The organism is Methylobacterium marchantiae, assembly GCF_042679825.1.
GTDB classification, from domain to species: domain Bacteria; phylum Pseudomonadota; class Alphaproteobacteria; order Rhizobiales; family Beijerinckiaceae; genus Methylobacterium; species Methylobacterium marchantiae.
Genome location: NZ_JBHTND010000001.1, coordinates 124,425 through 178,122, shown reverse-complemented (window position 1 = coordinate 178,122; position 53,698 = coordinate 124,425). Strand labels below are relative to the sequence as shown.

At 66.7% G+C, this 53,698-nt stretch carries 56 protein-coding genes (2 of these 56 only partly in view); 26 read left to right on the top strand and 30 right to left on the bottom strand.

Annotated features, from left to right (window positions below):
• A protein-coding gene (locus tag ACFQ4G_RS00850; protein WP_238207014.1) for an antibiotic biosynthesis monooxygenase family protein crosses the window boundary here: on the top strand, positions 1–172 show its end. It extends 176 nt beyond the left edge of the window; 172 of the gene's 348 nt are visible here — the last part of the coding sequence; its start codon lies beyond the left edge, outside the window; its stop codon occupies positions 170–172.
• 30 nt (positions 173–202) lie between these two features.
• Here the strand turns inward: ACFQ4G_RS00850 and ACFQ4G_RS00845 are convergent, their stop codons facing one another.
• Entirely contained in the window at positions 203–1,417 is a 1,215-nt protein-coding gene (locus ACFQ4G_RS00845; RefSeq protein WP_238207016.1) for an MFS transporter, read from the bottom strand.
• Between the two features lie 427 nt (positions 1,418–1,844).
• On the opposite strand from ACFQ4G_RS00845, the gene ACFQ4G_RS00840 reads away from it, so the two are divergent.
• The gene (locus tag ACFQ4G_RS00840) at positions 1,845–3,350 is read left to right on the top strand and encodes an exopolysaccharide biosynthesis polyprenyl glycosylphosphotransferase (protein WP_238207017.1); all 1,506 of its coding nucleotides are present in this window, start codon (positions 1,845–1,847) and stop codon (positions 3,348–3,350) included.
• 17 nt (positions 3,351–3,367) lie between these two features.
• Here ACFQ4G_RS00840 and ACFQ4G_RS00835 read toward each other — a convergent pair whose 3' ends face one another.
• Positions 3,368–3,862 carry a Fur family transcriptional regulator gene (locus tag ACFQ4G_RS00835; protein WP_238207018.1) on the bottom strand — a complete coding sequence of 165 codons (495 nt, stop codon included), beginning with the start codon at positions 3,860–3,862 and terminating at the stop codon, positions 3,368–3,370.
• Positions 3,863–3,994: 132 nt separating this feature from the next.
• Between ACFQ4G_RS00835 and ACFQ4G_RS00830 the strand changes: the two genes are divergently transcribed.
• Genes ACFQ4G_RS00830 through ACFQ4G_RS00820 form a run of 3 tightly spaced genes read left to right on the top strand, consistent with a single transcriptional unit; the run spans position 3,995 to position 5,861 of the window.
• A complete protein-coding gene (locus ACFQ4G_RS00830) occupies positions 3,995–4,126 on the top strand; it encodes a hypothetical protein (RefSeq protein WP_379039495.1) in 132 nt (43 codons plus the stop codon).
• Between the two features lie 2 nt (positions 4,127–4,128).
• A complete protein-coding gene (locus tag ACFQ4G_RS00825) occupies positions 4,129–4,998 on the top strand; it encodes a metal ABC transporter ATP-binding protein (RefSeq protein WP_238207019.1) in 870 nt (289 codons plus the stop codon).
• Between the two features lie 38 nt (positions 4,999–5,036).
• Complete coding sequence (locus ACFQ4G_RS00820) at positions 5,037–5,861, top strand: metal ABC transporter permease (RefSeq protein WP_238207072.1); 825 nt, start codon at positions 5,037–5,039, stop codon at positions 5,859–5,861.
• Between the two features lie 2 nt (positions 5,862–5,863).
• Here the strand turns inward: ACFQ4G_RS00820 and ACFQ4G_RS00815 are convergent, their stop codons facing one another.
• Positions 5,864–6,466 (bottom strand): exopolysaccharide biosynthesis protein, encoded by a 603-nt coding sequence (locus ACFQ4G_RS00815; protein ID WP_379039493.1) that lies wholly within the window; start codon positions 6,464–6,466, stop codon positions 5,864–5,866.
• A gap of 335 nt (positions 6,467–6,801) precedes the next feature.
• Between ACFQ4G_RS00815 and bcsS the strand changes: the two genes are divergently transcribed.
• A complete protein-coding gene (gene bcsS / locus ACFQ4G_RS00810; RefSeq protein WP_238207021.1) occupies positions 6,802–7,554 on the top strand; it encodes a cellulose biosynthesis protein BcsS in 753 nt (250 codons plus the stop codon).
• A gap of 3 nt (positions 7,555–7,557) precedes the next feature.
• Here bcsS and ACFQ4G_RS00805 read toward each other — a convergent pair whose 3' ends face one another.
• Both ACFQ4G_RS00805 and ACFQ4G_RS00800 read right to left on the bottom strand, forming a co-directional pair.
• On the bottom strand, positions 7,558–9,108 hold the full coding sequence (locus ACFQ4G_RS00805) for a cryptochrome/photolyase family protein (RefSeq protein ID WP_238207022.1): 1,551 nt from the start codon (positions 9,106–9,108) through the stop codon (positions 7,558–7,560).
• A complete protein-coding gene (locus ACFQ4G_RS00800) occupies positions 9,105–9,839 on the bottom strand; it encodes an SDR family NAD(P)-dependent oxidoreductase (protein WP_238207023.1) in 735 nt (244 codons plus the stop codon). The genes ACFQ4G_RS00805 and ACFQ4G_RS00800 overlap by 4 nt, the downstream gene beginning before the upstream one ends.
• 113 nt (positions 9,840–9,952) lie before the next feature.
• On the opposite strand from ACFQ4G_RS00800, the gene ACFQ4G_RS00795 reads away from it, so the two are divergent.
• Positions 9,953–10,819: a formyltransferase family protein gene (locus ACFQ4G_RS00795; protein WP_238207024.1), complete on the top strand. Its 867-nt coding sequence runs from the start codon at positions 9,953–9,955 to the stop codon at positions 10,817–10,819.
• A 17-nt stretch (positions 10,820–10,836) separates the two neighbouring features.
• Complete coding sequence (locus ACFQ4G_RS00790) at positions 10,837–10,998, top strand: DUF2256 domain-containing protein (RefSeq protein WP_238207026.1); 162 nt, start codon at positions 10,837–10,839, stop codon at positions 10,996–10,998.
• Here the strand turns inward: ACFQ4G_RS00790 and ACFQ4G_RS00785 are convergent, their stop codons facing one another.
• Genes ACFQ4G_RS00785 through ACFQ4G_RS00770 form a run of 4 tightly spaced genes read right to left on the bottom strand, consistent with a single transcriptional unit; the run spans position 10,999 to position 13,671 of the window.
• Positions 10,999–11,592 (bottom strand): nucleotidyltransferase family protein, encoded by a 594-nt coding sequence (locus ACFQ4G_RS00785; RefSeq protein WP_238207028.1) that lies wholly within the window; start codon positions 11,590–11,592, stop codon positions 10,999–11,001.
• The gene (locus ACFQ4G_RS00780) at positions 11,585–12,625 is read right to left on the bottom strand and encodes a molybdopterin-binding protein (RefSeq protein WP_238207030.1); all 1,041 of its coding nucleotides are present in this window, start codon (positions 12,623–12,625) and stop codon (positions 11,585–11,587) included. The genes ACFQ4G_RS00785 and ACFQ4G_RS00780 overlap by 8 nt, the downstream gene beginning before the upstream one ends.
• Positions 12,622–13,338: an XdhC family protein gene (locus ACFQ4G_RS00775; protein ID WP_238207032.1), complete on the bottom strand. Its 717-nt coding sequence runs from the start codon at positions 13,336–13,338 to the stop codon at positions 12,622–12,624. Before ACFQ4G_RS00775 ends, ACFQ4G_RS00780 begins: the two co-directional genes overlap by 4 nt.
• A 9-nt stretch (positions 13,339–13,347) precedes the next feature.
• Positions 13,348–13,671 (bottom strand): XdhC family protein, encoded by a 324-nt coding sequence (locus ACFQ4G_RS00770; protein ID WP_238207034.1) that lies wholly within the window; start codon positions 13,669–13,671, stop codon positions 13,348–13,350.
• A 252-nt stretch (positions 13,672–13,923) separates the two neighbouring features.
• Here ACFQ4G_RS00770 and ACFQ4G_RS00765 point away from each other — a divergent pair, with 252 nt between their 5' ends.
• Both ACFQ4G_RS00765 and infA read left to right on the top strand, forming a co-directional pair.
• Positions 13,924–15,069 (top strand): branched-chain amino acid ABC transporter substrate-binding protein, encoded by a 1,146-nt coding sequence (locus tag ACFQ4G_RS00765; RefSeq protein ID WP_238207035.1) that lies wholly within the window; start codon positions 13,924–13,926, stop codon positions 15,067–15,069.
• Between the two features lie 321 nt (positions 15,070–15,390).
• Positions 15,391–15,663 carry a translation initiation factor IF-1 gene (gene infA / locus ACFQ4G_RS00760; RefSeq protein ID WP_018045296.1) on the top strand — a complete coding sequence of 91 codons (273 nt, stop codon included), beginning with the start codon at positions 15,391–15,393 and terminating at the stop codon, positions 15,661–15,663.
• Between the two features lie 32 nt (positions 15,664–15,695).
• On the opposite strand, the gene ACFQ4G_RS00755 is transcribed toward infA, so the two are convergent.
• The 3 genes from ACFQ4G_RS00755 to recO all read right to left on the bottom strand — a co-directional run bounded on the left by ACFQ4G_RS00755 (position 15,696) and on the right by recO (position 19,052).
• Complete coding sequence (locus ACFQ4G_RS00755; protein WP_238207036.1) at positions 15,696–15,932, bottom strand: hypothetical protein; 237 nt, start codon at positions 15,930–15,932, stop codon at positions 15,696–15,698.
• A 73-nt stretch (positions 15,933–16,005) separates the two neighbouring features.
• Positions 16,006–18,258, bottom strand: a complete 2,253-nt coding sequence (gene parC, locus ACFQ4G_RS00750) for a DNA topoisomerase IV subunit A (protein ID WP_238207037.1) — start codon at positions 18,256–18,258, stop codon at positions 16,006–16,008.
• 53 nt (positions 18,259–18,311) lie between these two features.
• The gene (recO, locus tag ACFQ4G_RS00745) at positions 18,312–19,052 is read right to left on the bottom strand and encodes a DNA repair protein RecO (RefSeq protein ID WP_238207038.1); all 741 of its coding nucleotides are present in this window, start codon (positions 19,050–19,052) and stop codon (positions 18,312–18,314) included.
• Between the two features lie 142 nt (positions 19,053–19,194).
• Between recO and ACFQ4G_RS00740 the strand changes: the two genes are divergently transcribed.
• The 3 genes from ACFQ4G_RS00740 (at position 19,195) to putA (ending at position 24,293) form a co-directional block, all read left to right on the top strand.
• A complete protein-coding gene (locus ACFQ4G_RS00740; protein WP_238207039.1) occupies positions 19,195–19,593 on the top strand; it encodes a hypothetical protein in 399 nt (132 codons plus the stop codon).
• Positions 19,594–19,651: 58 nt separating this feature from the next.
• Positions 19,652–20,335 (top strand): gamma-glutamylcyclotransferase, encoded by a 684-nt coding sequence (locus tag ACFQ4G_RS00735; RefSeq protein WP_238207040.1) that lies wholly within the window; start codon positions 19,652–19,654, stop codon positions 20,333–20,335.
• Positions 20,336–20,627: 292 nt separating this feature from the next.
• Positions 20,628–24,293 (top strand): bifunctional proline dehydrogenase/L-glutamate gamma-semialdehyde dehydrogenase PutA, encoded by a 3,666-nt coding sequence (gene putA, locus ACFQ4G_RS00730; protein WP_238207041.1) that lies wholly within the window; start codon positions 20,628–20,630, stop codon positions 24,291–24,293.
• A 302-nt stretch (positions 24,294–24,595) separates the two neighbouring features.
• Here the strand turns inward: putA and ACFQ4G_RS00725 are convergent, their stop codons facing one another.
• The 3 genes from ACFQ4G_RS00725 to ACFQ4G_RS00715 form a co-directional block, all read right to left on the bottom strand.
• The gene (locus ACFQ4G_RS00725; RefSeq protein ID WP_238207042.1) at positions 24,596–24,925 is read right to left on the bottom strand and encodes a hypothetical protein; all 330 of its coding nucleotides are present in this window, start codon (positions 24,923–24,925) and stop codon (positions 24,596–24,598) included.
• A 101-nt stretch (positions 24,926–25,026) separates the two neighbouring features.
• Positions 25,027–25,530, bottom strand: coding sequence for an MEKHLA domain-containing protein (locus ACFQ4G_RS00720; RefSeq protein WP_238207074.1), 504 nt, complete (start codon positions 25,528–25,530; stop codon positions 25,027–25,029).
• A gap of 17 nt (positions 25,531–25,547) precedes the next feature.
• Positions 25,548–25,907: a hypothetical protein gene (locus ACFQ4G_RS00715; protein WP_238207044.1), complete on the bottom strand. Its 360-nt coding sequence runs from the start codon at positions 25,905–25,907 to the stop codon at positions 25,548–25,550.
• A 393-nt stretch (positions 25,908–26,300) separates the two neighbouring features.
• Between ACFQ4G_RS00715 and ACFQ4G_RS00710 the strand changes: the two genes are divergently transcribed.
• Complete coding sequence (locus ACFQ4G_RS00710) at positions 26,301–27,389, top strand: type I restriction endonuclease (protein WP_238207046.1); 1,089 nt, start codon at positions 26,301–26,303, stop codon at positions 27,387–27,389.
• Positions 27,390–27,461: 72 nt separating this feature from the next.
• On the opposite strand, the gene dnaE is transcribed toward ACFQ4G_RS00710, so the two are convergent.
• Both dnaE and ACFQ4G_RS00700 read right to left on the bottom strand, forming a co-directional pair.
• The gene (gene dnaE / locus ACFQ4G_RS00705; RefSeq protein ID WP_238207048.1) at positions 27,462–30,971 is read right to left on the bottom strand and encodes a DNA polymerase III subunit alpha; all 3,510 of its coding nucleotides are present in this window, start codon (positions 30,969–30,971) and stop codon (positions 27,462–27,464) included.
• Positions 30,972–31,129: 158 nt separating this feature from the next.
• Positions 31,130–32,992: an ABC transporter transmembrane domain-containing protein gene (locus tag ACFQ4G_RS00700; protein ID WP_238207049.1), complete on the bottom strand. Its 1,863-nt coding sequence runs from the start codon at positions 32,990–32,992 to the stop codon at positions 31,130–31,132.
• A gap of 170 nt (positions 32,993–33,162) precedes the next feature.
• Here ACFQ4G_RS00700 and rpmE point away from each other — a divergent pair, with 170 nt between their 5' ends.
• Entirely contained in the window at positions 33,163–33,417 is a 255-nt protein-coding gene (gene rpmE / locus ACFQ4G_RS00695) for a 50S ribosomal protein L31 (RefSeq protein WP_018045309.1), read from the top strand.
• Positions 33,418–33,578: 161 nt separating this feature from the next.
• On the opposite strand, the gene ACFQ4G_RS00690 is transcribed toward rpmE, so the two are convergent.
• The 4 genes from ACFQ4G_RS00690 to ACFQ4G_RS00675 all read right to left on the bottom strand — a co-directional run bounded on the left by ACFQ4G_RS00690 (position 33,579) and on the right by ACFQ4G_RS00675 (position 36,252).
• Positions 33,579–33,905: a BrnA antitoxin family protein gene (locus ACFQ4G_RS00690; RefSeq protein ID WP_238207766.1), complete on the bottom strand. Its 327-nt coding sequence runs from the start codon at positions 33,903–33,905 to the stop codon at positions 33,579–33,581.
• Entirely contained in the window at positions 33,892–34,170 is a 279-nt protein-coding gene (locus tag ACFQ4G_RS00685; protein ID WP_238207768.1) for a BrnT family toxin, read from the bottom strand. The genes ACFQ4G_RS00690 and ACFQ4G_RS00685 overlap by 14 nt, the downstream gene beginning before the upstream one ends.
• A 124-nt stretch (positions 34,171–34,294) precedes the next feature.
• Positions 34,295–34,822 (bottom strand): protease adaptor protein RcdA, encoded by a 528-nt coding sequence (rcdA, locus tag ACFQ4G_RS00680; RefSeq protein WP_238207770.1) that lies wholly within the window; start codon positions 34,820–34,822, stop codon positions 34,295–34,297.
• A 191-nt stretch (positions 34,823–35,013) separates the two neighbouring features.
• Positions 35,014–36,252, bottom strand: a complete 1,239-nt coding sequence (locus ACFQ4G_RS00675; protein ID WP_379039482.1) for a hypothetical protein — start codon at positions 36,250–36,252, stop codon at positions 35,014–35,016.
• 415 nt (positions 36,253–36,667) lie between these two features.
• On the opposite strand from ACFQ4G_RS00675, the gene rpmH reads away from it, so the two are divergent.
• The 7 genes from rpmH (at position 36,668) to ACFQ4G_RS00640 (ending at position 40,977) form a co-directional block, all read left to right on the top strand.
• Complete coding sequence (rpmH, locus tag ACFQ4G_RS00670; protein ID WP_055947927.1) at positions 36,668–36,802, top strand: 50S ribosomal protein L34; 135 nt, start codon at positions 36,668–36,670, stop codon at positions 36,800–36,802.
• 94 nt (positions 36,803–36,896) lie between these two features.
• Positions 36,897–37,538, top strand: coding sequence for a ribonuclease P protein component (gene rnpA / locus ACFQ4G_RS00665; RefSeq protein ID WP_238207774.1), 642 nt, complete (start codon positions 36,897–36,899; stop codon positions 37,536–37,538).
• Positions 37,531–39,375, top strand: a complete 1,845-nt coding sequence (gene yidC / locus ACFQ4G_RS00660) for a membrane protein insertase YidC (protein ID WP_238207776.1) — start codon at positions 37,531–37,533, stop codon at positions 39,373–39,375. Before rnpA ends, yidC begins: the two co-directional genes overlap by 8 nt.
• A 192-nt stretch (positions 39,376–39,567) precedes the next feature.
• Positions 39,568–40,218, top strand: coding sequence for a ribosome biogenesis GTP-binding protein YihA/YsxC (gene yihA / locus ACFQ4G_RS00655; protein ID WP_238207778.1), 651 nt, complete (start codon positions 39,568–39,570; stop codon positions 40,216–40,218).
• On the top strand, positions 40,215–40,592 hold the full coding sequence (locus tag ACFQ4G_RS00650; protein WP_238207780.1) for a DUF423 domain-containing protein: 378 nt from the start codon (positions 40,215–40,217) through the stop codon (positions 40,590–40,592). Before yihA ends, ACFQ4G_RS00650 begins: the two co-directional genes overlap by 4 nt.
• Positions 40,589–40,825 carry a hypothetical protein gene (locus tag ACFQ4G_RS00645; protein ID WP_238207782.1) on the top strand — a complete coding sequence of 79 codons (237 nt, stop codon included), beginning with the start codon at positions 40,589–40,591 and terminating at the stop codon, positions 40,823–40,825. The genes ACFQ4G_RS00650 and ACFQ4G_RS00645 overlap by 4 nt, the downstream gene beginning before the upstream one ends.
• A complete protein-coding gene (locus ACFQ4G_RS00640; RefSeq protein WP_379039479.1) occupies positions 40,822–40,977 on the top strand; it encodes a hypothetical protein in 156 nt (51 codons plus the stop codon). Before ACFQ4G_RS00645 ends, ACFQ4G_RS00640 begins: the two co-directional genes overlap by 4 nt.
• 18 nt (positions 40,978–40,995) lie before the next feature.
• Here ACFQ4G_RS00640 and ACFQ4G_RS00635 read toward each other — a convergent pair whose 3' ends face one another.
• Both ACFQ4G_RS00635 and ACFQ4G_RS00630 read right to left on the bottom strand, forming a co-directional pair.
• Positions 40,996–41,619: a carboxymuconolactone decarboxylase family protein gene (locus tag ACFQ4G_RS00635; RefSeq protein ID WP_238207783.1), complete on the bottom strand. Its 624-nt coding sequence runs from the start codon at positions 41,617–41,619 to the stop codon at positions 40,996–40,998.
• Positions 41,620–41,662: 43 nt separating this feature from the next.
• A complete protein-coding gene (locus tag ACFQ4G_RS00630; protein ID WP_238207784.1) occupies positions 41,663–43,114 on the bottom strand; it encodes a short-chain fatty acid transporter in 1,452 nt (483 codons plus the stop codon).
• Positions 43,115–43,302: 188 nt separating this feature from the next.
• Between ACFQ4G_RS00630 and ACFQ4G_RS00625 the strand changes: the two genes are divergently transcribed.
• On the top strand, positions 43,303–43,659 hold the full coding sequence (locus ACFQ4G_RS00625) for a hypothetical protein (protein ID WP_238207785.1): 357 nt from the start codon (positions 43,303–43,305) through the stop codon (positions 43,657–43,659).
• A gap of 64 nt (positions 43,660–43,723) precedes the next feature.
• Here the strand turns inward: ACFQ4G_RS00625 and clpB are convergent, their stop codons facing one another.
• On the bottom strand, positions 43,724–46,354 hold the full coding sequence (gene clpB, locus ACFQ4G_RS00620; RefSeq protein ID WP_238207786.1) for an ATP-dependent chaperone ClpB: 2,631 nt from the start codon (positions 46,352–46,354) through the stop codon (positions 43,724–43,726).
• Between the two features lie 201 nt (positions 46,355–46,555).
• On the opposite strand from clpB, the gene ACFQ4G_RS00615 reads away from it, so the two are divergent.
• Entirely contained in the window at positions 46,556–47,359 is an 804-nt protein-coding gene (locus ACFQ4G_RS00615; RefSeq protein ID WP_238207787.1) for an MOSC domain-containing protein, read from the top strand.
• A 61-nt stretch (positions 47,360–47,420) separates the two neighbouring features.
• Here the strand turns inward: ACFQ4G_RS00615 and ACFQ4G_RS00610 are convergent, their stop codons facing one another.
• Positions 47,421–47,711: a hypothetical protein gene (locus tag ACFQ4G_RS00610; protein WP_238207788.1), complete on the bottom strand. Its 291-nt coding sequence runs from the start codon at positions 47,709–47,711 to the stop codon at positions 47,421–47,423.
• A gap of 173 nt (positions 47,712–47,884) precedes the next feature.
• The gene (locus tag ACFQ4G_RS00605; RefSeq protein ID WP_238207789.1) at positions 47,885–48,148 is read right to left on the bottom strand and encodes a hypothetical protein; all 264 of its coding nucleotides are present in this window, start codon (positions 48,146–48,148) and stop codon (positions 47,885–47,887) included.
• Between the two features lie 233 nt (positions 48,149–48,381).
• On the opposite strand from ACFQ4G_RS00605, the gene argB reads away from it, so the two are divergent.
• A complete protein-coding gene (gene argB, locus ACFQ4G_RS00600) occupies positions 48,382–49,293 on the top strand; it encodes an acetylglutamate kinase (RefSeq protein ID WP_238207791.1) in 912 nt (303 codons plus the stop codon).
• Positions 49,294–49,402: 109 nt separating this feature from the next.
• Here argB and ACFQ4G_RS00595 read toward each other — a convergent pair whose 3' ends face one another.
• The 4 genes from ACFQ4G_RS00595 to ACFQ4G_RS00580 all read right to left on the bottom strand — a co-directional run bounded on the left by ACFQ4G_RS00595 (position 49,403) and on the right by ACFQ4G_RS00580 (position 52,983).
• Complete coding sequence (locus ACFQ4G_RS00595) at positions 49,403–49,942, bottom strand: hypothetical protein (protein WP_238207793.1); 540 nt, start codon at positions 49,940–49,942, stop codon at positions 49,403–49,405.
• Positions 49,943–50,307: 365 nt separating this feature from the next.
• Positions 50,308–51,165: an EamA family transporter gene (locus ACFQ4G_RS00590; RefSeq protein WP_238207795.1), complete on the bottom strand. Its 858-nt coding sequence runs from the start codon at positions 51,163–51,165 to the stop codon at positions 50,308–50,310.
• A gap of 115 nt (positions 51,166–51,280) precedes the next feature.
• The gene (locus ACFQ4G_RS00585) at positions 51,281–52,096 is read right to left on the bottom strand and encodes a DeoR/GlpR family DNA-binding transcription regulator (protein WP_238207797.1); all 816 of its coding nucleotides are present in this window, start codon (positions 52,094–52,096) and stop codon (positions 51,281–51,283) included.
• Positions 52,093–52,983, bottom strand: coding sequence for a LysR substrate-binding domain-containing protein (locus tag ACFQ4G_RS00580; RefSeq protein WP_238207799.1), 891 nt, complete (start codon positions 52,981–52,983; stop codon positions 52,093–52,095). Before ACFQ4G_RS00580 ends, ACFQ4G_RS00585 begins: the two co-directional genes overlap by 4 nt.
• Before the next feature lie 151 nt (positions 52,984–53,134).
• Between ACFQ4G_RS00580 and ACFQ4G_RS00575 the strand changes: the two genes are divergently transcribed.
• Positions 53,135–53,698: the 5' portion of a 2-aminoethylphosphonate--pyruvate transaminase gene (locus ACFQ4G_RS00575; protein ID WP_238207800.1), read on the top strand. The gene runs 546 nt beyond the window's last position; only the first 564 of its 1,110 coding nucleotides appear in the window; its start codon is at positions 53,135–53,137; the stop codon falls past the right edge of the window.

Sequence of the window (53,698 nt, the reverse complement as noted above, 5' to 3'; positions counted from 1 at the left end):
TTCCAAATCCGCATTCGAGGTGTGGACCCGGTCGGAGCAGTTCCGCAGGGCGCACAGTCGGGCACCGTCGACGAAGCCCCTCTACCTCGGTCATCCACAATTCGAAGGCTTCGAGACGATTCAGACCCTGACGAAATCTCCGTCGGAGACGCATTCCGAGGCGGTCGTCTGAGCGAATAAGAGACGCGATGTTGCTCCAGCCTCACCGGCCGAGTTTCGGCAGGAATGCCGCGGCGAGGCCGATGAGGGGAAGGTAGGCGCAGAAGCCGTAGACGAACTCGATACTGGTTCGGTCGGCGACTTCGCCAAGGACAGCCGCGCCCAGCCCACCCATTCCAAATGCGAAGCCGAAGAAGAGGCCGCCCACGAGACCGATACGTCCGGGCAGGAGTTCCTGTGCGTAGACCAGGATCGCCGGCATCGCCGAAGCCAGGATCAGCCCGATCGCCACGGTCAGGATCACGGTCCAGACGAGATCGGCATGGGGCAAGGCGAGGGTGAATGGAAGTACCCCGAGGATCGAGGTCCAGATTACCGGTTTGCGACCGAATCGATCGCCGATTGGTCCACCGAGGATGGTGCCCGCTGCAGCAGCGCCCAGGAAGACGAACAGGTAGACCTGGCTCTCGGCCACCGGCAATCCGAAACGGTGGATCAGGTAGAATGTGTAATAGGACGAAAAGCTTGCCATGTAGAAATATTTGGAGAAGATGAGTGCCAGCAGGATCGCGATGGTGGCGACGATCTCTCCTTGCGAGAGATCCGGTTCTGGTACGCTACCGGCTCGTCTCGTCGGTCGCGCCGTTCCTGCCAACCGCTTGCGATACCAGCGTCCCACCAGTGTCAGGACGCCGATCCCCGTGAGAGCGGCGAGAGAGAACCAGGCGATGCTGGACTGACCTTTCGGCACGACAATGAAAGCGGCCAGAAGCGGGCCGAGCGCCGTTCCAGCATTGCCGCCAACCTGAAACAGCGATTGCGCCAAGCCGAAACGTCCGCCCGATGCCAATCGTGCCATCCGGGTGGCTTCGGGGTGGAACACAGCAGAGCCGAGGCCAACGAGTCCCGCAGCGATGAGCAGCATCCCGTAGGTCCAAGCGACTGAGAGCAGCATCAGCCCGACCAGCGAAGAAGCCATGCCGAGAACCAGTGAGAAGGGCATAGGCCTACGGTCGGTCTGTAATCCGACAAGGGGCTGCAGCACCGATGCGGTGAGTTGGAACACGAGAGTGATCAATCCGATCTGCCCGAAATCGAGCCGGAAGCCGGTTTTCAGGAGAGGGTAGATCGCCGGCAGAAGCGACTGGATCAAGTCGTTGAGAAGATGCGACAGGCTCAGCGCGCCGAGGACAGCGAAGGTCGGCGCCGTCGTATCGAGGCGCCTGGCGGAATCAGGTTGCGTTGTGACGACCTGCATTTCAGGTTCCAGACACTTCGATTCGCACATCGTTGGTTTCCATGCGCCCGACGACTTTGGAAAGCACCGTCACGGCAGCTCGTCGCACGACCTAATGGACTTTCCCTGCTCCAGCGATCCCGATCGCGCCGTCCAATGACTGCCAATGACGGAATCGTGACTGCCCCTGCAGATTTGTCCGGAACCTCTGAACCCAAAACCTGCACCACAAACGTTAAGAGGTTAACGAAGTCCTGCAGCGGATCTTCTGCCTTCGATCAACTCGATCGGTGGCAAGCGGCAGGGTCACAGCAAGCTTCCGGGAACGGAGTTTCAACACGTCGCACAGGCCCGACGCTTGCTGTCATTCCAGACGTCAAGAGGGTCGGCCGGTCGTTTGTCCCGTTCCGACACAGTCGCAGCTTCACTCCGGTACATAGCGCCCCAGATGTTCCAGCAACGTCTTTCCGACATCTACCAGAGCCCGCCGGCAATGCATCGCGGCAGGCGGGAAGCATGGGCGGCCGTTCTGCCTAAACGGTGGCGAGGTGCGTTCCGGCTCGGTCTATCCACCGCATTGGCTGCGTCGGATTTGGTGACGATCGTCGCGACGGCCTATCTTGCCGAAGCGATCTACTACAAGTTCGCTTTCGACCGGCAGCTCTCCGTGGGCATGACCGGGAGCTTTCAGCTGGCGGGGCTGGTCTCGGTCTTCGTTCTCCTGACCAACTTGGTGCGTGAAGAGTACAACATAGATGCGCAACTCACGCGCGGCCCTCAGCGTCGCCGCATGGCTGGTCTTTGGCTGACGGCCTGGGGGATCGTCCTCGTCGTCGGCTTCGCGACAAAGACGACGAACGACTTCTCACGAGCAGTCGCCATCGGTTTCTTCCTCGCCGGGCTGCCTGCCCTCTACCTGTCTCGCCTCGCGATGGTCGGCCTCGTCCGGCGCGCAACCAGCCCGAGTTCGTCCTCGATCAACAGGATCCACCTCGTCGGTTTCGAGGAAGACATTGCCGGCTTCTACAACAGTCACGACACGGAGGAACTCGGCCTGCGCGTGGTAGGCACGAGCTACCTTCGCCGCATCGACGCTCGAGAAGAGGCGTCCGTGCGTCAGGCTCAGATGTCGGAAGATCTGGACCTCGCCGTCTCCGTGGTGCGCTTCCTTCAGCCTGACGACGTCTTCATCCTGGTGCCCTGGACGGATGCGACGGATATCGAACGATGCGTCGATGCATTCCTGCGCGTCCCGGCCGCCCTGCACCTCCGTCCCAGCTCGGTGATGGACCGTTTCCCCGATCTCAGGCTGGCGCGGGTCGGTCGTCTGTCGGGCATCAATATTGGTCGCCGCCCGCTCAATTTCGGTGAGATCGCCCTCAAGCGAGGTATCGACATGGCCCTGGCGGCCGTTGCGCTGATCCTGCTGGCTCCCCTTTTCGCGTCCATCGCCATGCTGATCAAGTTCGACAGCCCAGGCCCGGTCTTCTTCCGACAGCGCCGCTATGGCTTCAATCAGCAGGCATTCGGCGTGTTCAAGTTCCGCAGCATGAAAACGGAGCACAACGCCGTCTTCCGTCAGGCGACGCGCAACGACTCACGGATCACGAAGATCGGTGCCATCCTGCGGCGCACGAACCTCGACGAACTGCCCCAGCTCATCAACGTCCTCAAGGGCGAGATGTCCCTGGTGGGCCCGCGCCCCCATGCCCTCGCCCATGACCGCAGCTTCGAGCGCCGGATCGCGCATTATGCCCGCCGCCACAACGTCATGCCGGGCATCACCGGCTGGGCTCAAGTCAATGGTTTGCGCGGCGAGACCCTGACCGATCTCGACATGGAACGGCGCGTGAACCACGACCTGCACTACATCGACAATTGGTCGATCTGGCTCGACATCCAGATCATGATGCAGACGATCGTCTCTCGTCGGGCCTATCGCAACGCACGCTGATGCCGGGCACCGGCGCGTTAAGATCGTGACTCCCGCCCGAGGCAGGCGCCGCATTCGCCCTCCACTTCCAGGATCCGGCTCGACGGCTTGAAGCCCGCCTTCGCCAGAGTCCTGTCGAGCTGATCGTCAACCTCCGGGGAGGTGGTCTCGTCGATGCTGCCGCAGGTGCGGCAGATCAGAAAGACGAGCCCGGCGCCTTCGCCGTGCTGATGGCCGCAGGAGACGAAAGCGTTGCGGCTGGCAATGCGGTGAACGAGACCGTTCTCGGTGAGAAAGTCGAGGGCGCGATAGACCGAGACAGCAGCGACCCGGCGGCCCTGCCCACTCAGGCGCTCAGCGATGTCGTAGGCGCCGAGCGGTTTGGTCTCGGTCGCCACCGCTTCGAGCACGTCTCGGCGAAGCCGGGTGAATTGCAGATCGCGCTCTGCACAGAGACGCTCCGCCCGCGCGAGGGCGTCTACGGAATTGCCGCAGCAGGTCGCGTGTTCGTGAACGGCACCAAGGTCGTGCACCCCATCCTCCCGTGATCGCCGATCGATGCGTTCCAGCACGTTGAACTCACGCGATGTTACAGTGTATCAGCACAAGAGATAGTTCGCCGCTCCCGTTCGGGCAATTCGCCCCCTCTTGGTACCCGAACCGCCGTGACGCGCCCTTTCCAGGTCAAGCCCTTCCCTCGCCGCTCTCTGTTCCGGGCCGGCGCATCCTCGCGACTGCTGATCGCCGCGATCCTGTCCGGGCTGGTCTGGGGCGCGATCTTCTGGGCCATGGGATAACGATGACACACGCCCTCGTCGGGGATGCCCCAGTTCAGCCCGGCGCCATTGCCTTGCGTGGTCTGACTCTGGGCTATGACCGCCATCCCGCTGTCCATCACCTCGATGGGATCATTCCCATCGGAGCTCTCCTGGCCCTCGTCGGCCCCAACGGTGCAGGCAAATCGACGTTGCTGAAGGGCATCGTCGGCGAAATCCGATGCCTCGATGGACGGATCGACCGGCCCGGTGCCGATTCCATCGCTTATCTGCCTCAGGCCGGGGAGATCGATCGCAGCTTCCCCTTGAGCGTCATCGATCTCGTGGCGATGGGACGCTGGCGCCGCCTCGGTGCCTGGCGCAGTGCGGCGCCGGATCACCAGACCCTGCTGCGGGCACTCTCGGCCGTGGGCCTCCTCGGCTTCGAGGACCGCCTGATCGGGACCCTGTCGGGCGGACAGTTCCAGCGCGCCTTGTTCGCGCGGCTCATCGTGCAGGATGCGCGCATCATCCTCCTCGACGAGCCGTTCACCGGTATCGACGGTCGGACCACCGCCGATCTGATCGCCCTGATCCGCGACTGGCACGCCGAGGGTCGCACCATCGTCGCCGCGCTACACGACATGCATCAGGTCAGAGGACATTTCCCAACGACGCTTCTCCTCGCCCGTGAGCCGGTGGCGTGGGGCGACACCGAGACGGTGCTGACCCGGGAGAACCTCGCCCGCGCACAGGCCCTGTCCGAAGCCTGGGACGAGGATGCCGCGATCTGCGGGCGCGGCGACGGTCACCACCACGGAGCGCCCCCCTTCAGCGACGGGCATCGCCACATCCACGGCCACGATCACCCCCATGGTCATGATCATCGTCACGACCATGGGCACGCCGCGTGATCGATCTTCTGTTCGGCCCCTTCATCGAGTTCGGCTTCATGCGCCGGGCTCTCGCCGGCTGCTTCGCCTTGTCGCTTTCGGCTCCTCCGGTGGGAGTCTTTCTCATGCTGCGGCGCATGAGCCTGATGAGCGACGCCATGAGCCATGCGATCCTGCCAGGCGCGGCCATCGGCTTCCTGGTCGCCGGCCTGTCGCTGCCGGCCATGACCATCGGCGGGCTCGCAGCCGGCCTGCTCGTGGCGCTGCTCGCAGGAATCGTCACCCGCACGACGTCGATAAAGGAGGATGCGAGCCTGGCCGCCTTCTATCTGATCTCGCTGGCGGCCGGCGTCCTGCTCGTCTCCCTGCGAGGCTCGCAGATCGATCTTCTGCACATCCTCTTCGGTACGGTGCTGGCCCTCGACGACCCGGCGCTGATGCTGCTGGGAGGCATCGCCACCGTGACCCTGTTCGCGCTGGCGGCGCTCTATCGTCCGCTGGTCATGGAATGCGTCGATCCGCTGTTCCTGCGCACCGTCAGCCGAGCAGGAGGGCCGGTGCACTACGCGTTTCTCGGCCTCGTAGTGATGAACCTCGTCGGCGGGTTCCAGGCCCTAGGAACTTTGCTCGCGGTGGGTCTGATGCTTCTGCCGGCGATCACGGCCCGTTTCTGGGCCACCGACCTGTCGGGCCTGATCCCCATCGCGATGCTGGTTGCGATATTGTCGAGCTTTGTCGGTCTCACCGCTTCCTACCGCGCCGACCTGCCGACCGGTCCATCGATCGTCCTGGCAGCAGGGATCCTCTACCTCGGCTCGCTCCTGTTCGGGCCGAGGGGCGGCCTCGTCTGGCGCCTCTTCAGACCCCGACACCTCGAAGGCTGAAACTAGAGGTTGAAAAGACTCATGATGCCGGAGACGATGGCGTAGACGAAGCCGGCGTTGAGCAGCACGCCGATCGCACCGACGCCAAGGCCCAGGACCACCAGTAACCCGTCGCGCTCGACGAGGCCTAGACCGACGAGGCAGATCGCAAGTCCGAGGGGAATTTGCCCCACCAAGGGAGCTGCCACCACCAGCGCCAAGGACAAGGTGAGGAGGATCAACCCCACCGTCCGCATGCCGAGTCCGGTCTCGAACAAGCTCATGCGTGGCCGCGACCAGCGCTCGAGACGCCGGAGCAATGGCACCGCACGCTTGGCGGCCCGTTCCACATCGCTCCGGGCGATCGAACGGCGCAGCAGCATGCGGGGAAGCCACGGCGACGACATCCCTGCCGTGATCTGTACGGCCACGAGCAGCAGGAGCAGCCCGCAGACGAGAGGGATCGGCGGCGGCATCGGCAGGCAGTTCGGCAGGCCGAGGATGACGATGAGGAGCGCGAAGGCACGGTCCTTCAGCACCGCGACAATGTCGCCGATCGTCAGCCGATCCGTCTCCTGTGCCGCGAGCACTGTGAGAACTTCGGAAGTTCGGGCAACTGGTGACAAGACAACTCGGCCTTTGGCGACGGTTCTCCCGCGGGCTCTATCCTAGTCCCCGTCCGGCGCCAACCGAATCACGGATGCTGCCGTCGTCGTATCCTCGCTCGGCCCAGGCCGGAACGACCCTTTGGGCGGGACGGTGGCGATCGCCACCTCACGCTGTCGAATCTGAATCAGCATGACCTCAAGTATATTTTCCTCGTTTGAAGACTAAAGGGAATGGGCTTGCTTGCCATATCCGCACCGGTCTGGGTCGCGATCCACAGTATATTTCGATATGACCAATACAATTTATGATCTGCACCATACGCTCGTTCTCTCTATGGGGAGCGTGGACGGACGTGGAACAACCGGCGGGAGCGACGGCACGATCCAGGCGCTCGCCCATCCGCGCTATCGCGTCCCTTGCATCCGTCTGTTTCTGCTTCGATGTCGGTTCGGCGCGAGGGGAAGAGAACGCGGTCTCGGCGCTGATCTTCGGCAGCCTCGACGCCGGGCCTTCCTCGTTCGTCACGGGCGGAACGAAGATCACCTTCAACGGGCCGGACAAGGATGGTTTCGCGATCCTCGCGAGTGCCGGCGGCGGTGCGAGAACCGAGCGCGGTCCAACGATCCACGGCATCTCGACCATATTGATCCGTCAGACTGCTCTCGGGGCTGTACTGGTCGGCTACCAATGGTTCCACGATTGGGGCACCATTGCTGCCTTCGCCGGGCCGGAGGGTAGTATCGAGGTGGAAGGGGGTGTGTTCGGCACCGAGAGGCTGCCGTTCCGATACGGAATCAGGCTGCATGGGGAAGTCTGGGCGCGTCCGACGGAAAGCACGCTCTTAACCGCAACGGCGATCCTCGGCTCAACGCGACAGAGCGCCTGGAGCCGCCTTGCCTGGGGCCATGACATCTGGGGCGCCTATCTCGGCCCCGAGGCCAGTTTCTATGTGGATGGCACAGGATACTCGAAAGTCGGGATCGGCATACATGCCACCGACTTTCGCATCGGCGACGTGGGCTTCAGGGCCTCACTGGGCTACCAAGTCGAAGCGGGAAGCGTTGGTAGCCCTTATGTCGCGCTCAGCATGTGGAAGCCCTGGTAAGGCTCATGCAGGCGCGGAGCGCATTTCCGGGCCGTCGAGGAAGCGCGCGGCATCGGCGACGATCTCGCTACGGCGGACGGATCCCATTCCATCGAGGGTGCGGTAGGGCATCGCCAGTCTAGGGTTTCCCTGCAAGCGACCCGCATTCTCGATCAGGAAGTTCCAGTAGAGATAATTGAAGGGGCATGCACCTTCGCCGGTCTTAGCCCTGACATCGTAGGCGCATCCCCGGCAGTAGTCGGACATCCGGTTGATGTAGGCGCCCGAGGCCGCGTAGGGCTTCGAGCCCATCACCCCGCCATCGGCCCAGAGAACCATGCCGTGGACGTTGGGCAGTTCCACCCATTCGTAGGCATCGGCATAGACGACGAGATACCATTCCTCGACCTGGGCCGGGTCGAGGCCGGCGAGAAGGGCGAAGTTCCCTGTCACCATCAGTCGCTGGATGTGATGAGCGTAGGCATGGGCCCGCGTATCGGCCACGCATTGCGCGATGCAGTTCATCTTCGTCTCGCCCGACCAGTAGAACCAGGGCAGGTCACGGCTGGCACCGAGCGCATTGGTATCGGCATAGGCCGGCATCCGCGTCCAATAGAGGCCTCGGACATACTCACGCCATCCGAGGATCTGGCGAATGAAGCCCTCGACGCAGTTGAGCGGTGCGCGTCCTTCGTCGTAGGCGCGGGAGGCCGCGCGGCAGACCTCTCCTCCAGTAAGCAGACCCGCGTTGAGCGCCGGCGCGAGAAGAGCGTGATAGAGGAACGGCGCGTCCGTCTTCATCGCGTCCTGGTAGTCGCCGAAATGCGGCAAACAATCATCCAGGAAGTGCTTCAGGGCAATGATGGCGTCGCCCCGTGTCACTGGCCAGCGGAAGGCGTCGAGATCACCGAAATGGTCGGCGAACCTCTCCGACACGATGGCAATGACCTCGGATGTGATCGCGTCGGGCTCGAAGCCGAGCCGCTGCGGCGATCGGTGTCCGGGAGGGAGCGCCTTGCGGTTGTCATGGTCGAAGTTCCACTGTCCTCCGACCGGCTCGCCATCCTTCATCAGGAGACCGGTGCGCTTGCGCATGCCGCGATAGAAGGTCTCCAACCGTAGGGCGTGCCGCCCCTCGGCCCAGCGGGCGAAATCATCCCGCGAGCAGAGGAAACGGTTGTCGTCGCGGATCTCCACGGGCACCGGCAGGGCCTCGCGCCAACCCTGCATCATCTCCCAGACGCGCCATTCGCCAGGCTCGGTGACGACGATCCTATCGGGCTCGTGCCGGACAATCGCTCGTTGGAGTTCGCCGGTGAAGGAGCCTGTGTTCCCCTGAGCCTCGAGACGCACGTAATCGACGGCGATGCCGTCCGCTTTCAATTCTTCTGCAAAATGACGCATGGCCGAGAGCAGGAAGGCAATCTTCTGCTTGTGGTGGCGGACATAGGTCGCCTCCTCCCACACCTCCACCATGAGCACGATGTCCGTGTCAGGGTCGATGTCGACGAGAGAGGAGACCCGCCGGTGAAGCTGGTCACCGAGGACGAAGCGGAGAGTCCGTCGAGCACTCACCCCTTCGTTCTCAACGACGAACGACCGCCATCGGCACCGATCACCTGTCCGGTGATCCAACCGGCTTCCGCCGAAACGAGGAAGGCGACGAGCGCGCCGATATCATCCGGTGTCCCGAGTCGTTGCAGTGCGTGCATGGAGGCGATCCCGGAGGCCAGCGTCTCGTTACTGGTGATCGCCGCAGACAGCGGCGTGCGCGTCAGAGAGGGAGCGACAACGTTGATCCGGATCTGGGGACTCAGTTCGGCAGCGAGAGACAGGGCCAGCCCCTCCACCGCCCCCTTGGCCATGGCGACGGAGGCATGAGCCGGAAATCCCTGCGCCACTGCCACGGTCGAGAACAGGACGACCCCGGCCCCGGCCTCGCCTGCACCCGCTTTCAGCGCTGGCGCCGAAGCCTGTAGGGCCAGAAAGGCGCCGAGAGCGTTGAGCTTGAAATCGGTGAGCGCATCGTCGGCGGTGAGCCGCGCCAGGGGCCTCAGGTTGATCGTGCCGACCGCGTAGACGAGCCCAGCCAGAGTGTCGCCCGCTTCCTGTGCGACGGCAGTGAAAAAGGCGGGGTCCATAGCGTCTCCGGCCGTGAAGGTGGTCTCGCCCAGGCCGGCGGCGGTCTCTTCGAGTCGGCCGACGTCACGCGCTGCCAGATGCAGCCTACAGCCGCGCTTGCGCAGGGCTTGGGCCGTCGCCAAGCCGATGCCGCCGGTCCCGCCGTAGATCACAACACGATTCATGGCCGCTCCCAATCCATACCGGATCGGGTAGGTAAGGCGCACCATGCTGCCGTGGAGCCCGTGAGGCCCCATCCGTAGAGTCGCACGCCTCGCAACCGCTCCCGAGGATCCTCATGAAGTTCGCCTTCGCCGGTATCGATTTCCTCGGCGGCGTATTCGAAGCACTGGTGGAGGCCGGCTGGACGCCGATCAAGCTGTTCACCCGACCCTGCGATGGTCTCTACGATCACAACGAGGCGGTGGTGGCCCAGAGCCGCCGGCACCGCATCCCGATGCAGCTTTCTCGGATCAAGCTCGCCGATCTCGATGCCCTTGCGCAGACCCATGGCACCGACTGGGCCCTGGTTGTGGCCGGTTATCCCTGGTTGATCCGCGGCTGGCGCGGGCGAGCCGCCTACGCCCTCAATTTCCATCCCTCACCGCTGCCGATCGGTCGTGGTCCTTATCCCCTGTTCAAGGCGATCACGGATGCGAGGGAGGCTTGGGGCGTGACGGCGCATGTGCTGGCCGAGGAGGGATTCGACACCGGCGACATCCTCGCGCAGGAAGCCTTCGCGATGGCGCCGCAGGAGACCCACGAGACCCTGCTCGCAAAGTGCCAGATCGCCGCCCGGCGCTTGGCTTCGGGGCCGATCGCGCGCGATCTACCGGCGCGGTGGCGTTCGGCGCAGGTCCAGGGCGACGGCTCCTACTGGCCTCGCGTCACCGACGCGGACCGGACCTTGGATTTCCGGTCCGATGTCGACGCGATCCTGCGGCGCATGCGGGCGTTCGGCACGATCGAGACCATCGCGCGGCTCGGCGACAGTCGCGTCTTCGTGGCGGCGGCGGAGGGCTGGCGCGAGCCGCACCGTCACTCACCCGGAACAATTGTCCATCGCTACCGCCGCCACGTAGTGGTCGCTGCCCGCGACGGTTTCATCCAGATCACCCGCTGGAGCCCCGTTGCGGTCTCGGATGCCGGTCAACTCGGGCGGTAGGCACAGGAAACGACCTCATGCCGCGGATGCGTAAGAAAGCGGATCTGCCGACGAAGATTTGTGCCGCCTGCGGCAAGCCCTTCGCATGGCGGAAGAAATGGGAACGGGTCTGGGACGAAGTGCGCTACTGCTCCGACCGATGCCGGAGCGAGGCGAAGCGGCCGGGCAAGGCGTCCTAATCAGGAGCGAGCGGCATCCTTCAGGGCCGAAGGCGTATCGATATCGAAGATAACGGCCGCATCCATCTCCAATTCGACGATATCCGTCCGTGCCGCGAGGATACGCCCGGCACCCTGATCTCCCTTGAGCGAGGCTAGGTCCGGGGCGAGGAGTCTGTGATTGAGAAGGACCGGGTTTCCTCGCCGGCCTCCATGAATCGGTACGATGGCGGGGGGAGCGGGATCGAAGGCCAGGAAGGTATAAGCCAAATGCGCAAGATGCGCCGGCCGAATCCGTGGCATGTCGCCGAGCATCACGATGATCCCCTTTGTCTCGGAGACGGCGTCGAGCCCGCATCGTAGGGAGGTGGACAGGCCTTCGGCATAGTTCGGGTTGTCGATGACCCCGAGGTGAAGACCACTCAGCGCCTGTCGGACCGCCTCGCCGTAGGCACCGAGCACGACAACGATGGGTCCGATACCGGCGTCGACGGCCGCCTCGGCGGCGTGGCGGACGAGCGGCTTGGCGTCCAGAGACCCGAGCATCTTGGGCGCCGCGCCGAATCGCGTTCCTCGCCCAGCAGCCAGGAGGACGATACCGATCGTGTCAGGCATCTTCCTCCTGGTCGTCCTGTCCCGCGCTTTCCTGGCCGGATCGCGGCTGCGGCCGGGACACGATCTCCATCAGCAACCCGCCGACACCGAGCCCGACAATGTCTGAACGGCTGACCGCAAGGCCGGCGAGGAGGCGATGGAGGATCCAGTCGAAGCCGTTCTCGGCGGGGGAACGGGCGCAGCCCGGCGCACCGATGACCGGCACCGCGCCGAGACGGCCGACGAGCAGCAAGTTACCGGGATCGACGGGCATGCCGAAATGCTCGACTTCCCCGCCCGCCGCCTCAATGCCGGCGGGGATCACGTCGCGCCGGTCGGCGATGGCCGAGGCGCCGAACACCACGACGAGATCCGCGCCATCGTCGGCGATGGACGCGCGCATGGCGGCTGCCACTGAACCGGCCTCGTGCGAGACCCTGATGTCGGAGACGATCTCCGCGCCCGTCGGCGCCAAGCGGCGCTCGAGGTTGCGCAGGGTCTTGGCGACAGTGGCCTCCTTCAGCGCCTGCAGCAGAGTGGAGACGACTCCGATGCGGCGTCGTCGATAGGGAACGACCGAAAGGGCCTCCCGGGTGACAATTCCGCAGGCTCGGTCGAGGGCGGCACCGGAGACGGCGTAGGGAATGATCTTGACGGTCGCCACCATCTCGCCGGGAACCACCGGCCGGAACGGCAGCAGGGTCGCCAGAGTGATCGCCTCGTCCACGGCGTTCACGGCATTGATGACAGCCCTGTCGATCGTCAGGATACCCGGCACCTCGGCGTGCAGGTTGCACCGTCCGGTGAAGGCGGGACCAGCAACGAGGCCCGTACCGGACACCCGCTCGGCGAGGCGGGCAGCGGCTTCGTCCTCGCCGACATCACCCGGTTCGAGTGTCACGGCAACAACGCTGGTGAGACCCGCTTCGCCGAGGCGGCGCGCATCTTCGCGAGGGATCGGCCTCCCCTTTCGCACGAGAACGTCGTCGGCCCGCAAGGTATGAGCCGCGATGAGCCCCGCCGCCTGCGCGATCGCGACCGAACCGAACTTCACGCCGGAGCTCCGGTCTTCGCGACACGCAGATGGGCCGCGCGCAACGTCGAGACAATCTGCGCCAGGATCGAGACGGCAATCTCGGCCGGGCTGACCGCTCCGATATTGAGGCCGATCGGCGCCGCGATCAACGCGATCTGTTCGGGCGAGAGTCCGGCCTGCAACAGGCGCTCTTGCCGCGCAGCATGGGTCTTCCGCGAGCCGAGAGCGCCGACATAGAAGCACCCGGCCTTCAGCGCCGCGAGCAACGCCGGATCGTCGATCTTCGGGTCGTGCGTCAGGGCGGCGACCGCGCAGTAGCGGTCGAGGGGCGGCAGGGGGCCGGCCAGAGCCTCGTCGGGCCAGAGCGGCACGAGGGGAACCTCTGGAAAACGTTCGGGCGTCGCGAAAGCGGTGCGTGGATCGATCACGCTCACTGACAGGTCTAGAGCCGCCGCCATTGGGCAGAGCGCCTGGCTGATATGCACCGCCCCGATAATGACGAGCCGGACGGTGGGAGCCTGCACGGTAAGGAAAAACTGTCGCCCGTCCGCCTCGACAAGGCCGCTCCTTCCAGAAGCGAGGTGTCGAGACAGGATGTCGGCGAGGGGATCGCCTGGAATCTCGGTCTCACGGACCACTCGTTGGCTGCCATCGTCGAGATCGGTCACGAGCAGGGCCGCGCGCCGCGCGGCGCGCTCGACATTCAGGGCACGGAGGGACGCGAGTTTCATGGCTTTTCTTCAGTCGATCCGCTCGACGAAGACGCGGATGCGACCGCCGCAGGAGAGCCCGACCCGCCAGGCGGTCTCGTCGGCGATGCCGAACTCGATCACGCGGGGACGGCCGTCGGCGATGGCATCCAGCGCCTCGGTGATGACTGCACCCTCGACGCAGCCGCCTGAGACCGAACCGAGGAAATTGCCATTCTCGTCGATGACGAGATGGCTGCCGACCGGGCGCGGTGCAGAGCCCCAGGTCTCGACCACTGTGGCGAGAGCGACGCCGCGCCCGCCGCGGCGCCAAGCCTCGGCCGCATTGAGGATATCGGTTTCGGTGGAGAGCATGGAACACTCCGCGCGAGGCGCGCAAGGGGCACGACGGCAGACACGCAACGCCGAGCCGGACACTTAGGCTCCGGAGCCGATGGCACAATGAGCGGGCGAGGCCTATGCCAAGGTCAGTACCCGCAGGGTGCCATCCAGCACACCGGGATCGCCCTTCGTCTACGGTGCCTGATTTCTCGGACCGCGCCAATTCCATCGGAGCGCGCTATGATGAGTGCAGCGGCTTCTCGCCGATCATCCGGGCTCCGCTCCATGAGACTCATCTTCACCGCTGGCGCCTTGCCGATCTTGTCAGCCCTGTCTTTCTCTCCGACGGGCGCCGTCGGCCAGATCGCCGCCCAACCCACGATCCGGATTGGGCTCTCGCTCCCCCTTACCGGGTCGGACGCCGCCTTCGGCCAAGGCCTCCGGGCGGGAGCCGAACAGGCGGCGGCGGATCTCAACCGTGCCGCCGGCACGACGGGCCGGAAGATCACCCTCGTGGTCGCCGACGATGCCGGTGAGGGCAAGCAGGGGCTCGCCGCGGCGCGGAAATTCGCGTCGGATCGAATCTCTCTCGTGGTCGGACCGTTTAACGCCACCGTAGCCGCAGCGGTGCTGCCGGCCTACGAAGAGGCGGGGATCGTCGCGGTGGCTCCCGGCATCACTTGGCCGGGACTGACCACTCGCGGAGCGCAAAACATCTTCCGCATCGGCGGCAGCGATGCCGAACAGGGACCGATCGCAGCGAGCTATCTCGCCGAGCAGTTCCGCGGCCGGCGGATCGGCCTCGTCCACGACAAGAGCACCTTCGGCCGCGGCCTCGTCGACGACGTCGCCCGCATTCTCAAGGCGAGCGGACAGACAGAGGCGGCGTTCGAGAGCCTGAGTCGCGGCGACAAGGACGTCTCCGCCCTCGTCGCTCGCCTGAAGCGCGCGCAGGTCGAGGTGATCTATTTCGGCGGTCTTGCTCCGGAAGCGGGCCTCCTGATCCGGACCCTGCGTGAGGCCGGCATCGCAGCCCCCCTCGTCGGCAGCGATGGCTTGCTCGACAAGGATTTCGCTACCGCAGCGGGCCCCGCCGCCGAGGGGACGGTGATGACCGCCCTGCCCGAGCCGCGAAAACTGCCCGAACCCAAGGGCTCGGCTGCCAAGCCCAAGACGGCCGAAGCAGACATGGTCGCAGCGCAGGGCTACGCGGCGGTCGAGATCCTCAAGCAGGTCGTAGACCAAGCGAAATCGACAGAAGGCAGTCGAGTAGCCGCGGTCCTTCATGGGGGCGCGTCCCTGAAGACGGTCCTCGGAGAGATCGCCTTCGACGCAAGGGGCAATTCCAGGGGGGCCGGCTATGCGCTACAGGTCTGGAAGAAGACACCGGACGGCCGGATCGACTACGCGGGCAACGGCATCGCGCCCTGAAGCGGACGGAAGGCCCGCCGGCCCACCCGGACGGGAAGGTTGTCGCTACCGCAGATGCAGACATAGCTGGCGCGGTGATCCGTCAGTTGAATGATCCGCGAAGATTTCCGGGTACCAGGACAGCAGGTGCTTTTCTGTCGACGGGACAGCGTTCCCGGCGGTAAAAGCTTGCTTACGGCGCGCGCGAACATTATGTCCTGCCGACGCTCGCTGGTGTTGCGCATCCGATGGGATCGGACCCGCCGCCCGTAGTGTTTTGCCGAACGGCTTCGTTTTGTGTCCCGGAATGCCCCGTTCTGGCGTTCCGGCTGGAGAGTGTGGATGGCGAAAGAAGAGTTGATGCAGTTCGACGGTCTCGTGATCGAGATCCTGCCGGACGCACGCTACCGCGTGCAGCTCGACCAGGGCCACGAGATCGTGGCCTACACGGCCGGCAAGATGAAGAAGAACCGCATCAAGACTCTGGCCGGCGACCGCGTCACCGTCGAGATGTCCCCCTACGATCTCGAGAAGGGCCGCCTCGTGTTCCGCCACAAGGACGAGCGCTCCTCCGGCCCGCGTCCGCCGATCCGCGGACAGTTCCGCCGCCGCTGAGCGACAGCGCTGACGGACATCGTGACTGTCCGTTAGGGACAGAGGATCTTCACGAAAGCAGCGCCTGCGCTGAAGAACGCGGCTCCGGCAGCCATGCCGGACGGCGCGATCTGCCAGGGTGCCAGCATACGATCGCGATCCAGCTTCAGTGCTTCGACCATGAGTTTCTTCTGCTCGGCGACGAATTTTTCGCTCTCTTCGCGCGCTCGCCGAATGCGGCCAAGCTGATCTTCGAGATCGGACGTCAGCGGGCTTATGGCGTCGGCCATCCAGATACTCCTTCGTCACGCGACCACCCGATAAGCATCAGCGCAGATCAAGCCGCGAGGGTGAGTTCGGCATCTACTTCCCGAACCGATCGAATTTCGGGAAGCTGCGGGTCATCAGCGTGCCAGCCTCGGCCCGGTGGCCCATCCACTTCTCCAGCAGAACCGCATTGGCGAGCCGCTCCTGGCCTGCGCTGTCGCGCCAGGGCAGGCCCTCGGCCAGGGTGAAGACATGGGCGTCCGTCAGCGTGCTCTGGCGGCAGCGCTGCAGGCGCACTCCCTTGCCGCGTGACAATTCCGGCAGCTCGGAGAGAGGAAACACCAACAACAGTCGGTCGGCGCTGCAGACCGCGACGTGATCGCCGACGCTCGCCGGCACGAGCAGTCGCGCCTCTGATGGCTCGTCGAGGCCCATAATCCCCTTGCCCTTGCGGGTATTCGCCACCAGCGCGTCGGCCGGGGCAAGGAAGCCACGCCCATCCGAGCCTGCGACCAGAAGTTTGCCGCTGGGCTGATACGCCAGGGCGGCGACGATCTCGGCCCCATCGTCGAAATCCACCATCAGCCGGATCGGATCACCGAAGCCGCGACCGCCGGGAAGCTTGGCGGCCTCCAGCGTGAACACCTTGCCGTTCGAGGCAAGGACCAAGATCTTGGCCGTCGTCTCACTGAGGAACGAGATCTTCAGCCCATCGTCACCCTTGAAGGCGACGCCGGACAGGTCGGCCACATGCCCCTTCAAGGCCCGGATCCAGCCTTTGTTGGAGACGATAACGGTGATCGGCTCGCGCTCCACCATGGCGGAGGTGAAATCGATCCCGGCGGTGTCGGGAGGATTCTCCAGGGTAGTGCGGCGGGCGCCGAGTTTGGTCTCGGGGCCGAAGGTCTTCTTCACTGCGCGGATCTGCTTGGTGATGTCAGACCATTGCAGCTTCTCGGAGCCGAGCAGCTCCTCCAGCCCATCCTTCTCCTTGGTCAGCGTATCGAGCTCGCGCTTCAGCTCCATCTCCTCGAGCTTGCGCAGGGAGCGCAGGCGCGTGTCGAGGATGGCGTTGGCCTGGAGCTCGGTGAGCTCGAAGCGCTTCATCAGGGACGGCTTCGGCTCATCCTCTTCGCGGATGATGCGGATCACCTCGTCGAGATCGAGATAGACGATAAGGAGGCCGCCGAGGATTTCGAGGCGGCGTTCGATCTGGGCGAGGCGATGGAGCGAGCGCCGTTGCAGCACCACGCGCCGATGGTCGAGCCATTCGCGCAAAGCCTCCGCCAAACCGATGACGCGGGGCACGAGGCCGCCCACCAGGACGTTCATGTTGAGCGGGATGCGAGCTTCGAGTTCGGTGAGCCGGAACACCGATTCCATCAGGATCACCGGGTCGACGCTGCGTGAGCGCGGCTCCAGCACCACGCGGACGTCCTCGGCCGATTCGTCACGCACGTCGGCGAGCAGCGGCAGCTTCTTCTCCTGGAGGAGTTCCGCGAGCTTCTCGATGAGCCTGGCCTTCGGCACGCCGTAGGGAATCTCGGTGACGACGATGGTCCAAGTGCCGCGCCCCGTATCCTCCTTCGCCCAGCGTGCCCGCACGCGAAAACCGCCGCGTCCGGTGCGGTAGGCCTCGGCGATCGACTCGGCGCTATCGATGAGGATGCCGCCGGTGGGGAAGTCCGGCCCCTTCACGAAGGTGAGGAGTTGGGCCGAGCTCGCCTCGCGATGGCCGATGAGGTAGAGCGCCGCGTCGCAGAGTTCGGCCGCGTTATGCGGCGGGATCGAGGTGGCCATGCCCACAGCGATGCCCTGAGAGCCGTTGGCGAGCAGGTTCGGGAAAGCGGCAGGCAGGACGATGGGCTCGTCCTTCTCGCCGTTGTAGGACGGCCGGAAATCGACCGTGTCCTCGTCGATGCCGTCGAGGAGCAGGCGTGCCACTTCCGTGAGACGCGCCTCGGTGTAGCGGTAGGCGGCCGGACCGTCGCCGTCGATATTGCCGAAATTGCCTTGGCCGTCGACGAGCGGATAGCGCTGAGCGAAATCCTGGGAGAGACGCACCAGAGCGTCGTAGATCGCCTGGTCGCCGTGAGGATGGAAGTCGCCCATCACGTCGCCGACGATCTTCGCGCATTTCTTGAAGGCGGTGTTGGGATCGAGCCTCAGCAGCCGCATGCCGTAGAGGATGCGTCGATGGACCGGCTTGAGGCCGTCGCGGGCATCGGGCAGCGCCCGGTTCATGATGGTGGAGAGCGCATAGGCGAAGTAGCGCTCTTCCAGCGCCGACTTCAGTTCGACGCTTTCGATACCGTCGGATCCCGACGGTGGATCGAAGGGCTGGCCCATGACGAACTCCCGGGCCGGACATGACCCAAATCAGAACATAAAGCGAACAGAACCTAGGCGCTCTGCGTCCCCAGCGCAACGAATCGCGCCCGCTCCTCCAGAGGGGCAATGGCCCGCGGACCCCAGATGTGCTGGTCGAGGAAATACCCCGTCAAGGTAAATCCATTGGTCACGTCCGTCTTGTCGGGAGCCATGAAGCCGGTTCGGCCATCCTCCCGATCGAGAAGGAAGCCCGGCAGCGCCAGCAGCCTGTCACGGAACGGCTCTCCGGCGGAGGCACTGACCGCCCGCCCGGTCCGGGGCGAGACGTAGATCAGGGCGTCGTTGCCGCCGGTGGCGGCGCAGGCATTGAGATCGAGGCCGAAGCCGAGGTCGGACAGGATCGCGAGTTCGAACCGCACCATGAGAAGAGGCGCGATCACCCGATCGTCGAGATGGGCGATGAGCACACGCCCTGCCTCGTAGAGGGCGGGATGGGGATCGCGCTCGGGCAGGAGACGCAGGAGCGCTGCCATATGGGTCACCCCGTACAGGGCGAGACCTGAACCCATCAGGCGCGCGGCTACGGATTCGAGCGGCTCCACCACGAAGGCGCCGAGACTGTCGTCGAGGCGCGCGCGCCAGTTGAGGCGAACGTGATTACCCGGCTGAAGCACCGGCTGCATCCGGCGCGACCGACCACCATGGACGAGGCCGAGATGACGGCCGTGGCCTCGCGTCATCACTTCGAGGATGACGCCCGTCTCGCCCTGCTTGCGCAGCCCCAGCACCACGCCGTCATCGGTCCATTGCATGGCCTCTCCATAGGACGCGGCGAAAGGGTTGGGAACGGGCGAGAATGTTGGGGAACGGACCTGGATTGCACCGTTTCATCGCTTCCCGCAGAGCGTGTGCCTCGGTAGCGTTCCTGCACAGGCCATCGAGCAGAGTGCGGTGATGCAGCGCTTCGTCCGCCCTTCGTTCGGAATCGTCGTCCTGGCGCTGACGGGATGCGGTCGGCCCGATCCGGCGCCGGCGTCCGGCGCCGCCTTCACCATGCGCGAGCGGGTCGCCGCCCTGGCCCTGCGCCAGAGCACGTTCGGATCGATCTCCCTCCTTCCCGTTCGGTTCGAGCATAGCCGGATCGCCGGGCCGTTCCAGGATGACGGGCGCACGCTCTACTGCGTGTCGACCCGGATGATGGGCCGCCGCTTCCTGAAGGGCGAGAGGGCCAAGGCCGTCATCCGCGAGGAGGTCGGCAAGCTCAGCATCCTCGAGGATGTCGACGAGGTCTGCGAGGGCCACCGGACGGAACCGTTCAAGGAACTGGAGGCGCTGGGGAACGCAAAAATCTGAGGACATCAATCATTATAATGGGTTGCCTGTGCCGGCCGGTGATGCTCCGATACGGGCCATGCCGCATCGCCCCCTCTCCCTCACCCTCGATCTCATCGCCCGCGCCCATCCGACTCCCGTCGCCGACGATGCGAGCGCCCTGAATCTCCTCACCGATCTCGATCTCGCGCCCGGCCTCGACCGGATGCTCCATGGCCGGCCGACGGAGGGGGACGGGCTCTGGGTGTTCGGCTACGGCTCGCTGATCTGGCAGCCGGAATTCGCCGTGGCCGAGCAGCGCATCGGCACGGTGCGGGGCTATCACCGGCGCTTCTGCCTGTTGCAGCGGCGTTTTCGCGGAAGCCGCGACAGGCCGGGCCTAGTCCTCGCCCTCGACCGGGGTGGGATCTGCCGGGGAATCGTGTTTCGCCTCAAAGGGTTGGATCCGGCCGCGACCCTGATGCCGGTCTGGCGGCGCGAGATGCGCGGCAGCGGCTACGAGGGGCGCTGGGTGGTGGTGGAAACGGCTAAGGGCCCGGTCACAGCGCTGACTTTCGTGGTCAATCGGGCCAGCGATCGCTATACCGGGCGCCTCGCCGAGGAGGCGATCGCCGACCGGATCGCCACCGGCGCCGGGCATCTCGGCCCGAGCGCGGAATATCTCTACCGAACGGTGCAGGCCTGCGCCGAGGCCGGCATCCTCGACGACCATCTCTGGCGGCTGCAGCACCTCGTAGCGGAACGCCTGGAGGCGGCGCCCTAGGGGACCAACTCCTTCCCGCATCTCGCTTTTTGCAAGACGCCAGACGTCCCCGAACCCGCCGAAAGTCCTGCGGCCGATGCCCCGCCGGTCCGTGTCCGATGGGGGACGCTTCCTCAACGCACAGGTGCGCGCGGGCGAATTTCGGCGCATCCTCTCCCCTTGGGTGAGCGCCGGGGAGCGGCGGCCGCCCGGAGCATCGGCGGGACGGTCTCGACCCATGAACAACGGTCCACGCCCTTCGATAATTTCACCGGATTCGAGGCCGCCTTTTGCGGGATTTCAAGGGCCTTCGATGCGGATCGGAGAGCTCCGGTACCGGATTCGTGCCGCCCATCGCCGCCCCGAACCCGAATGCCTCGGCGCGCTGATCGAGACGGCGGCCCAGAGCCCGGCCGAGGACGCCGCGGCGACGCATCTGGCGAGGCACCTCGTCGCGACCCTGCGTGCGAGGGGCGCGCGCGGACCGGTCGAGCAGCTGATGCGCGAATTCAGCCTGTCGAGCGCCGAGGGCGTCGCCCTGATGTGCCTCGCCGAGGCGCTCCTGCGAATCCCCGATGCGTCGAGCCGCGACGCGCTGATTCGCGACAAGATCGGTCATGGCGATTGGTGGTCGCATCTCGGCCACGCCTCGTCGGTCTTCGCGGGCGCCGCGACCTGGGGGCTCGCGGTGACCGGGCGGGTCGTCGGCCCCGAGGAGGAGGCCGGGCTTCCGGCGGCGCTGACGCGGGTCCTGAGGCGGGCGGGCGAACCCGCCATCCGCATGGGCGTCGATCTGGCGATGCGGATGCTCGGCGGCCAGTTCGTCACCGGCCGCAGCATCGCCGAGGCGCTGCGCAACAGCCGGCACCGGGAGGCCAAGGGCTTCCGATACTCCTACGACATGCTCGGCGAGGCGGCGCGGACCGCCGACGATGCCGCCCGCTACGGCCGGGATTATGCCGGCGCCATCGCGGCGATCGGCGTGGCCTCCGCCGGGCGCGGCGTGCTCGCCGGGCCGGGCATCTCGGTCAAGCTCTCCGCCCTGCATCCGCGCTACGAGCGGGCTAAGCGCGAGCTTGTGATGGGCGAGCTCCTGCCACGGCTGGCGGACCTCGCCCTCGCCGCCTGCCGCCACGATATCGGCTTCAACATCGATGCCGAGGAGGCCGACCGGCTCGACCTCTCCCTCGATCTCCTCGAAGCCCTGGCGATGGACGAGCGGCTCGCCGGCTGGGACGGCCTCGGATTCGTGGTCCAGGCCTACCAGAAGCGCGCTGTCCCGGTGCTGGACTTCCTCATCGACCTCGCCCGGCGGAGCGGGCACCGCCTCATGGTCCGGCTGGTCAAGGGCGCGTACTGGGATTCCGAGATCAAGCGCGCCCAGGTCGACGGGCTCGACGATTTTCCGGTCTTCACCCGCAAGGTCCATACCGACCTGTCCTATCTCGCCTGCGCCCGCAGGCTGCTGGCGGCCGGGGACGCGGTGTTCCCGCAATTCGCCACCCACAATGCCCGCACGCTCGCCGATATCGTCGCCATGGCGGGCCCGGACTTCCAGCCCGGCGCTTACGAGTTCCAGTGCCTGCACGGCATGGGCGAGACGCTCTACGACGAGGTGGTCGGCGGCACGCTGCTCGACCGGCCCTGCCGGATCTACGCACCGGTGGGCACGCACGAGACCCTGCTCGCCTATCTGGTCCGGCGGCTTCTCGAGAACGGCGCCAATTCCTCCTTCGTCAACCGGATCGCCGACCCCGCCGTGCTGGTGGACGAGCTCGTCGCCAATCCCCTGGCGCGGGCGCGCCGTGTCGTACCACCGGGCTCGGCCCATCCGGGGATCGCCCTGCCGCGAGACCTCTTCGCGGGGATGCGGGCGAATTCGCGGGGCCTCGACCTCGCCGACGAGGACGTGCTCGCAGACCTCGGACCGAGCCTGATCCGGGGCGCGGCGACGCCCCGCCTGTGCCGGCCGATCCCGGGGGAGATCGGCGATGGCGCGCCCCGCGCCGTGCTCAACCCGGCCGACGGGAACGATCTCGTCGGCCACGTGGTCGAGGCCGATGCCGCGACCGTCGATGCGGCCATCGCGCGGGCAAGGTCGGCGGCGCCCGCCTGGGCGGCGACACCGCCATCCCGGCGGGCCGCGATCCTCGCTTCGGCGGCCGACCTGATCGAGGAGCGCCGCGACGCCTTCCTGGGCCTGCTGGTGCGGGAAGCCGGCAAGTCCCTCGCCAACGCCGTCGGCGAGATCCGCGAGGCGGTGGATTTCCTGCGCTATTACGCGGCCCAGGCGGCGGGTTTCGAGGCGGCGACCCATCGCCCCCTCGGTTCGGTCGCCTGTATCAGCCCATGGAACTTCCCGCTCGCCATCTTCACCGGGCAGGTGGCGGCGGCCCTCGCGGCGGGCAATGCCGTCCTCGCCAAGCCGGCCGAGGAGACGCCCCTCGTGGCCGGGCTGGCGGTGGAGATCCTGCGCGAGGCGGGGATTCCCGACGGCGTGCTCGCCCTCCTGCCCGGAGAGGGTGCGGTCGGCGCGCGGCTCGTCGCCGATCCGCGCGTGGAGGGGGTGATGTTCACCGGCTCCACCGAGGTCGCCAAGCGCATCCAGGCCGAGTTGGCCGGGCGCCTCGGGCCGGAGGGTAGGCCGATCCCGTTCGTCGCCGAGACCGGCGGCCAGAACGTCCTGATCGTCGATTCCTCCGCCCTGCCCGAGCAGGTGGTCGCCGATGTCCTCGCCTCGGCCTTCGATTCCGCCGGCCAGCGCTGCTCGGCGCTGCGCGTGCTGTGCCTGCAGGAAGAGATCGCCGACCGCGTCCTCGCGATGCTGAAGGGCGCCATGGCCGAGTTGAGCATCGGCAATCCCGACCGGCTCGCCACCGATATCGGGCCGGTCATCAGCGAGGCCTCGCGGCGGACCATCGAGGCGCATGTGGCGCGGATGCGGGAGCGCGGACACGAGGTCCACCGGCTGCCGCTGCCGCCTTCCTGCGCGACGGGCCATTTCGTCCCGCCGACCCTCATCGCCATCGACGGGATCGGCGATCTCCTCGGCGAGGTCTTCGGACCCGTGCTCCACGTCCTGCGCACCAGACGCGACGCTCTCGACGACCTCGTCACCGCCATCGACGAGACCGGCTACGGTCTGACCTTCGGCGTGCACAGCCGGATCGATGCCACCGTCGCGCGGCTCGTCGAGCGGGTCCGTGCGGGCAACCTCTACGTCAACCGCAACCTCATCGGGGCCGCGGTCGGCGTCCAGCCCTTCGGCGGCATCGGCCTGTCGGGGACGGGGCCGAAGGCCGGCGGCCCGCTCTACCTCCGGCGGCTCCTGGCCTCGGCGCCGGTGGAGACCGGCCTCGGCCGGCGCCATGGTGCGATGCCGGCCGGCCTGACCGCCTTGCGCGACGCCCTGCGGATAGCGGGCCGCGAGAGGGAGGCGGCGCGCTGCGACGCCCATGCCGAACGGAGCCTCCTCGGGCTCGACATCGCCCTGCCCGGCCCGGTGGGCGAGAGCAACCGCTACAGCCTGCATCCGCGCGGAACGATCCTCTGCCTGCCGGCCACGGAGGCCGGGCTCTCCGCGCAGATCGCCGCCTGCCTCGCCACCGGCAACGCCCTCCGGCTGGCCTTGCCCGCCGCCCTGCGCCCCGCCCTCGATGCCCTGCCCGGCGCGGTCCGGGGCGCCATCGACGTGGCGGCGGGGCCGGACGCCCTGGGCTGCGCGGCGATCCTGGTCGAGGGCGGGGCGGACGCGATCCTCTCGGCGACGCGCCTTGCCGCCGCCCTGGCGGGCGCCGTCATCCCGGTTCTCGCCGTCTCACCTGGCGAACTCGAGCGCAATGACCGGGACTACCCCCTGGAATGGCTCCTGCGCGAGCGCAGCGTCAGCACCAACACCGCCGCGGCGGGAGGCAACGCTGCGCTGATGACCCTTGGGGAGGATGGCGATGCGATCGCGGCGACGACCTCATCCTTGTAACGCACCGTCGGCATCGTCTGGTATGTAGGACCATGCGGCGCGGGTCCGTCACAGGGCTCCGAATTCGGGTTACTGCCATCTGACCAGCGGGAGCATTCACGCCGGGTGTGACGCCCACGCCGTCATTGTCATGCCGCGTCATGCCGCCTCCCTAAACCCGAGTTCGGAGCCATACAGTCCGTGGCACGACGCTCACCGAAGACCTGTATACATGCTATGAGGGTTTCATCATGAGCGCAGGCAAGTTCAAAATAAGTTATTCAGCGGCTGCGCAGCTTGCGTTGCTTCCGCCCGCCGAGAAATTAGCCTTGAAGCGCTTGTTTTCGAGCAATGACATTGAGCATCCGGGAACAACGAGGCCGACCAGCGATGGTCGGTTCGTGTCCAAGCTCGGAAGCAAACGTGTGCTTTGGCACCGGCAATCCTCGGACAGAAAGCCGGAAATCCTTTCGATCGTCGATCATTCCTTCGCTCAAGCCTAAATGAGCAGTTTCGAGAAAATTACATTCGACCTGAAGTGCGCCGATACCGAGTTGACATCGTTCAAGTCGTGGCTCGCCGCCGTGACCTTCGTCGGCGAAACCGCCACGCCAATGCCCCCCCGCGAGGGTGGCAATCACGATCCCGACCACGACCTCATCCTGAGACGCCGAAGCGCAGCGAAGGCCTCGAAGGAGGCCTCCAGTTCACGCGAGGCTGCTGGAGGCCTCCTTCGAGGCCGCTGCGCAGCACCTCAGGATGAGGGGGTGGGGAGGATCGGTGTCTTCACGAGTTCGGAGGCGTCGAGTTCCGCCGTTCCAGCTGGCACCGAAAACGTCGCGGCCTGGCCGTGGACCTTGCCGGCCTCGTCCATCAATTGCCAGACGATGGCGTCGCGGATCGGGAAGCGGGTGCCGTCCTTGCGGATGCGGATGCCGGCGTAGTTCGCTACGAATCCGTCGCGGGTGACGGCGTCGAGGAGGCGCTGCCGCTCGGCCCGCTCGGGCGCCTCCGCCGAGAGGCGGGAGGGAAGGCCGATGAGCTCGTCCCTGCGGTAGCCGAAGATGCGGAGGCCCGTGAGATTGGCATAGACGAAGCGGGGGTCCTCGCCGCCGTCATGGGCCAGGACGGCGAAGGGCGCCTCGGCATGGAGCCAGGCCGCGTCGTAGGCCGGCTCCGGCACCAGCGGCCGGCCGACGAGGCGCCGGAAGCTCTGCGTCAGCAGAGCGTAGAAACCGGGATCGTCGGAGACATCCACCTCAGGCACCCGGTCGCTCAGCGTGTCGCCGACGGCCGCTCGAACCGGGCATAGGCCGCCAGGACGAGATAGGCCGCGAGGCTGCCGAAAGCGGCGGCCGCCGCCTTCACCACGAAATCCGCGGTCCGGGCATGCCGGGTCGGCGAGAATTCCTGGCCGAATTCGAGGATGCCGGCGACCGCCATGCCGGCCATCAGCCCGAGATACCAGCGCCTGGGATAGGCCAGGATCAGCAGGAACCCGAACAGGGCGTAGGCGCACATCCGCTCGACATTCGCCGGCGCCACCATGGGCCGAAGCCCGATCGGCGACAGGGTGACGAAGACGAGGGTCGCGAGGATGACGAAGACCGACAGGCGCAAGAGTGTTCTCGTCATAGTTTATCTTACTTGAAACCTCTCGTACGCGTCATAGTGGCCGCGGCCACCAGTCCGGTACAATCAAAATCCGCGCCGCCATATGTGGCCACTTCCCCCGCAAATGGCATATCCAACGTTCGTCCGTGATTGCGTCCAGACAATGTCAGCGGTGTCACGCTTGAGGGCATTGTCCCTCTCTACAAGCGATGTTTCTTCAGCCTCGCACATCAGAAAATATTCTTAGTTTTTCCTTCCGGAGACGACCGGCTGGAAAGGGCGACGGTGCATCATCTCGGCATCCGTGTTCCGAGCCGACCTCCCAAACAGCTTTAGATACTCAAGATAGCACTTGTTGCTTAATGACATCGTCCGCGTGTGGTGATATTTTTCTATTCTCTCAGGGAGGACTTCATGAGTATTGACGAAAAAATGCGCACTTTGGCGGACCGCATTAAGTCTCACTCAAGCGCCATGCTTACTGAAGAAGCAGTCAAAACAGCCATTATTTTGCCGTTCCTGGCAGCGCTCGACTATGATGTCTTCAACCCAAATGAGGTCGTACCCGAATTCACGGCAGATGCGGTCGGGAAAAAAGGAGAAAAAGTGGATTATGTTATCAAAATAGACGGCCAAATACGAATATTGATTGAATGCAAACCAATCACAACAAATCTAGACAAAGTCCATCTTGCACAACTTTATCGATATTTTTCAGTAACCTCTGCAAAATTTGCTATTCTAACCAACGGTCGGGTTTTTCATTTCCATACCGACCTAGAAGCGCCCAACAAACTCGATGAACGGCCATTTTTTACTTTTGAGCTGTCCGACCTTCACTCACAATTCCTATCAGAGCTTAAAAAATTCTCGAAATCAGATTTTAATATAGATACCATTCTGCAGTCCGCTCATCGACTAAAATATACGTCGGCAATTAAAAAGGAAATTCTTTCACAGATAGAATCGCCAACAGAAGAATTCGTCCGAATTTTAATCTCGAACCTTCAAACCGGCCGCTTCACTGCTGCAATTCGCGAGCAGTTCACGCCGATGGTTAAATCCGCCTTCAGAGAGATCATTCGAGACTCCGTCCAGTCTCGTCTTTCGACGGCGCTTGCAGAGACCGAAATCTTAGATTTGTCGCCCGACGTGCCAGCGATAGAAGAAGCCGAAGAAATTGTTACTACAGAAGACGAAAAAGAAGGTTTTATGATTGTCAGAGCAATTGTTCGTGAAGTTCTAAAACCCAACAGAGTTATCATGAGAGATCAAAAAAGCTACTGTGGGATTTTAGCAGACAACAACAATCGTAAACCGATTGCCCGCCTTCATTTCAATAGAAGCATAAAATATCTCGGCTTGTTTGATAGAGACAAAGAAGAAAGAATAAAAATCGATAGCCTTGATCAGATCTACGAATATACGGATCGACTGAGGGCAACGGCTCGAATTTATGCAGAAGGAAACGGCATCAAAAGCGAGGAGGCGGTAGCAAATTAAGGATAATATATTGGCAACCCTTTAAAGCAAAGGGTTGCCAATCAAGAGAAGCTTTGGCTCGCATACGACGCCTCAGTTCACCTCCACCTGGACCACCCCCGGCACGGCGCGCAGCGCCCCGGCGATCTGCGGGGTGGCCTGGTAGCGGCCGGGGAGCTTGACCTCGACCTCGCGGTCGCCGCCGTCGAGGATCAGGATCAGCGAGACCTCGCCCTCGCCGCGCACCTGCAGGCGCTGCTGCACGCTGCCGATGGGGCGCTCGTCGCGGAGATAGACCCGCATGCCCTTCTGGTGGCGGGCCACCGCCTCGTCGAGGGGTTCGGCGGTGACGATGCGGGCGCGCACGTCCTCGCCTTCGAGATTGGCCTGGATCTGCAGCACCAGGGGCCGGCCCGGCTCCAGGATCTCACGGTACTGGCCGAGGCCTTCCTGGAAGATGATCGCCTCGAAATGTCCGGTCTGGTCCGAGAGCGTGACGATGCCGAGCTTGTTGCCGGACTTGGTGCGGCGCTCGGACCGGTCGAGGACCGAAGCGGCGACCTTGCCGACGCTCGAGGTTCCGGCGCGGACCGAGCGGCAGAACTCGGCCCAGCTCTGGACGCGGAGCTTCTCCAGCAGACCGGCATATTCGTCGAGGGGGTGGCCGGAGAGGAAGAAGCCGATGGCCTCGTATTCCTTCTTCAGCTTCTCGGCCATGGGCCAGGGCTCGTGGGGCGGCACGCGCAGGGTGACGTCGGCGGAGGCGATGCCGCCGAACATGTCGACGATGCCGGTATTGGCGGCCTCCGCCGCGCCTTGCGCCAGCTTCATCATCGGCTCGACGGCGGCGCAGGCCCGCGCCCGGTCGATCTCGATCCCGTCCATGGCGCCGGCCGCCACGAGGTTCTCTAGGGTCCGCTTGTTGACGAGGCGCGGGTTGAGCCGGCGCGCGAGGCAGGCGAGGTCCTTGAAAGGCTTATCCCCGCGCGCCTCCACCACGGCCTCCACGGCGGCGCGGCCGACGCCCTTGATGGCGGCGAGCGCGTAGCCGATGCGGCCGTCATGGACCTCGAAATTGACGCCCGAGCTATTGATCGAGGGGGGCTCCACGGGAATTCCCAGGCGCTGGGCGTCCTGGCGGAACTCGGCGAGCTTGTCGGTGACGTCGATGTCGAGCTGCATCGCGGCGGCGAGGAATTCCACCGGGTAGTTCGCCTTGAGATAGGCGGTCTGGTAGGTCAGCAGGGCGTAGGCGGCGGCGTGCGACTTGTTGAACCCGTAATCGGCGAATTTGGCGAGCAGGTCGAAGATCTCGTTGGCCTTCGCCTCGGTGAGCCCGCCCGCGACGGAGCCCTTCACGAAACGGTCGCGCTGGGCGTCCATCTCGGACTTGATCTTCTTGCCCATGGCGCGGCGGAGCATGTCGGCGTCGCCCAGCGAGTAGCCGGCGAGGAGCTTGGCCACCTCCATCACCTGCTCTTGGTAGACGATGATGCCGAAGGTCTCCTTGAGGATCGGCTCCAGCTTCTCGTGCGGGTACCAGCTCGCCTCGTTGCCGGCGTCCCGGCCGAGCTTGCGCTCGCAATAGACCGGGATGTTGGCCATGGGGCCGGGGCGGTAGAGCGCGACGAGGGCGATGATGTCCTCGAACCGGTCGGCCTGCATCTCGACGAGCGCCTTGCGCATGCCGGCGGATTCCACCTGGAACACGCCCACCGTCTCGCCGCGCTTCATCGGCTCGTAGGTCTTCGGGTCGTCGAGGGGCAGCGAGGCGAGATCGACGATGATGCCGCGCCGCGCCAGGAGGTCGGTGCAGCAGCGCAGCATGGTCAGGGTCTTGAGGCCGAGGAAGTCGAACTTCACGAGGCCCGCCGCCTCGACCCATTTCATGTTGAACTGGGTCACCCGCATGCCGGTCTTCGGGTCGCGGTAGAGCGGCACCAGCTGTTCCAGGGGCCGATCGCCGATGACCACGCCCGCCGCATGGGTCGAGGCGTGGCGGTGCAGGCCCTCCAGCTTCTTGGCGATCTGCATGAGGCGCGCGACGACGGGCTCCTCCTCCATCGCCGCCTGGAGCTTGGGCTCGCCCTCGATGGCCTGGACCAGCGTCACCGGATTGGCCGGGTTCTGCGGCACCAGCTTCGTCAGCTTGTCGACCTGGCCGTAGGGCATCTCCAGCACGCGGCCGACGTCGCGCAGCACGCCGCGCGCCTGCAGGGTGCCGAAGGTGATGATCTGGGCGACCTGGGCGTGGCCGTAGCGCTCCTGCACGTACTGGATCACGCGCTCGCGGCCGTCGACGCAGAAATCGATGTCGAAATCCGGCATCGAGACGCGCTCGGGGTTGAGGAAGCGCTCGAACAGCAGGCCGAACCGCAGGGGGTCGAGATCGGTGATCAGCAGCGCGTAGGCGACGAGCGAGCCGGCACCCGAGCCACGGCCCGGCCCCACCGGGATGTCGTGGTCCTTGGCCCATTTGATGAAGTCCGACACGATCAGGAAGTAGCCGGGGAACTTCATCTTCACGATGACGTCGAGCTCGAAGGCGAGCCGGTCGCGATAGACCTGTTCGGTCATGCCCTCGCAGGGGCCGTGCTGGGCCAGACGCAGTTCGAGGCCGGCCTCGGCCTGGCGGCGCAGTTCCGACGGCTCGTCGAGGGCGATCTCCTGCGCGACATCGGGAGAGACCGTCTCCACCGGGAGCGCGTCGAGGGCCGCGACCACGCCGAAATTCGGCAGGATCGGCTTGCGGGTGCGCACGCGGTAGGCGCAGCGCATGGCGATCTCGACGGTGGCCGAGAGCGCGTCGGGCAGGTCGTGGAACAGCTTGGCCATCTCGGCGCGGGTCTTGAAGCCGTGGCGCGGGGTGAGCTTGCGCCGGCGCTCGTCCGAGACGAGGCGTCCCTCGGCGATGGCCAGCAGCGCGTCGTGGGCGTCGTAATCGTCGGGCTTGGCGAAGAACGGCTCGTTGGTGGCGACGATGGAGAGGCCGTTGGAATCGGCGAGCCGCAGCAATTCGCGCTCGACCATGCGCTCGTCGTCGAGCCCGTGGCGCAGGATCTCCACGTAGAGCCGGTCCTCGCCGAATGCCTGTTTCAGCTGGGCGAGGCGGGAGGCGGCGAGCTCGGAACGTCCGCCGCGAAGGGCGGTGTCGAGGGGGCCGGTGGTGCCGCCGGTGAGCGCGATGAGGCCGTCCGCATTCTCCCGCAGGGCCTCGACCGTGAGCCGGGGCGCATCGCCGAGGGGCCCGTCGAAATAGGCGCGGCTCGCCAGCCGCAGGAGGTTGCCGTAGCCGGTCTCGCTCTGCGCCAGCACCACGACGTTGGAGGTGATGATCTGCGACAGCCGCGCCATCGGGTCCGGCGCCTCGAAGGCCACCGAGAGCTGCATGCCGGCGATGGGCTGGATGCCCGTCCCGGCGGCCTTCTCGGAGAATTCCAGCGCCCCGAACAGGTTGTTGGTGTCGGTGAGCGCGAGGGCCGGCTGCCGGTCGGCGGCGGCGGCCTTGACGATGTCGGCGACCTTCAGCGCCCCTTCGAGGAGGGAGAAGGACGAGTGGACGTGGAGGTGGACGAAACCGGGGTCTTTGAGGATGCGCGCCATGCCGCCACCAATGCGAGTCGTTCGTTAGCGTAAACCAAACGTCGCCGACCAGGCCGCAATTGCCTGTGGAGAGAGCCATGGGCGCAACAGCCCTCTCCTCACCATGACCTCTCTTCGCCAGCCCTCTTCTCGCAATGACCTCTCCTCGCGAGAAAACCCTATTCCGCCGGCAAGGCGAGGCGCTTGGCCTTCGGCTCCTTGCCGCGCGCCGTCTCGTCCAGCGCATCGGTGAACTGGAGGGCGGCGAGCTGGGCATAGAGCGCCCCTTGCGCGAGCAGGCTCTCATGCGTTCCGGTCTCGACGATCTTGCCGCCGTCGAGGACGAGGATGCGGTCGGCGGCCCGGATGGTGGCGAGGCGGTGGGCGATGACGAGGGTGGTGCGCCCGCGCATGAGGGTGTCGAGGGCCGTCTGCACCGCCCGTTCGCTCTCGGCGTCCAGCGCCGAGGTGGCTTCGTCGAGTAGCAGGATCGGCGCGTCCTTGAGGATGGCGCGGGCGATGGCGACGCGCTGGCGCTGGCCGCCGGACAGGGTCACGCCGCGCTCGCCCACCTGCGTGGCGTAGCCCTGCGGCAGGGCCCGGACGAACCCGTCCGCATGGGCGAGCTCGGCGGCGCGATGGACCTCCGCCTCGCTGGCCTGGGGCCGGCCGTAGCGGATGTTGTCCATCACCGAGCCGGAGAACACGGTGGGGTCCTGCGGCACCAGGGACATGCGCTCGCGCAGGGATTCCGGATCGACGCCGGCGATGTCGATGCCGTCGACGCGTACGATGCCCGATTGCGGATCGTAGAAGCGCAGCAGCGCCTGCAGCACCGTGGTCTTGCCGGCACCCGAGGGGCCGACCAGGGCGACGCGCTCGCCATGCGCCACCTGGAAGCTGATGCCGTCGAGGGAGGGATGCTCCGGCCGGGTCGGATAGGTGAGGCGGACCTGCTCGAAGGCCACCTCGCCGCGCGGCGGCACCGGTAGCAGGAGCGGCTCGGCGGGCGCGCGGATCGCCGGCTCGGCGGCCAGGATCTCGCCTAGCCGCTCGGCGGCGCCCGCGGCCTGGGCGAGTTCGCCGTAGACTTCCGAAAGCTGGCCGAGCGCGCTGGCGCCGAACACCGCGTAGAGCACGAATTGCGAGAGCTGACCGGCCGTCATCGTGCCCGCCAGCACGCCCTGGGCGCCGTACCACATCACCCCGACGACGCTGGCCGAGATCAGGAAGATCGCCACGCCGGTGAGGAGGGCGCGGGCCTTCACCGAATCGCGGGCGGCGGAATAGGCGTTCTCGGACGCCTGGCCGAAATGCTCGGCGGTGGCGCGGCCCATGCCGAAGGCCTGCATGGTGCGGATCGCCCCGATGGCTTCCGCCGCATAGGCCGAGGCATCGGCGAGCCGGTCCTGCGCCGCGCGCGAACGGCGTCTCACGCCGCGTCCGGACAGGATCAGCGGGAAGACGATGAGCGGGATCGCGACGAGGACGAGGATGGAGAGCTTGGGGCTGGTGATGACCATCATCACCACGGCGCCCACGAACAGGAAGGCGTTGCGCAGCAGGATCGAGATCGAGACGCCGAAGACCGCCTTCACCTGGGTCGCGTCGGCGGTGAGCCGCGAGACGATCTCGCCCGATTGCGAGCGGTCGAAGAAGGCCGGGTCGAGGATGGTGAGCCGGGCGAAGACCGCGCTGCGCAGGTCCGCGACCACGCGCTCGCCCAGCGTCACCACGGTGTAGTAGCGGGCCGCACTCGACAGGGCGAGCACCGTCACCACGCCGATCAGCGCCATGAAATAGGCGTCGATGACGCTGTGGCCCTCCGGCGAGAAGCCGTGATCGATCACCCGCCTGAGCGCGATGGGCACCACCAGGGTCGCCCCGGAGGCCGCCAGCAGCGACAGAAACGCCGCGAGGATGCGGCCGCGATAGACCAGCGCGAAGGGAATCAGCGGCTTCAGCGACCCGAGGGGGGCCTTGCCGCGACCCTCGCCGCCGGGAACGCCGCGACTGGAAGTTTTGTTACGCCCGCGAGCCATCGTGCCTCGTCATCGTCTCAAGAAAACACTCGCCGGGGCGATCTCCCTCGCCCGACCGCTTGTTCGGAGGAACCACGTGGGGTATAGGCCCGCCTTCATCCGATTGCGCGTGATCTAAGGCCGCGGGCCGCCAGGCGGGCCGGTCGGCGTGGCTATTCAAGGATTTCGTCATGGCAAAGAGCGCGGCCGACAAGGCCAAGGGTACAGAGCATCCCGACTATCACTTCATCAAGGTCGTGATGACCGATGGGTCCGACTACATGACCCGGTCGACCTACGGCAAGGAGGGTGACACCCTCAACCTCGATATCGATCCGAACACGCACCCGGCCTGGACCGGCGGCGAGCAGAAGATGCTCGATCGCGGCGGTCGCGTCTCGCGGTTCAATTCGCGCTTCGGCGCCCTGTCCTTCGGCAAGAAGTGACATTTTCGGATCGACCGGACTTGCCTTGAGGCGGGGCCGGTCGATCTGGAACGAAAACAGGCGGTGCTCCGACGAGCACCGCCTGTTTTCGTTCCAGATCGGTGGAATGGGCTTCGACAAACCCGTTTCGGCCTCGGCGCCCGGCCGATCACGGCGGGGAATCAGCGCTGAAGGTCTTTGACCGAGCGCGCCAGGGCATCGTTCATCCGGGTCTGCCAGCCGGCACCCGTCGCCTTGTAGGCTTCGATGACATGCGGATCGATCCGCAATGTCAGCAGGACCTTCGCTCCGCCCGATTTCGGACGCCCGCGATCGGGCTTCGTCAAGGCCGCGTAGAGCGTCGACGGCACCGCATCGGCCAGCGGCCGCATCCGGGCGAAATCGGAACTCGTGATCTCGGGATTGTCCGGGTCTGCCGCGATCCCTGCCTGGATCCGCGCCTCGTCCTCGTCCGTGATCTCCGGGATCGTCGGGTCAATCCTGGGCATAGAGCCTCCTTTCCGCACGGCTTGCCGGCCGCAGGCTGATCAGGGACAGCGCTTCGGTCCCGAGTGGGGACAGGATCGCCACCACGACTAACCGGCCGTCGAAGACGCCGACGAGCCGAAAACGAGCCCGGCCCGTCGCGCTTGGCTCAGCGGGCAGTTCGATCGCTGTCGAAAAATCGAAGGCCGTCTCGAACTCAGCGAAGTCCAGACCATGCTTCACCAGATTCGTGGAGCGCTTCGACTCGTCCCAGGTGATGAGCGCCATATTATCGTAGCTACGGTAATTCCGAGACCCGTCCGATGCAAGACGCCGCAATGCGGGTAAAGCATCGACTCAGCGGCCCGGAGACTGGCACGATGCCGCGTAGGCGTCGCCTACGCTCATCCCGTCAATGCGCGGTACCGAAGGCGTTGCGCAGCAGGCCCTGCTGAGCCGCCACCGGGCTCTCGCGAAACGCCGGCGTGGGGCGGTCGTCGGAGATCAGCCCATCGAGATGCAGGATGCGGGCGTGCAGCCGGCGCGAGCGCACGATCAGGTCCTGGAGGCGGACCGGCATGATCCCGAAGGTCTCGGCGCGGAAGGTCTCCGGCGTCGCGAGCCGGACCCGGGTCTTCTCCTGCAGGGCCTGGGCCGGGGTGATCTCGCCTTCCGCCACGGCGCGCTGGACCAGGAGCCAGGACGCGATCTGCATCAGCCGGGTGGTGAGACGCATGCTCTCGCTGGCATAGGACAGGGTGCTGTCGCGCGAGAGCAGCCGCGATTCCTCGCGCCCCTCGCCGTCGAGATAGGCCGCAGCCTCCTCGACCATGGTCATGCCTTCACGGAACAGGACCTTGAAAGCTTCCGAGCCCACATAGGTCTCGCCGAAATTGACCCAGTCCCGCTCGTCGCGGAAGGTGACCTCGAACTCGTTCATCCTGCCTCCTGTGCCGCCGCCGGACTTCTGTCCCGATCTGGGACAGGGTCGGTGCGTTCACGGCGATATCCGCAACTCTAGAGCCTGCGGGGCCGGAACGGGGCATTGACCAGGGATTAACCTTAACGGCGCGGTTTTGTGCCCGCCGGCCGGCCCGCCTTCCTCCGTGGAGACGACAGGCAGGCGAAGACTCAGAGCGCCTGCATCGCCGCGAGGATCAGCCACGGGCAGGCCGCCAGCCATGCGAGGGTCCGCAGCCGATAGCGATCGGGGCGCTGGAGAACCCACGAATCGACGGTGGAGAGGATCAGGCAGGCGAGCACGACGCCGTTGCTCAGGGCGGCGATGGCGAGGAGCCTCGGCTGGTCGAAATGGAAGACGAGATAGGCGGCGACCCCGCTCGCCTGCGCGGCCAGCGCCAGCGGCGCGAGGTGGGGCCGGATGCAGGCCAGAACGATCAGGGTGATCTCGGCCGCGAAGAAGTAGCGGTCGTGCATCTTGGGCAGGACGAAGGGCATCAGCAGGAAGGCCAGAGCGGCGGCCTGGACGATGTCGGCCGGGGTCGGGGCCGCGCGGCTCCGGCCAAGGATGAAGGCGAAGGCGAGGCCGGCGACGAGGGCCAGCGCCAGCCCGCCAGCGACGCCGACCGCATAGGCGTCCGGCGGAACGAAGATCCAGGGATTCGCGGCATTCATCGAGAGCCGGTGGAAGGTCCGCGACTGTTCGAGATAGGTTCCGAGGATCGCCTGCAGGGGGCGGCCGAGGAGCCAGGCCGGAAGGGCGAAGACGAGATAGGGGACGGCAATCAGCGGGAGCCAGCGCCACGCGATCGCGCCGCGCAGGACGAGGGCCAGGATCAGCGGCCCCAGGAAGACCGCCTGCGCCTTGACCGCGACGGCGCAGCCGAAGGCGAGGAGCCCCCAGCGCCACCGGCCTCGACAGAAGCCATCGACGCAGACCAGGGCGAAGAAGGTCCAGATCGCATCGGCCTGCCCCCAGAGCGAGCCGTTGAAGAGCATCGTCGGCGCGAGCCAGACCGCGATCAGCGCCGTGAGGGCGGCCCGCCGATCGGACGTGGCGACGAGGACGATGCGCCAGGCCATGACGGCGCAGCCGGCCTCGAAGAAAAGGGAGATCGCCTTGACGAGGTACCAGGGCCTCGCGAGGCCATCGAAGAGCGAGGCCGCCAGCAGCAGGTATCCGTAGAACGGCGTGTAATTGTAGTTCGCGGCGGGCCGGCCGAGGCTCTGCCAGCCATTCGCCCGCGCATGCTCGTACCACGGCAGGAGGAACGAGAAAGTGTCGGAGGTCGTGACGTCGCGGCCGGCATAGCGGAGGGCCAGCCCGGCCAGGATGCCGAGGCACACCAGCGCCACGCCCCTGCGACCGGGCGTGGAGGGGAAGAGATGCCTCGATTCCGGCAAAGACACGTGGCGGCCTCGCTGATGGCAGGCGAACCGGGACCGGGACGAATCGACGGAGCGCCCGGTCAAAAAAAAGCCGCCCGGAGGGGGCGGCTTTGGAAAGTCGACTTGAGGCATCAAAACAACGGCAGATCGAAAAACCCGCCAGACATCCGGAAAACCGGACATGACTCCTTCATAGGCTGAAAAGGTTAACGAGCCGCTAACGCCGGAAACGGCGATTAAGCATGCTCCGGAATCGGCCGGAGGGGCCTGACCAGAATTGACTTCGCCCCCCCTCTCCGCCATAAGCCGCGCCATCGCGTCGCCGCGCCCCATGTGGGCGCTCTTCGCGCTTGCAGACACATTTCAGGGCGAGTGAAGATGTCGGTGGGGCTCCTGCAGCCAGCCGGATCGATCCTCGGCCATCGGAGATCGCGCCATGAAGAGAACTTACCAGCCCAGCAAGCTCGTGCGCAAACGCCGCCACGGCTTCCGCGCGCGCATGGCGACGGCCGGCGGCCGCAAGGTCATCGCAGCCCGCCGCGCCCACGGCCGCAAGAAGCTCTCGGCCTGAGAATCCCGGCGCCCTGACGCGCCGGGTGCAAGCCTTGCTCACCCCAAGCCTTGCTCAATCCGGGTCTTGCTCGCCCGAGAGCCTTGCTCATCCGATGACCTCGCCCCTTGGCCGCAGGATCGAACCGGCAGTGTCGACGATCGGACGGCTGAAGCGGCGACCGGACTTTCTCGCGGCAGCGGGAGGGCGTCGTTTCCATACCGAGCACATGAGTGCCCAGGGTCGGCTGCGCGATGCGGCCGGCGTTTCTGCGCCCGTGCCTGCGGATGATGCGGCGGTCGAGGGTCTGCGCGTCGGTTTCACCATCACCAAGCGGGTCGGTCACGCCACCGAGCGCAACCGCATCCGCCGTCGCCTGCGCGACGCCGTGAAGCGCGTCGCGGCCGACCTGCTGCCCGCGGCGGCCGACATCGTCCTCGTCGCCCGCCGCCCCGCCCTGCACGCGCCGTTCGAGACGCTCATGGCGGATCTGCGCCGCTCCATCGGCGCGGTCGTCAAGCCGGGCGACGGCAAAGCCCGCGGTCAGAGCAGGCCCCCCGGCCAGAACCGATCCGGGCGCGGACGCGGCCGGTCCGGCAATCCGCCGGACGCCCCCAAAGCCTCCGCAATGGCGACGGCATCGCCCGCATCCGAGCCGAACGGGGCCCCGCCGCGCGAGCCCCTGCCTCGCGCCGCGGGCGACGCCTTCAGCCCCTCCCCTCCTTCGAACATACGCGACGGATCTCTCGATGGGTAATGACAAGACGAACATGATCGTCGCGATCGCCTTGTCGCTGGCGGTCCTGCTCGGGTGGAACTACTTCATCGCCGCCCCGCGCGTGGAGGAGCAGCGTCAGGCGGCCCTCCAGCAAAAGGCGGCGACGCAAGCCGCCAACCCGACCGGCGCTCCCTCGGCCAGTCCGGCGGAAGGCGGACCCTCGGCACCCGTGCCGGGCACCCTGCCGAACGCGACGACGACGGTGGAAAGCCGTGAGGCGGCCCTCGCCCGCTCGCCGCGCGTCGCCATCGACACCCCGGCGCTCGCCGGTTCGATCGCGCTCAAGGGCGGCCGCGTCGACGACGTGTCGCTCAAGGGCTACCACGAGACCGTGGACGATTCGAGCCCGCGCATCGTGCTGCTCTCGCCCACCGGCAGCGCGAATCCCTACTACGCCGAGTTCGGCTGGGTCGGCCAGAATGCCGGTTCGCTCCCCACCGGCGACACGGTCTGGACCGCCGACGGCACCGTGCTGACCCCGGCCAAGCCCCTGACGCTCACCTACGACAACGGCGCCGGCCTGCTGTTCCGCCGCGTCATCGCCGTGGACGACAAGTTCATGTTCACGGTCCGCGACGAGGTCGAGAACAAGGGCGCCGCCGCCGTCACGCTCTATCCGTACGGCCTCGTCTCGCGCTGGGGCAAGCCGACGACGCAGGGCTATTACGTGCTGCACGAGGGCATGATCGGCGTTCTCGGCGCCGACGGCCTGCAGGAATACACCTACGACCACGTCGCCAAGGAGCCGGCTCTGGGCAATGCCGGCACCAAGGGCAAGGCCTGGGCGAACGTCACCGGCGGCTTTGTCGGCATCACCGACAAGTACTGGGCCGCGGCCACCATCCCGGACCAGGCCACCGCCTATACCGGCAGCTTCACCGAGCGCACCGACGGCGCCACCAAGGTCTATCAGGCCAGCGTGCGCGGCGACGGCCGCAGCGTCGAGCCGGGCGCCACCGTGACGGCGACCCAGCAGCTCTTCGCCGGCGCCAAGGAAGTCAACACGATCAACAACTACCAGAAGGATCTCGGCATCAAGCAGTTCGATCTGATGATCGACTGGGGCTGGTTCCACTTCATCACCAAGCCGATGTTCCGGGCGCTGGACTTCTTCTTCCACCTGTTCGGCAATTTCGGCGTGTCGATCCTGGTCGTCACCTTCTGCCTCAAGCTGCTGTTCCTGCCGATCGCCAACAAGTCGTACCAGTCCATGGCCAAGATGAAGGCCGTGCAGCCGGAGATGGCCTCGATCCGCGAGCGCTACGGCGACGACAAGATGAAGCAGCAGCAGGCGATGATGGAGCTGTACAAGAAGGAGAAGATCAACCCGGTGGCCGGCTGCTGGCCGGTGCTGATCCAGATCCCGGTCTTCTTCGCGCTCTACAAGGTCCTGTTCATCACCATCGAGATGCGGCACGCGCCGTTCTTCGGCTGGATCCAGGATCTCGCCGCGCCCGATCCGACCAACATCCTCAACCTGTTCGGCCTGCTTCCCTTCGCGGCGCCCGACTTCATCCATCTCGGCATCTGGCCGATCGTGATGGGCATCACGATGTTCATCCAGATGAAGATGAACCCCGCGCCGCCGGACCCGGTCCAGGCGCAAATCTTCACCTTCATGCCGATCGTGTTCACCTTCATGCTCGGCTCGTTCCCGGCCGGTCTGGTGATCTACTGGGCCTGGAACAACACCCTCTCGGTGATCCAGCAATACGTCATCATGCGCCGCAACGGCGTGAAGGTGGAATTGTGGGACAACCTCGGCGGGATGTTCAAGAAGAAGCCCGCCGACAAGAACGCGCCGGCCAAAAGCTGAGCGTTCCCTCGTCGAACGGACATCCACCCCGGTTCCTCGTCCTGAGGTGCCGCAGCGAAGCGGAGGCCTCGAAGGAGGCCTCCGGGACCCGGAGCGGTTTCTGGAAGCCTCCTTCGAGGCCGCTTCGCGGTACCTCAGGATGAGGTCGGCGGTGGGACGTCTCACATTCCCCTTTCCCGCCGGAGCCGCACCATGTCCCAAGCCGAAGACGATGCGGCCCTCCTCGAATCCGGCCGGCTGCTGTTCGCGGGCGTCGCGGACTTCCTGTCCTCCGCGCCCACCGTTGCCGCCCTGCCGCCGATGAAGGGCGTCGAGATCGCCTTCGCCGGCCGCTCCAATGTCGGCAAGTCGAGCCTCGTCAACGCGCTCACCGGCCGCAACACCCTGGCACGGACCTCCCACACGCCGGGGCGGACGCAGCAGCTCAACTTCTTCGATATCGGCGGCCGCCTGACCCTGGTGGACATGCCCGGCTACGGCTATGCGGCGGTGGAGAAGACCAAGGTCGAGGCCTGGACCGACCTAATCCACGATTACCTGAAGGGCCGCGCCAACCTCGCCCGCGTCTTCATGCTGATCGATTCGCGACACGGCCTGAAGGGCATCGACACCGACGTGCTCGACGGGCTCGATAAGGCCGCGGTGAGCTACCAGATCGTGCTGACCAAGGGGGACGCCCTCAAGAAGGCAGAGATCGAGGCGCGCATCGCCGGCATCCGCGCGGCCATCGCCAAGCGCCCGGCGGCCTATCCCGAAATCCTGCTCACCTCCAGCCGCGACGATCGCGGCGTGCCGGAACTGCGCGCCAGCATCGCGCGGCTCCTGTCCGAGCGCGGCGCATGAGCCTCGGCCTGCCCGATCGTATCCTGTTGGCCCTCGGCGCCCTCGCCGGGCTCCTCGGCGTCGCCGCGAGTGCGGCGGCCGCCCATATCCAGGGCGCCGACAGCCTCAAGACCGCCGCCCAGTTCCTGCTGTTCCACGCGCCCGCCGTCATCGGCCTCGTGGCCCTCACCGGCACGGGCGCCACGCACCGCCTGCTCACCCGCGTCGCCGCCTCCGCGCTCGTCCTCGGCCTCGCGCTGTTCTCGGGCGACCTGTCCTTGCGCGCGCTGCACGGAATCCCGCTGTTTCCCATGGCGGCGCCCACGGGGGGATTCCTGCTGATGGGGGGATGGCTGCTCACGGCCGTGGCGGCGCTGATTCCCGTCCGGCGATGAATCTCGTCTTCAACGAGCAGATAAAACTTCTCGCGACCGCCCTGAACACGGCTGCGACGTCGTGCTTCACGGTCGGCATCGCGACCCCGGTGGCCGGCTACATCTATAACATCGGAAGTCTGCAGACGACGTTGAGCCCATGGTCGCTCGGCCTCGGTGTCACCGGTTGGCTTCTGGCGGCCATCATCCTACATTTCCTGGCAAGGCGCGCCTTGAAGGGGCTCAAGCCATGAATGAATTCGCATTTCTTGCCTTTGTCGTCACACCTGCCGTCGTCGTGCTGCTCGGCTACGTCGCCGTGCGGCTCCAAGAGGCGGCGGGACGGCGATACGACGCCGCTGCCATGGAACGAAGCAGGGCCTCCGCCAACGCGCCGCGCCCTTAGGACCGACGCGCCCGGACGCTACTTGATCAGCGGCGGCAGAGGCGGCGAGGTGCCGGGCGGAAGCGCTGTCTGGGCCATGTTCATGCTCATGGCCAGCAGCGTGTAGTAGCCGTTGATGCCCGCCATCTCGATGGCGCCCTGCTCGCCGAACGTCTCGACCACGCGCGTGTAGGTGGTGTCGCTCACTGCCTTGTTGCGGTGCAGTTCGGTGGAGAGGGCGTAGACGAGAGTCTCCTCCTCACCCATCGCATCCGGGCGGCGGCCCTCCCGAATGGCTTCGACGATGGCCGGATCGAGCCCGGCCTTCAGCGCGATCGGCTGGTGGATGTGCCATTCGAGCTGCTGGGTCCATTCCCGCGCGGTCAGCAGGATGATGAACTCGCTGAGACGCAGGGGAAGCACGCTGTGATAGCGCAGGTGCAGGCCCATATTGCTCGCGTTTGTCATGAGTTCTGGACTGCGCAGCAGGGGCACGAAGGGACCGAAGACCGGCACCTTGCGGGCTGCCAGGAAATCCTCGGACGCCTTCTTCTGAGCCTCGGTCTGCCGGTCGGCCGGAATCTCCGGCATCCGGTCCTCCGCGAGGGCCGGCGCGATCACCGCGAAGGTCATGGCGGCTCCCAGGACGAGACGTGTCAGCATGACGAACTTCCCGGCAGTGGACCGATGCCGATCAGCACGCATCCTACGGCATCACCGGCGGGTGATAGGTCAGGGTGAAGGCGAGCGCCCAGAGCAGGAACAGCACCACCGGCAGGTGGATGATGAGCTGCAGGAAGCTGAAGCCGACGATGTCGCGGGCCTTGAGGCCGAGGATACCGAGAAGCGGCAGCATCCAGAACGGATTGATCAGGTTCGGCAGCGCCTCGGCCGCGTTGTAGATCATCACCGCCCAGCCGAGATGGACCTGCAGCTCGTTGGCCGCCTGCATCACGTAGGGCGCTTCCAGCAGCCACTTGCCGCCGCCCGAGGGCACGAAGAACCCGAGCACCGCCGAATAGACGCCCATGGAGATCGGGAAGCTGCCGGTGGTGTTCAGCGCCACGAAGGCGTGGGTGATGACGTCGGAGACCGAGGTTCCGCCGGAATTCTTCGCGCTCGTCAGCATCGCGCTGATCGCGGCGTAGAGCGGGAACTGGATCAGCACGCCGGCGGTGGCCGGCACCGCCTTCGCCACGGAGGCGAGAAAGTTTCTGGGGCGCCAGTGCAGCAGCAGGCCGAGGGTGAGGAACAGCAGGTTGTAGGTGTTGAGGTTCGAGATCGCGGTGATCCAGGATTGGCGCGCGAATTCCTGGTAGAGCCAGCCGGCGGCGATGACGACGAGGAGCAGGGTCAGGATCGGCGAATGCTCCAGCCATTCCGAGGGCTGCTTCGGACGGGACCGGTCCGGCGTATCACGGGACACGTCGAGGCCGAGATCGTCGGCCGTCACCGCCGAGGCGGGCTGGGGCGCCGAGACATAGGCGATGACGATCGAGATCACGAAGAGGATCAGCGCGATCAGCATCGACTGCCACAGGAAGATCGTCTCGCTGAACGGGATCACGCCGGTGATCGGCAACAGGCTCGGCGGCAGGCTCTTGGGGTTCGCCTGGAGCTGCGCGGCTGAGGAGCTGAGCCCCATGGCCCAGGTGGCGCCGAGGCCGAGATAGGCGGCGGCACCGGCGGCCCGATAATCCATCCGCAGTTCGGTGCGGCGCGCCAGGGCACGGGCGAGGAGGCCGCCGAAGATCAGGCTGAGGCCCCAGCTCAGGAAGGACGACAGCATCGTCGCCGCCGCCACGAACCCGACCGCGCCGCGGCCGGTCTTGGGCACGAGGGCGAGCCGGTCGATCAGCCGCTGCACCGGGGGCGCCGTCGCCACCACGTAGCCGCCGATGGTGACGAAGGCCATCTGCATGGTGAAGGGGATCAGGCTCCAGAAGCCGTCGCCGAAGCTCTTGGCCACCGTCAAGGCCGGGGCACCGTTGGCCAGCGCGCCCAGCGCCACGATGACGACGGCGATGGCCACGAAGATGAACGCGTCGGGAAACCAGCGCTCCGCCCAGACGGTGAAGCGGATGCCGAGCCGCGAGAGAGCGCCGTCGGCGGCTCCGTCGCCGCCGGGGCGGCGGGGTTCTGGCTTGGGTGTCGACATTGGGGATCCCGCCGCTGTCCGGCGTGGTCCACCAAGCCGGCGCAGCGCATGTTGCCCAAACGCGGCCCGTGCTCAAGCCCGGCCTTTTCGCTTGTCACCAGACAAAGCCGAGTGCCGGGAATCTCCTTCAATGTTCCTTCAACAATGCAGGTCACTCTGCCGGTTACGATCCCAGGAAAGGACTGCCTTTGACCCGGCCGGCGAGCAAACCCACCCTGGATTCCATCCTCGAAAACCGCCGCCACATGGGTATCACGGCGCGAGACCTCACCGACGGGCGGGATGCCGGGCGTGCGGATGACGGCGTGCAGGGGTTCGGCTCCCAGGCGGCATGGCTGCTCGGCATCCTGGCCGGCATCGTGATGATCCTCGGGACCGTCCTGGCCGTGTTGGCGCTGCCGCCGGTCCTCGATTGCCGGAACCGGTCGGAGCAGGGGTTCTTCGTGGGCCAGACCTACGGGAAATGCGTATCGACTGAACTTTCGGCACGGTGGAACCGGCTCGAGGAGCGGGTGAAGATGATGGTGCGCCGTTCCGGCCAGTGAGACGTCGCCCGGCGCCGGCTCCCGGCAGGTTTCATCCCGCCGGGAGCCGTGAGGCGGCCGTGCCTCAGTTGAGGGTGGCGCTCGCCGGTCGCCGCTCCGGCAGGGCGGGATCGTCGCCGATCGTCAGTCCCGCCGGGCCGAGCCGGACGGTCACGGCCTCGCCGTCATGGATGCGGCCCGCGAGCAGCTGCTCGGCCAGCCGGTCCTGCACCGCCTTCTGGATCACGCGCTTGAGGGGACGCGCGCCGTAGGCCGGGTCGTAGCCCTTGTCGGCGAGCCAGTCGCGGGCGTCGGGCTCCACGTCGAGGGCGATCTTGCGCTCGTCGAGGAGGGTCTGGAGCCGCCCGAGCTGGATGTCGACGATCGCTCCCATCTCCGACCGCCGGAGGCGGTGGAACAGGATGATCTCGTCGATCCGGTTGAGGAATTCCGGCCGGAAATGGTGGCGCACCACGCCCATCACCTCGTCGCGGACCTCGTCCGTATCCTGGCCTTCCGTCTGCGCCACCAGATATTCCGACCCGAGATTCGAGGTCATGATCAGGAGCGTGTTGCGGAAATCCACCGTCCGCCCCTGCCCGTCCGTGAGCCGCCCGTCGTCGAGGACCTGCAGCAGGACGTTGAAGACGTCCGGATGCGCCTTCTCGATCTCGTCGAACAGCACGACCTGATAGGGCCGGCGCCGCACGGCCTCAGTGAGGGCACCGCCCTCCTCGTAGCCGACATAGCCGGGAGGCGCGCCGATGAGCCGGGCGACCGAGTGCTTCTCCATGTATTCCGACATGTCGATGCGCACGAGCGCCGTGTCGTCGTCGAACAGGAACCCGGCCAGGGCCTTGGTCAGCTCGGTCTTGCCGACGCCGGTCGGGCCGAGGAACATGAACGAGCCGATAGGCCGGTTCGGGTCCTGCAATCCGGCGCGCGCACGGCGCACGGCGGTGGCCACGGCCTCCACGGCCTCCTTCTGGCCGATGACCCGCCTGCCGAGCTCGGCCTCCATGCCGAGGAGCTTCTCGCGCTCGCCCTCCAGCATCTTGTCCACGGGCACGCCGGTCCAGCGCGAGACGACGCCCGCGATATGGGCGGGCGTCACCGCCTCCTCGACCATGCCGTCGCGGGCCACGGCGGATTCCGCTGCCGCCTCGATCTCGGCGAGACGCTTCTCCAGGCCGGGGATCACGCCGTAGGCGAGTTCGCCGGCGCGCTGATACTGGCCCTGGCGCTGAGCGTTGGCGAGTTCGGTCCGGGCCTCGTCGAGCTTCTTCTTGAGGTCGGCGGCGGCGCCGAGCTTGTCCTTCTCGGCCTTCCAGCGGCTGGTGATGGTGGCGGATTGCTCCTCGAGATCGGCCAGTTCCCGCTGCAGCCGGACCAGGCGGTCGCGGGAGGCGGAATCGGTCTCCTTCTTCAGGGCCTCGCCCTCGATCTTGAGGCGCACCACCTCGCGGTCGATGTTGTCGAGTTCTTCCGGCTTCGAATCCACCTGCATGCGCAGGCGCGAGCCCGCCTCGTCCATCAGGTCGATGGCCTTGTCCGGCAGGAAGCGGTCGGTGATGTAGCGGTTCGACAGGGTCGCCGCCGCCACCAGGGCCGCGTCCTGGATGCGCACGCCGTGATGCTGCTCGTACTTCTCCTTGATGCCGCGCAGGATCGAGACCGTGTCCTCGACGGTGGGCTCGGACACGAAGACGGGCTGGAAGCGGCGGGCGAGGGCCGCGTCCTTCTCCACGTGCTTGCGGTACTCGTCCAGCGTGGTGGCGCCGACGCAGTGCAGCTCCCCGCGCGCCAGGGCCGGCTTGAGCAGGTTCGAGGCGTCCATCGCCCCGTCGGCCTTTCCGGCACCGACGAGGGTGTGCATCTCGTCGATGAACAGGATGATGCCGCCGGCCGCGGCCGTGACCTCGGAGAGCACGCCCTTCAGCCGCTCCTCAAACTCGCCGCGATACTTCGCGCCGGCGATCAGGGAGCCCATGTCGAGGGCGAGCAGACTCTTGTCCTTCAGGCTCTCGGGCACGTCGCCATCGACGATGCGCAGGGCGAGCCCCTCGATGATCGCGGTCTTGCCGACGCCCGGCTCGCCGATGAGGACGGGGTTGTTCTTGGTGCGCCGGGACAAGACCTGGATGGTGCGGCGGATCTCCTCGTCGCGGCCGATCACCGGGTCGAGCTTGCCCTCGCGGGCGGCCTCGGTGAGGTCGCGGGCGTATTTCTTCAGGGCGTCGTAGGCGTTCTCGGCCGTGGCGTTGTCGGCGGTGCGGCCCTTGCGCAGCGCGTTGATGGCCGCGTTCAGGGACGCCGCGGTGACGCCGGCCGCCGTGAGGGCGCGGCCGGCCTCGGTGTCCTTCTCCACGGCGAGGGCCAGAAGCAGCCGCTCCACGGTGACGTAGGAATCGCCGGCCTTCTGGGCGGCCTTCTCGGCGGTGTCGAACAGGCGCACGAGTTCGCGCGTCGCCTGCGGCTGGGCGGCATTGCCGGACACCTTGGGCTGCTTGGCGAGCCATTGCTCGGTCTGGGCGAGCGCCACGCGCGACTGTCCGCCGGCGCGGTCGATGAGACCGGCGCAGAGGCCCTCGGGATCGTCGAGCAGCACCTTGAGCAGATGGCCCGGCTGCAATTGCGGATGGCCCTCGCGAAGGGCCAGATTCTGCGCGGCCTGGACGAAGCCGCGGGCGCGCTCGGTATAGATCTCGAAATTCATCGTCTTCCTCTCCCCCGTGCCGACGATCCACCGCCCGCCAAGCGGCGCGGCCCCGTCGAGACGTCGCTCCCCGGCCGGCTGGCCCGGAGAACATCGGCGCCGCCACGGCCACCGATCCTCACGATGTAGTGTTGCAAATGAGCACCACAAGACCCGCTCACGGACTTGCGTGCCGGTGCGACTTCGGGCGAGGCTGACGCCATGACCTCCGCCATGAATGCCGCCGCGACCGGTGCCCCGGACCTGCGCCTCGAAGCGCTGCATCGCTATCCGGTGAAGGGGCTCTCGCCCGAGCGCCTCGACGGAGCCATGCTCGAGGCCGGAGGCTATTTTCCGGGCGACCGGCTGTTCGCCATCGAGAACGGGCCGTCCGGGTTCGATCCGGCCGCGCCGACGCACCAGCCGAAGATCAAGTTCCTGATGCTGATGCGCCACGAGGCCCTGGCCCGCCTCGACACCCGCTACGATCCCGAGACCTCGGTGCTGACGATCCGCCGGGACGGGAGCGTCGCCGTCGAGGCCGACCTGTCGGCCGCGCCGGGGCGGGAGGCGGTGGAGGCGTTCTTCCGCACGGACTTCGCGGATGCCCTGCGCGGGCCGCCGAAGCTGCTCGCCGCGCCGGAGGGTTTCCGCTTCACCGATTCGGCCCGCGGATTCGTCTCGCTCCTCAACCTCGCCAGCGTCGCCGCCACGGAGGACATGGTGGGAGCGCCGGTCGATCCGCTACGCTTTCGCGCGAACCTTCACCTCGGCGGGCTCGCTGCCTTCGCCGAGTTCGATCTCGTCGGGCGCGTGCTCGCCGCGACGGGCGGCGTGCGCCTGCGGGTGACCAAGCGGACGGAGCGCTGCGCGGCGACGAATGTCGATCCGGCGACCGGAACCCGTGACCTCGCGATCCCGCGGACACTCTCCGCGCAGCTCGGCCATTCCGATTGCGGCGTCTACGCGGAGGTGCTGAGCGGAGGCAGGCTCGAACAGGGCGAGACGTTCCGGATCGAGACGTAGAGTCTCGATCGGCAAAGTCCCGGGCCGTGATGCGCGCCTGCCTGTCGCCGGGCGGGGCCGGTCAGATCGCGTGCCGGGGGACGAGCACGATGGCGGCGGCGTAGCCGGCCCGGCGCAGGCCGCGGAAATCGGCATGTCGCCGCTCGCAGGTCACCTTGACGTAGGGCCTCTCGCCGGCCTCGCCCCAGTTGGAGGACGCCATGGTGGAGGCGGCCATGGTCTGGCCGTGGATCATGCACTCCATCGGCGTGTGAGCCGGAGACACGATGACGTCGAGTGCGGTGGTGCGGGAGCAATCCTTCGCCGCGAGGACGGAGGAGCAGATGAGAGCGACGGTCAACAGTTCGGACATGACGGACCCCTTTTTCGATCGTGGCGAATAAGGTCCGCGGTGTTGCTCAGGCGTCGAGCGGCCGCGTGATTGTTGCCTGGGCGTTCCCCGTTCTGTCTCGTTGGACTTGGCCTAGCATGACGTATGCCAGGCTCGTTTCTTGATGAGGCAAAGCTAATGGCGAGGCGACGACCTCATGCGCGGAGCGACGGTCTCCTGATCCGCGAATGGCCGGTGTCGTGCGTGTCCCCGGTGCGAGCCGTGAGCCAGACCGGCTCGGGCTCGGCGCGAGGCATGATGCTGGCGACGGCATCGAGATCGACGACGTAGCTCTCCGTCAGCTTGCGCCAGACCTCCGCCGGAGAGGCGGCCTCCTGGCCGATTCGCCCGAGGGCGGCAGCGAGGACCTGCAGACCGGTGAGAGTCGGACGGGCGACGAGAGGGTCCGCGTTGAGCATCGGGGACGAGTTCCTGTGCGAATGATCACAGGATCACCGGTCATCGTTAACAAACGCTTATCGCGCCGGCCCATGTCGCGCCGGCCGATGCGTTCATGAGCCGGCTCACCCTTGAACCGCCTCGATTTTTCCCGGTTCGACGGCTCTCGGCGCTTCGCGATGCGACATGGCTGCGCTAGAAGCGCGTCGTCGCGCATCCCGATCCGGCGCCGCAGCGAGGACATGGCCTCACGATGAAAGAATCCTTGTCGAAAGATGCCCTGCCGAACGTGCACGTGCGCGCGGAGGTCCTCGTCCAGGCGCTGCCGCACATGCAGCGCTACGACCAGGAAATCGTCGTCATCAAGTATGGCGGCCATGCCATGGGTGACCGGGCGGCGGCGGAAGACTTCGCCGAGGACATCGTGCTCCTCGAACAATCCGGCCTGAAGCCCATCGTCGTCCATGGCGGCGGCCCGCAGATCGGGCGCATGCTCGGCCGGCTCGGCATCGAATCCGAATTCCGCGGCGGCCTGCGCGTCACCGACGAGGCCACCGTCGAGGTGGTCGAGATGGTGCTCGCCGGCTCGATCAACAAGCAGATCGTCGGCTGGATCTCGGCCGAGGGCGGCCGTGCGATCGGCCTTTGCGGCAAGGACGGCAACATGGTCCGCGCCCGCAAGGCGACGCGGACCGTGCTCGACCCGGAGAGCCAGACCGAGCAGGAGATCGATCTCGGCCTCGTGGGCGAGCCCGAACACGTGGAACGCGGCGTCCTCGACGCGGTGCTGAAGGCCGAATTGATCCCGGTCCTCGCCCCCGTCGCCTTCGGCACCGACGGGCAGACCTACAACGTCAATGCCGACACGTTCGCGGGCGCCATCGCCGGGGCGCTGCGGGCCAAGCGCCTGCTGCTCCTCACCGACGTGCCGGGCGTGCTCGACAAGGACAAGAAGCTGATCACCGACCTGACCCTGGAGGATTGCCGGCGGCTCATCGCCGACGGCACCATCACGGGCGGGATGATCCCGAAGATCGAGACCTGCATCTACGCGCTGGAACAGGGCGTCGAGGCGGTGGTCATCCTGGACGGCAAAGTCAGCCACGCCGTGCTGCTCGAACTCTTCACCGATCACGGCGCGGGCACGCTGATCCGCCGCACCTGACGGATACGGGCCCGGAAAGCGGTATCGGCTTTCCGGGCTCATCCTCTTTTTGTGCTGATCCTCTTTTTGGGCTCATGCCTCGCGGCCGGCGGATATGCGCCGGCCGGACTCACGCTCCGTCGGCTCCGCCGGGCTCCTGCATCCCGGCCTTGGCCCAGAACTTGGCCGACGCCTTGCGATAGGCCTTGCGCAGGGCCGGGCCCTCGGGACCGGCCGGCCCGATATCGTCCCAGATCTGCTTGCAGAGACGGGCCTGCTCGGTGAAGCGGCTCGGATTCTCCGTCCTGGCGGCGGCCTCCAGCGCGCCCACGATCCTGCGCATGCGGTCGACATTGTCCGCGAAGGCCGCATCATCCCCGGCGCCCTGCTCAGCGGAGGCCGCCCCCTCCTCCGCATCCGTCTCGCCGGGCCGGTTGGCCTCCTGCAACAGCCGGAAAGCGGCGCGGCCACGCACGATCAGCGCCTTGGCATCGCGCCGCCCCTGGGATGCCGGCCGCAACTCGGCATAGAGACGCTTCGCAACATCGACGGTCTTGCGAGAGGGCGGGTTGGTGGGGATCATGGCGGCTGCCCTCTCCAGGGCGACGACGATCGATTCCGCATCCGCCGATGGCTGCCCATCGGACTCGTCGCGTCTGGAGATCGCCATTGCCTTGTGGTCCGGCTCAACGCTCACGATGAAAACCTTTCGATCGGTGCGGGACGTGGCGGTGTCGGACGCCGCCCCGACGGTCCGTGACCGCACCTGTCTCTGAAACACCCGCCCGGACCCGTGGCGCCCAGGGAACGACATCACGGCGATCCGCCGCCGCACGCCCTCCTGCCCGGCGGCGCTTCGCCATGCGCCGCGTGGGCCATCCAGACCGGCCTCCGCAATGGGCGGTAGACCTATCGCCTCGGCCGCGGCAGCGTCAAGGCGACGCGCCGGCCGCGCTCGCAGGCAGCCGTCCGATGACGGGCAGATGGCGCGCCACGTCGATCAATGGCCGGTCCGGGTCCGCATCGTCGCCCGGTTCAGGCCAGACGCATCGTCACAACGCCGGCCACGATGACGATGACGGCCGCCGTTCGCGACGCGAGGAGGGGCTCCTTCAGGACGACGACCGAGATCAGCATCGCGAAGAGCACGCTGGTCTCCCGGGTCGCTGCCACCAACGGGATGGGCGCCACCGTCATCGCCCAGATCGCGATCCAGTAGGAGCCGAGCGCCAGGGCCCCGCCGCCGAGCCCGTGAAAGGCGAGGCCGCGGACGGCCTGCAACGCATCGCGCCCGCGCGTCCACAGCACGAAGAGCGGCAGCGGAATCGCATCGACCACGAAGAGCGCGGAGGCATAGGCATGGGGATCGCCCGCCGCGCGGGCACCGAGGCCGTCGACCAGCGTATAACCGGAGATCAGGGCTCCGGTGAGGAGCGCGAAGCCCAGGGCCTTGCGGCTCAGGTGACGGCCGCCGCCTTTCGCGAGCGCCATCAGGGCGACGCCGGCGCAGAGGATCGTGATGCCGAGGGCCGCGAGCGGCGCCACGGCCTCGTGCAGCAGGACCAGGGAGGCACAGGCGGTCAGCAGCGGGGCGCTGCCGCGGGCGATGGGATAGACCTGCCCCATATCCGCGTGCCGATAGGCCTCGGCCAGGGCGATGTAATAGCCGAGATGCAGCAGGATCGAGCCGGCGAGCCAGGGCCAGGATGCCGAGGCCGGCCATCCGAACCAGAGGGAGGCGGGAAGCGCGAACAACCCGGCCGCGGCCGAGATCAGCGCCATGGTGAGGATGGGTTCGAGGCGGAGCTTGGCGACCGCGTTCCAGCCCGCATGCATGAAGGCGGCGGCGAGGACGGCGGCGAAAACGGGCAGGCTCATGCCGGTCGCGGTCATGATCTCCGACATCCTGTGCGTGGTTGCTGCCCGGTCGGCATGGCTCGACCGGAGGCGCGACCGTTCCTAGCGCGGAGGCTCGACAAAAGAAATCATAAAACCACAAAAACTCACATCATCCGGCAACGGTCAGTTCGAGACCGCGCCCGATCAAGGCATTTCTCATTTGCTCCGGAGGCTCCGCGTCGACGATCAGCCCGGTGCCCGGTGGAATCGGCGCGAGGCGGATCGGGGTCAGGCGTCCGAACTTGGTCCTGTCGGCGACCACGAAGCCGCGTTCGGCCGATGCCAGCATGCGGATGCGCGTTTCGGTGGGGATCGGAGCGAAGTCGGTGATGTCGCCCGCCATCGAGAGGCCGCCGGCCCCGACGAAGGCGAGATCGGCGCGAAAGCGCGCGAGGGCGGCGATCGCCTCGGTGCCGAAGGCGGCCTCGTCGGAGCCTTCGATCTCGCCGCCGAGGAAATGGATGCGGAGACCGGGGATCCGGCAGAGCAGGAGGCCGACCGGCAGGCTATTGGTGCAGATGGTGAGGCCCTTCACCGCCGGGCGTTGGAGCAGCGGATCGAGACCCGCGAGGGCGGTGGCCACCGCCAGCGTGGTCGCACCGGAATCGAGCACCACCACCATCCCGTCCTCGACGAGGCGGGCCGCCGCCCGGCCAATCGCCGCCTTGCCCTCCGGGTTGTCGCGCTCGCGCAGGGCCAGGGCCGGCTCGTCGGCCCGGCGGGTGGCGCCGCCATGGACGATGGCGAGGCGACCACGCTCGGCCAGGGCCTTCAGGTCGCGCCGGATGGTCTCGCGCGAGACCCCGAACCGGACCGCCATCGCCTCGACGCTGACGCTGCCGTCGCGGCCGAGGCGGGCCAGAATCTCCTCGTGGCGACCGGCCGCGAGGGAGCGCGGCTCGGCCCTCGGGCGCTTGTCGCTCATCGGTCGCTCCCTGCACCCTCGGATTTGGCGCTGTCGGTGGCGAGGGCGAACACCGCCCGGATCAGGCGCAGATTCCGCCGCCTCGCCAGGCAGGCGATGGCGTGGCGGTTGGTGAGGTCCGCGCCGTCGATCCGGAGGGCGGCGATCCGTCCGTCGTCGCCGCATTCCAGCGAGGAGACGATGCCGATGCCGATACCGGCGGCGGCCGCCTCGATCACCGCCTCGCGGCTGTCGAGTTCCATCAGCACGGTCGGGGCCACCCTGCGGGCGCGGCAGGCCCGGTCGAAGGTCCGGCGCGTCACGGAATTCGGCTCGCGCAGCACCATGGCGGCGCCGTCGAGTCCGGCGAGGTCGAGGCTCGCGCGCTGCGCCAGGGGATGGGACCGGGCGAGCACCGCGCAGATGCGCGAGACGGCGATCTCTTCGAGATGGAGATCGGGATGCGCCTCCGCCTCGGTGAGGAAGGCGACGCTCGCCCGCTCCGCCAGCAGCGCTTCCCGGGTCTCGGCGGCGTTGCCGAGAATCAGCCCGACCACGATGCCGGGATGCCGCTCGCGCAGGCGCGCCAGCAGCGGCATCGCGATATGGGGCGAATCCACCGCGATCTCGATCCGCCCGGAGACGAGGTTGCGGTTGGCTTCGAGCAGGTCCTCCGCCTGCTCGACAAGCCCGAAGAGCGGGCCGGTGAGTTCGGCCAGGGCCTGCCCCTGCGGGGTCAGCTCGGCATTGCGGGCGGTGCGCCGGAACAGCACGAGGTCGTAGCGCTCCTCCAGGGCCTTGATGTGCCCGGTCACCGCGGGCTGGCTGATGCAGAGCCGCCGGGCCGCCCGGGTGAAGCTGCCTTCCCGCGAGACCGCGTCGAAGGCGCGAAGCTGGAACAGGTTCATGAGGACCCATCGGCAAGACTGATGACGCGCATTACGACAAACGATTTGATCTGATGGGTCGCCGGAAGGCAAGGTCCGGCCATCGACCGGATCGAGTCGTCCCGATGCACGGCAATGCGGGACGGCTCGACGCAGATCGGGGATGACCACCATGAATGCCGCCGCTCCCATCCTGCTGACGCCCGGCCCGCTCACCACGTCCGAGCGCACCCGCGCGGCGATGATGACCGATTGGGGCTCCTGGGACGGCAGCTTCAACGCTCTGACGGCACGGGTCTGCGAGCGGCTGGTGGCCATCGCCAACGGCACCGGCAGCCATGTCTGCGTGCCGCTCCAGGGCAGCGGCACCTTCGCCGTCGAGGCGGCGATCGGCACCTTCGTGCCCCGCACCGGCAAGGTCCTGGTCCTCGTCAACGGCGCCTACGGCAAGCGCCTCGCCCGGATCTGCGAAGCGCTGGGGCGCGACCACAGCGTCTACGAGACCGCCGACGACGTGCCGACCACGCCCGAGGCCGTCGACGGGCTGCTCGCCGCGGACCCCGCCATCACCCATGTCGGCCTGATCCATTGCGAGACCAGCACCGGCATCCTCAATCCTCTGCCCGAGATCGCCGCCGTGGTCGCCCGCCATGGCCGCGGCCTGATCATCGACGCGATGTCCTCCTTCGGGGCGCTCCCGATCGACGCCGCCGCCGTGCCGTTCGAGGCGCTGATC

What these genes read in the sequence shown, in the direction of transcription:
- ACFQ4G_RS00845 (WP_238207016.1), bottom strand. Translation starts at nt 1,417, where the DNA reads ATGCAGGTCGTCACAACGCAACCTGATTCCGCCAGGCGCCTCGATACG.
- ACFQ4G_RS00690 (WP_238207766.1), bottom strand. Translation starts at nt 33,905, where the DNA reads ATGCCCAGGATTGACCCGACGATCCCGGAGATCACGGACGAGGACGAG.
- ACFQ4G_RS00650 (WP_238207780.1), top strand. Translation starts at nt 40,215, where the DNA reads ATGAGCCTCGGCCTGCCCGATCGTATCCTGTTGGCCCTCGGCGCCCTC.
- ACFQ4G_RS00795 (WP_238207024.1), top strand. Translation starts at nt 9,953, where the DNA reads ATGAAGTTCGCCTTCGCCGGTATCGATTTCCTCGGCGGCGTATTCGAA.
- ACFQ4G_RS00715 (WP_238207044.1), bottom strand. Translation starts at nt 25,907, where the DNA reads ATGACGAGAACACTCTTGCGCCTGTCGGTCTTCGTCATCCTCGCGACC.
- ACFQ4G_RS00735 (WP_238207040.1), top strand. Translation starts at nt 19,652, where the DNA reads ATGCCGCATCGCCCCCTCTCCCTCACCCTCGATCTCATCGCCCGCGCC.
- ACFQ4G_RS00585 (WP_238207797.1), bottom strand. Translation starts at nt 52,096, where the DNA reads ATGAGCGACAAGCGCCCGAGGGCCGAGCCGCGCTCCCTCGCGGCCGGT.
- ACFQ4G_RS00785 (WP_238207028.1), bottom strand. Translation starts at nt 11,592, where the DNA reads ATGCCTGACACGATCGGTATCGTCCTCCTGGCTGCTGGGCGAGGAACG.
- ACFQ4G_RS00790 (WP_238207026.1), top strand. Translation starts at nt 10,837, where the DNA reads ATGCCGCGGATGCGTAAGAAAGCGGATCTGCCGACGAAGATTTGTGCC.
- ACFQ4G_RS00630 (WP_238207784.1), bottom strand. Translation starts at nt 43,114, where the DNA reads ATGTCGACACCCAAGCCAGAACCCCGCCGCCCCGGCGGCGACGGAGCC.
- rpmH (WP_055947927.1), top strand. Translation starts at nt 36,668, where the DNA reads ATGAAGAGAACTTACCAGCCCAGCAAGCTCGTGCGCAAACGCCGCCAC.
- ACFQ4G_RS00825 (WP_238207019.1), top strand. Translation starts at nt 4,129, where the DNA reads ATGACACACGCCCTCGTCGGGGATGCCCCAGTTCAGCCCGGCGCCATT.
- ACFQ4G_RS00710 (WP_238207046.1), top strand. Translation starts at nt 26,301, where the DNA reads ATGAGTATTGACGAAAAAATGCGCACTTTGGCGGACCGCATTAAGTCT.
- ACFQ4G_RS00605 (WP_238207789.1), bottom strand. Translation starts at nt 48,148, where the DNA reads ATGCTCAACGCGGACCCTCTCGTCGCCCGTCCGACTCTCACCGGTCTG.
- putA (WP_238207041.1), top strand. Translation starts at nt 20,628, where the DNA reads ATGCGGATCGGAGAGCTCCGGTACCGGATTCGTGCCGCCCATCGCCGC.
- yihA (WP_238207778.1), top strand. Translation starts at nt 39,568, where the DNA reads ATGTCCCAAGCCGAAGACGATGCGGCCCTCCTCGAATCCGGCCGGCTG.
- ACFQ4G_RS00700 (WP_238207049.1), bottom strand. Translation starts at nt 32,992, where the DNA reads ATGGCTCGCGGGCGTAACAAAACTTCCAGTCGCGGCGTTCCCGGCGGC.
- ACFQ4G_RS00610 (WP_238207788.1), bottom strand. Translation starts at nt 47,711, where the DNA reads ATGTCCGAACTGTTGACCGTCGCTCTCATCTGCTCCTCCGTCCTCGCG.
- recO (WP_238207038.1), bottom strand. Translation starts at nt 19,052, where the DNA reads ATGCAATGGACCGATGACGGCGTGGTGCTGGGGCTGCGCAAGCAGGGC.
- ACFQ4G_RS00590 (WP_238207795.1), bottom strand. Translation starts at nt 51,165, where the DNA reads ATGACCGCGACCGGCATGAGCCTGCCCGTTTTCGCCGCCGTCCTCGCC.
- ACFQ4G_RS00765 (WP_238207035.1), top strand. Translation starts at nt 13,924, where the DNA reads ATGAGACTCATCTTCACCGCTGGCGCCTTGCCGATCTTGTCAGCCCTG.
- rcdA (WP_238207770.1), bottom strand. Translation starts at nt 34,822, where the DNA reads ATGAACGAGTTCGAGGTCACCTTCCGCGACGAGCGGGACTGGGTCAAT.
- parC (WP_238207037.1), bottom strand. Translation starts at nt 18,258, where the DNA reads ATGGGCCAGCCCTTCGATCCACCGTCGGGATCCGACGGTATCGAAAGC.
- ACFQ4G_RS00800 (WP_238207023.1), bottom strand. Translation starts at nt 9,839, where the DNA reads ATGAATCGTGTTGTGATCTACGGCGGGACCGGCGGCATCGGCTTGGCG.
- ACFQ4G_RS00595 (WP_238207793.1), bottom strand. Translation starts at nt 49,942, where the DNA reads ATGGCGATCTCCAGACGCGACGAGTCCGATGGGCAGCCATCGGCGGAT.
- ACFQ4G_RS00740 (WP_238207039.1), top strand. Translation starts at nt 19,195, where the DNA reads ATGCAGCGCTTCGTCCGCCCTTCGTTCGGAATCGTCGTCCTGGCGCTG.
- ACFQ4G_RS00685 (WP_238207768.1), bottom strand. Translation starts at nt 34,170, where the DNA reads ATGGCGCTCATCACCTGGGACGAGTCGAAGCGCTCCACGAATCTGGTG.
- argB (WP_238207791.1), top strand. Translation starts at nt 48,382, where the DNA reads ATGAAAGAATCCTTGTCGAAAGATGCCCTGCCGAACGTGCACGTGCGC.
- infA (WP_018045296.1), top strand. Translation starts at nt 15,391, where the DNA reads ATGGCGAAAGAAGAGTTGATGCAGTTCGACGGTCTCGTGATCGAGATC.
- clpB (WP_238207786.1), bottom strand. Translation starts at nt 46,354, where the DNA reads ATGAATTTCGAGATCTATACCGAGCGCGCCCGCGGCTTCGTCCAGGCC.
- ACFQ4G_RS00820 (WP_238207072.1), top strand. Translation starts at nt 5,037, where the DNA reads ATGCGCCGGGCTCTCGCCGGCTGCTTCGCCTTGTCGCTTTCGGCTCCT.
- ACFQ4G_RS00755 (WP_238207036.1), bottom strand. Translation starts at nt 15,932, where the DNA reads ATGGCCGACGCCATAAGCCCGCTGACGTCCGATCTCGAAGATCAGCTT.
- ACFQ4G_RS00645 (WP_238207782.1), top strand. Translation starts at nt 40,589, where the DNA reads ATGAATCTCGTCTTCAACGAGCAGATAAAACTTCTCGCGACCGCCCTG.
- ACFQ4G_RS00615 (WP_238207787.1), top strand. Translation starts at nt 46,556, where the DNA reads ATGACCTCCGCCATGAATGCCGCCGCGACCGGTGCCCCGGACCTGCGC.
- ACFQ4G_RS00770 (WP_238207034.1), bottom strand. Translation starts at nt 13,671, where the DNA reads ATGCTCTCCACCGAAACCGATATCCTCAATGCGGCCGAGGCTTGGCGC.
- rpmE (WP_018045309.1), top strand. Translation starts at nt 33,163, where the DNA reads ATGGCAAAGAGCGCGGCCGACAAGGCCAAGGGTACAGAGCATCCCGAC.
- ACFQ4G_RS00775 (WP_238207032.1), bottom strand. Translation starts at nt 13,338, where the DNA reads ATGAAACTCGCGTCCCTCCGTGCCCTGAATGTCGAGCGCGCCGCGCGG.
- ACFQ4G_RS00840 (WP_238207017.1), top strand. Translation starts at nt 1,845, where the DNA reads ATGTTCCAGCAACGTCTTTCCGACATCTACCAGAGCCCGCCGGCAATG.
- yidC (WP_238207776.1), top strand. Translation starts at nt 37,531, where the DNA reads ATGGGTAATGACAAGACGAACATGATCGTCGCGATCGCCTTGTCGCTG.
- ACFQ4G_RS00635 (WP_238207783.1), bottom strand. Translation starts at nt 41,619, where the DNA reads ATGCTGACACGTCTCGTCCTGGGAGCCGCCATGACCTTCGCGGTGATC.
- dnaE (WP_238207048.1), bottom strand. Translation starts at nt 30,971, where the DNA reads ATGGCGCGCATCCTCAAAGACCCCGGTTTCGTCCACCTCCACGTCCAC.
- ACFQ4G_RS00580 (WP_238207799.1), bottom strand. Translation starts at nt 52,983, where the DNA reads ATGAACCTGTTCCAGCTTCGCGCCTTCGACGCGGTCTCGCGGGAAGGC.
- rnpA (WP_238207774.1), top strand. Translation starts at nt 36,897, where the DNA reads ATGACCTCGCCCCTTGGCCGCAGGATCGAACCGGCAGTGTCGACGATC.
- ACFQ4G_RS00640 (WP_379039479.1), top strand. Translation starts at nt 40,822, where the DNA reads ATGAATGAATTCGCATTTCTTGCCTTTGTCGTCACACCTGCCGTCGTC.